This window comes from Microbacterium horticulturae (genome assembly GCF_029094505.1).
Classification (GTDB): Bacteria; Actinomycetota; Actinomycetes; order Actinomycetales; family Microbacteriaceae; genus Microbacterium; species Microbacterium horticulturae.
In genome coordinates this window covers 3535868-3589780 of the sequence record NZ_CP119108.1, presented here as the reverse complement: position 1 = coordinate 3589780, position 53913 = coordinate 3535868, and the positions used below count along the sequence as shown (strand labels likewise).

General features: G+C 68.9%; 64 protein-coding genes and 1 pseudogene (2 of these 65 only partly in view). 32 read left to right on the top strand and 33 right to left on the bottom strand.

Going from position 1 to position 53913, the window contains the following annotated elements:
- A protein-coding gene (gene cds1 / locus PU630_RS17110) for an L-cysteine desulfhydrase Cds1 (RefSeq protein WP_275278263.1) crosses the window boundary here: on the bottom strand, positions 1-960 show its 5' portion. Its footprint begins 129 nt before the window's first position; 960 of the gene's 1089 nt are visible here — the first part of the coding sequence; the start codon lies at positions 958-960; the stop codon falls past the left edge of the window.
- 56 nt (positions 961-1016) lie between these two features.
- Here cds1 and PU630_RS17105 point away from each other — a divergent pair, with 56 nt between their 5' ends.
- Positions 1017-1703 carry a TMEM175 family protein gene (locus tag PU630_RS17105; RefSeq protein ID WP_275278262.1) on the top strand — a complete coding sequence of 229 codons (687 nt, stop codon included), beginning with the start codon at positions 1017-1019 and terminating at the stop codon, positions 1701-1703.
- A gap of 74 nt (positions 1704-1777) precedes the next feature.
- On the opposite strand, the gene PU630_RS17100 is transcribed toward PU630_RS17105, so the two are convergent.
- Genes PU630_RS17100 through PU630_RS17090 form a run of 3 tightly spaced genes read right to left on the bottom strand, consistent with a single transcriptional unit; the run spans position 1778 to position 3968 of the window.
- Positions 1778-2530: a hypothetical protein gene (locus PU630_RS17100; protein WP_275278261.1), complete on the bottom strand. Its 753-nt coding sequence runs from the start codon at positions 2528-2530 to the stop codon at positions 1778-1780.
- Positions 2445-2780, bottom strand: a complete 336-nt coding sequence (locus PU630_RS17095) for a hypothetical protein (protein ID WP_275278260.1) — start codon at positions 2778-2780, stop codon at positions 2445-2447. The genes PU630_RS17100 and PU630_RS17095 overlap by 86 nt, the downstream gene beginning before the upstream one ends.
- 30 nt (positions 2781-2810) lie before the next feature.
- Positions 2811-3968 carry a hypothetical protein gene (locus PU630_RS17090; RefSeq protein WP_275278259.1) on the bottom strand — a complete coding sequence of 386 codons (1158 nt, stop codon included), beginning with the start codon at positions 3966-3968 and terminating at the stop codon, positions 2811-2813.
- 70 nt (positions 3969-4038) lie between these two features.
- On the opposite strand from PU630_RS17090, the gene PU630_RS17085 reads away from it, so the two are divergent.
- The 5 genes from PU630_RS17085 (at position 4039) to rplI (ending at position 6787) form a co-directional block, all read left to right on the top strand.
- Positions 4039-4968, top strand: coding sequence for a cation diffusion facilitator family transporter (locus PU630_RS17085; protein ID WP_275278258.1), 930 nt, complete (start codon positions 4039-4041; stop codon positions 4966-4968).
- A gap of 106 nt (positions 4969-5074) precedes the next feature.
- On the top strand, positions 5075-5443 hold the full coding sequence (gene rpsF, locus PU630_RS17080) for a 30S ribosomal protein S6 (RefSeq protein WP_275278257.1): 369 nt from the start codon (positions 5075-5077) through the stop codon (positions 5441-5443).
- A gap of 5 nt (positions 5444-5448) precedes the next feature.
- Positions 5449-5949 (top strand): single-stranded DNA-binding protein, encoded by a 501-nt coding sequence (locus tag PU630_RS17075; RefSeq protein ID WP_275278256.1) that lies wholly within the window; start codon positions 5449-5451, stop codon positions 5947-5949.
- Positions 5950-6069: 120 nt separating this feature from the next.
- The gene (rpsR, locus tag PU630_RS17070) at positions 6070-6324 is read left to right on the top strand and encodes a 30S ribosomal protein S18 (protein WP_129387465.1); all 255 of its coding nucleotides are present in this window, start codon (positions 6070-6072) and stop codon (positions 6322-6324) included.
- A gap of 10 nt (positions 6325-6334) precedes the next feature.
- Positions 6335-6787: a 50S ribosomal protein L9 gene (gene rplI, locus PU630_RS17065; protein ID WP_275278255.1), complete on the top strand. Its 453-nt coding sequence runs from the start codon at positions 6335-6337 to the stop codon at positions 6785-6787.
- Positions 6788-7029: 242 nt separating this feature from the next.
- Here rplI and PU630_RS17060 read toward each other — a convergent pair whose 3' ends face one another.
- Positions 7030-8370 (bottom strand): MinD/ParA family ATP-binding protein, encoded by a 1341-nt coding sequence (locus tag PU630_RS17060; protein WP_275278254.1) that lies wholly within the window; start codon positions 8368-8370, stop codon positions 7030-7032.
- A gap of 242 nt (positions 8371-8612) precedes the next feature.
- Positions 8613-9476, bottom strand: coding sequence for a LysR family transcriptional regulator (locus PU630_RS17055; RefSeq protein ID WP_275278253.1), 864 nt, complete (start codon positions 9474-9476; stop codon positions 8613-8615).
- A 70-nt stretch (positions 9477-9546) separates the two neighbouring features.
- Here PU630_RS17055 and PU630_RS17050 point away from each other — a divergent pair, with 70 nt between their 5' ends.
- The 4 genes from PU630_RS17050 to PU630_RS17035 all read left to right on the top strand — a co-directional run bounded on the left by PU630_RS17050 (position 9547) and on the right by PU630_RS17035 (position 12785).
- Positions 9547-10035 carry a carboxymuconolactone decarboxylase family protein gene (locus PU630_RS17050; RefSeq protein ID WP_275278252.1) on the top strand — a complete coding sequence of 163 codons (489 nt, stop codon included), beginning with the start codon at positions 9547-9549 and terminating at the stop codon, positions 10033-10035.
- 17 nt (positions 10036-10052) lie between these two features.
- Positions 10053-10403, top strand: coding sequence for a nuclear transport factor 2 family protein (locus PU630_RS17045; protein ID WP_275278251.1), 351 nt, complete (start codon positions 10053-10055; stop codon positions 10401-10403).
- A gap of 470 nt (positions 10404-10873) precedes the next feature.
- Positions 10874-12247, top strand: a complete 1374-nt coding sequence (gene dnaB / locus PU630_RS17040) for a replicative DNA helicase (protein ID WP_275278250.1) — start codon at positions 10874-10876, stop codon at positions 12245-12247.
- Positions 12248-12626: 379 nt separating this feature from the next.
- Positions 12627-12785: a hypothetical protein gene (locus PU630_RS17035; RefSeq protein ID WP_275278249.1), complete on the top strand. Its 159-nt coding sequence runs from the start codon at positions 12627-12629 to the stop codon at positions 12783-12785.
- A 145-nt stretch (positions 12786-12930) separates the two neighbouring features.
- Here PU630_RS17035 and PU630_RS17030 read toward each other — a convergent pair whose 3' ends face one another.
- A complete protein-coding gene (locus tag PU630_RS17030; RefSeq protein WP_275278248.1) occupies positions 12931-13491 on the bottom strand; it encodes an RES family NAD+ phosphorylase in 561 nt (186 codons plus the stop codon).
- On the bottom strand, positions 13488-13841 hold the full coding sequence (locus PU630_RS17025) for an antitoxin Xre-like helix-turn-helix domain-containing protein (RefSeq protein WP_275278247.1): 354 nt from the start codon (positions 13839-13841) through the stop codon (positions 13488-13490). The genes PU630_RS17030 and PU630_RS17025 overlap by 4 nt, the downstream gene beginning before the upstream one ends.
- A 74-nt stretch (positions 13842-13915) precedes the next feature.
- Between PU630_RS17025 and PU630_RS17020 the strand changes: the two genes are divergently transcribed.
- From PU630_RS17020 to PU630_RS17010, 3 genes are all read left to right on the top strand, one after another.
- The gene (locus PU630_RS17020) at positions 13916-15070 is read left to right on the top strand and encodes a hypothetical protein (RefSeq protein WP_275278246.1); all 1155 of its coding nucleotides are present in this window, start codon (positions 13916-13918) and stop codon (positions 15068-15070) included.
- Between the two features lie 45 nt (positions 15071-15115).
- Complete coding sequence (locus PU630_RS17015; protein WP_275278245.1) at positions 15116-15859, top strand: hypothetical protein; 744 nt, start codon at positions 15116-15118, stop codon at positions 15857-15859.
- Between the two features lie 157 nt (positions 15860-16016).
- On the top strand, positions 16017-16889 hold the full coding sequence (locus tag PU630_RS17010; RefSeq protein WP_275278244.1) for a reverse transcriptase family protein: 873 nt from the start codon (positions 16017-16019) through the stop codon (positions 16887-16889).
- Positions 16890-17569: 680 nt separating this feature from the next.
- Here PU630_RS17010 and PU630_RS17005 read toward each other — a convergent pair.
- The gene (locus tag PU630_RS17005; protein ID WP_275278243.1) at positions 17570-18214 is read right to left on the bottom strand and encodes a ScoMcrA-related endonuclease; all 645 of its coding nucleotides are present in this window, start codon (positions 18212-18214) and stop codon (positions 17570-17572) included.
- A 358-nt stretch (positions 18215-18572) separates the two neighbouring features.
- The gene (locus tag PU630_RS17000; RefSeq protein ID WP_275278242.1) at positions 18573-18923 is read right to left on the bottom strand and encodes a hypothetical protein; all 351 of its coding nucleotides are present in this window, start codon (positions 18921-18923) and stop codon (positions 18573-18575) included.
- Positions 18924-18969: 46 nt separating this feature from the next.
- On the opposite strand from PU630_RS17000, the pseudogene PU630_RS16995 reads away from it, so the two are divergent.
- Positions 18970-19317: pseudogene (locus PU630_RS16995) on the top strand (AI-2E family transporter); the annotation flags it as partial.
- A gap of 77 nt (positions 19318-19394) precedes the next feature.
- Here PU630_RS16995 and PU630_RS16990 read toward each other — a convergent pair.
- The 3 genes from PU630_RS16990 to PU630_RS16980 form a co-directional block, all read right to left on the bottom strand.
- Positions 19395-20885 carry a GntT/GntP/DsdX family permease gene (locus PU630_RS16990; protein WP_275278241.1) on the bottom strand — a complete coding sequence of 497 codons (1491 nt, stop codon included), beginning with the start codon at positions 20883-20885 and terminating at the stop codon, positions 19395-19397.
- An 85-nt stretch (positions 20886-20970) separates the two neighbouring features.
- Positions 20971-21483 (bottom strand): gluconokinase, encoded by a 513-nt coding sequence (locus PU630_RS16985; protein ID WP_275278240.1) that lies wholly within the window; start codon positions 21481-21483, stop codon positions 20971-20973.
- Between the two features lie 69 nt (positions 21484-21552).
- On the bottom strand, positions 21553-21999 hold the full coding sequence (locus PU630_RS16980; RefSeq protein ID WP_275278239.1) for a DUF6069 family protein: 447 nt from the start codon (positions 21997-21999) through the stop codon (positions 21553-21555).
- A gap of 84 nt (positions 22000-22083) precedes the next feature.
- Here PU630_RS16980 and PU630_RS16975 point away from each other — a divergent pair, with 84 nt between their 5' ends.
- The 3 genes from PU630_RS16975 (at position 22084) to PU630_RS16965 (ending at position 24698) form a co-directional block, all read left to right on the top strand.
- The gene (locus PU630_RS16975; RefSeq protein ID WP_275278238.1) at positions 22084-22677 is read left to right on the top strand and encodes a TetR-like C-terminal domain-containing protein; all 594 of its coding nucleotides are present in this window, start codon (positions 22084-22086) and stop codon (positions 22675-22677) included.
- Positions 22678-22782: 105 nt separating this feature from the next.
- On the top strand, positions 22783-24099 hold the full coding sequence (locus tag PU630_RS16970) for an acyltransferase family protein (RefSeq protein ID WP_275278237.1): 1317 nt from the start codon (positions 22783-22785) through the stop codon (positions 24097-24099).
- A gap of 35 nt (positions 24100-24134) precedes the next feature.
- On the top strand, positions 24135-24698 hold the full coding sequence (locus tag PU630_RS16965; RefSeq protein WP_275278236.1) for a dihydrofolate reductase family protein: 564 nt from the start codon (positions 24135-24137) through the stop codon (positions 24696-24698).
- A gap of 120 nt (positions 24699-24818) precedes the next feature.
- Here the strand turns inward: PU630_RS16965 and PU630_RS16960 are convergent, their stop codons facing one another.
- The 4 genes from PU630_RS16960 to PU630_RS16945 are packed head-to-tail and all read right to left on the bottom strand — an operon-like array spanning position 24819 to position 27298.
- On the bottom strand, positions 24819-25361 hold the full coding sequence (locus tag PU630_RS16960; protein WP_275278235.1) for a putative immunity protein: 543 nt from the start codon (positions 25359-25361) through the stop codon (positions 24819-24821).
- Position 25362: 1 nt separating this feature from the next.
- A complete protein-coding gene (locus PU630_RS16955) occupies positions 25363-26004 on the bottom strand; it encodes a dihydrofolate reductase family protein (RefSeq protein WP_275278234.1) in 642 nt (213 codons plus the stop codon).
- A 15-nt stretch (positions 26005-26019) separates the two neighbouring features.
- The gene (locus PU630_RS16950; RefSeq protein ID WP_275278233.1) at positions 26020-26502 is read right to left on the bottom strand and encodes a methylated-DNA--[protein]-cysteine S-methyltransferase; all 483 of its coding nucleotides are present in this window, start codon (positions 26500-26502) and stop codon (positions 26020-26022) included.
- A gap of 31 nt (positions 26503-26533) precedes the next feature.
- Positions 26534-27298, bottom strand: a complete 765-nt coding sequence (locus PU630_RS16945) for a class I SAM-dependent methyltransferase (protein ID WP_275278232.1) — start codon at positions 27296-27298, stop codon at positions 26534-26536.
- Between the two features lie 94 nt (positions 27299-27392).
- Here PU630_RS16945 and PU630_RS16940 point away from each other — a divergent pair, with 94 nt between their 5' ends.
- The 3 genes from PU630_RS16940 (at position 27393) to PU630_RS16930 (ending at position 29320) form a co-directional block, all read left to right on the top strand.
- On the top strand, positions 27393-27671 hold the full coding sequence (locus PU630_RS16940; protein ID WP_275278231.1) for a putative quinol monooxygenase: 279 nt from the start codon (positions 27393-27395) through the stop codon (positions 27669-27671).
- A gap of 186 nt (positions 27672-27857) precedes the next feature.
- Positions 27858-28283, top strand: a complete 426-nt coding sequence (locus PU630_RS16935) for an HIT family protein (RefSeq protein ID WP_275278230.1) — start codon at positions 27858-27860, stop codon at positions 28281-28283.
- Between the two features lie 5 nt (positions 28284-28288).
- Positions 28289-29320, top strand: coding sequence for a tocopherol cyclase family protein (locus PU630_RS16930; RefSeq protein ID WP_275278229.1), 1032 nt, complete (start codon positions 28289-28291; stop codon positions 29318-29320).
- A gap of 324 nt (positions 29321-29644) precedes the next feature.
- On the opposite strand, the gene PU630_RS16925 is transcribed toward PU630_RS16930, so the two are convergent.
- Entirely contained in the window at positions 29645-31093 is a 1449-nt protein-coding gene (locus PU630_RS16925; protein ID WP_275278228.1) for an MFS transporter, read from the bottom strand.
- Positions 31094-31345: 252 nt separating this feature from the next.
- Between PU630_RS16925 and PU630_RS16920 the strand changes: the two genes are divergently transcribed.
- Positions 31346-31792, top strand: coding sequence for a hypothetical protein (locus tag PU630_RS16920; protein WP_275278227.1), 447 nt, complete (start codon positions 31346-31348; stop codon positions 31790-31792).
- Between the two features lie 92 nt (positions 31793-31884).
- Here the strand turns inward: PU630_RS16920 and PU630_RS16915 are convergent, their stop codons facing one another.
- The 3 genes from PU630_RS16915 to PU630_RS16905 all read right to left on the bottom strand — a co-directional run bounded on the left by PU630_RS16915 (position 31885) and on the right by PU630_RS16905 (position 34927).
- Positions 31885-33525 carry an ABC1 kinase family protein gene (locus tag PU630_RS16915; protein WP_275280131.1) on the bottom strand — a complete coding sequence of 547 codons (1641 nt, stop codon included), beginning with the start codon at positions 33523-33525 and terminating at the stop codon, positions 31885-31887.
- Positions 33526-33640: 115 nt separating this feature from the next.
- Positions 33641-34213, bottom strand: a complete 573-nt coding sequence (locus PU630_RS16910; protein WP_275278226.1) for a PadR family transcriptional regulator — start codon at positions 34211-34213, stop codon at positions 33641-33643.
- 261 nt (positions 34214-34474) lie between these two features.
- Positions 34475-34927 (bottom strand): MarR family winged helix-turn-helix transcriptional regulator, encoded by a 453-nt coding sequence (locus PU630_RS16905; RefSeq protein ID WP_275278225.1) that lies wholly within the window; start codon positions 34925-34927, stop codon positions 34475-34477.
- A 90-nt stretch (positions 34928-35017) separates the two neighbouring features.
- On the opposite strand from PU630_RS16905, the gene PU630_RS16900 reads away from it, so the two are divergent.
- Positions 35018-36481: an MFS transporter gene (locus PU630_RS16900; protein ID WP_275278224.1), complete on the top strand. Its 1464-nt coding sequence runs from the start codon at positions 35018-35020 to the stop codon at positions 36479-36481.
- A 268-nt stretch (positions 36482-36749) separates the two neighbouring features.
- Here the strand turns inward: PU630_RS16900 and PU630_RS16895 are convergent, their stop codons facing one another.
- Positions 36750-36920, bottom strand: a complete 171-nt coding sequence (locus tag PU630_RS16895; protein ID WP_275278223.1) for a hypothetical protein — start codon at positions 36918-36920, stop codon at positions 36750-36752.
- Between the two features lie 116 nt (positions 36921-37036).
- Here PU630_RS16895 and PU630_RS16890 point away from each other — a divergent pair, with 116 nt between their 5' ends.
- The gene (locus PU630_RS16890) at positions 37037-37441 is read left to right on the top strand and encodes a PPOX class F420-dependent oxidoreductase (RefSeq protein ID WP_275278222.1); all 405 of its coding nucleotides are present in this window, start codon (positions 37037-37039) and stop codon (positions 37439-37441) included.
- Positions 37442-37493: 52 nt separating this feature from the next.
- On the opposite strand, the gene PU630_RS16885 is transcribed toward PU630_RS16890, so the two are convergent.
- Positions 37494-37862 (bottom strand): DUF2255 family protein, encoded by a 369-nt coding sequence (locus PU630_RS16885; RefSeq protein ID WP_275278221.1) that lies wholly within the window; start codon positions 37860-37862, stop codon positions 37494-37496.
- Positions 37863-37944: 82 nt separating this feature from the next.
- Here PU630_RS16885 and PU630_RS16880 point away from each other — a divergent pair, with 82 nt between their 5' ends.
- Entirely contained in the window at positions 37945-38493 is a 549-nt protein-coding gene (locus tag PU630_RS16880; protein WP_275278220.1) for a GNAT family N-acetyltransferase, read from the top strand.
- Positions 38490-38918, top strand: a complete 429-nt coding sequence (locus PU630_RS16875; protein ID WP_275278219.1) for a hypothetical protein — start codon at positions 38490-38492, stop codon at positions 38916-38918. The genes PU630_RS16880 and PU630_RS16875 overlap by 4 nt, the downstream gene beginning before the upstream one ends.
- On the opposite strand, the gene PU630_RS16870 is transcribed toward PU630_RS16875, so the two are convergent.
- The 3 genes from PU630_RS16870 to PU630_RS16860 all read right to left on the bottom strand — a co-directional run bounded on the left by PU630_RS16870 (position 38890) and on the right by PU630_RS16860 (position 41078).
- A complete protein-coding gene (locus PU630_RS16870) occupies positions 38890-39246 on the bottom strand; it encodes a VOC family protein (RefSeq protein WP_275278218.1) in 357 nt (118 codons plus the stop codon). The two genes, PU630_RS16875 and PU630_RS16870, sit on opposite strands and share 29 nt — an antisense overlap.
- A 114-nt stretch (positions 39247-39360) precedes the next feature.
- Complete coding sequence (locus PU630_RS16865) at positions 39361-39777, bottom strand: arsenate reductase ArsC (RefSeq protein ID WP_275278217.1); 417 nt, start codon at positions 39775-39777, stop codon at positions 39361-39363.
- The gene (locus tag PU630_RS16860) at positions 39774-41078 is read right to left on the bottom strand and encodes an NAD(P)-binding domain-containing protein (protein ID WP_275278216.1); all 1305 of its coding nucleotides are present in this window, start codon (positions 41076-41078) and stop codon (positions 39774-39776) included. The genes PU630_RS16865 and PU630_RS16860 overlap by 4 nt, the downstream gene beginning before the upstream one ends.
- 81 nt (positions 41079-41159) lie before the next feature.
- On the opposite strand from PU630_RS16860, the gene PU630_RS16855 reads away from it, so the two are divergent.
- The gene (locus PU630_RS16855) at positions 41160-41510 is read left to right on the top strand and encodes an ArsR/SmtB family transcription factor (RefSeq protein WP_275278215.1); all 351 of its coding nucleotides are present in this window, start codon (positions 41160-41162) and stop codon (positions 41508-41510) included.
- A gap of 25 nt (positions 41511-41535) precedes the next feature.
- Here PU630_RS16855 and PU630_RS16850 read toward each other — a convergent pair whose 3' ends face one another.
- A complete protein-coding gene (locus PU630_RS16850; protein WP_275278214.1) occupies positions 41536-42216 on the bottom strand; it encodes an NUDIX hydrolase in 681 nt (226 codons plus the stop codon).
- A gap of 72 nt (positions 42217-42288) precedes the next feature.
- On the opposite strand from PU630_RS16850, the gene PU630_RS16845 reads away from it, so the two are divergent.
- Complete coding sequence (locus tag PU630_RS16845) at positions 42289-42963, top strand: 4a-hydroxytetrahydrobiopterin dehydratase (RefSeq protein WP_275278213.1); 675 nt, start codon at positions 42289-42291, stop codon at positions 42961-42963.
- A gap of 45 nt (positions 42964-43008) precedes the next feature.
- On the opposite strand, the gene PU630_RS16840 is transcribed toward PU630_RS16845, so the two are convergent.
- The 3 genes from PU630_RS16840 to PU630_RS16830 form a co-directional block, all read right to left on the bottom strand.
- Positions 43009-43857 (bottom strand): 3-hydroxyacyl-CoA dehydrogenase, encoded by an 849-nt coding sequence (locus PU630_RS16840; protein WP_275278212.1) that lies wholly within the window; start codon positions 43855-43857, stop codon positions 43009-43011.
- Between the two features lie 59 nt (positions 43858-43916).
- Entirely contained in the window at positions 43917-44339 is a 423-nt protein-coding gene (locus PU630_RS16835; RefSeq protein WP_275278211.1) for a MarR family winged helix-turn-helix transcriptional regulator, read from the bottom strand.
- A gap of 73 nt (positions 44340-44412) precedes the next feature.
- Positions 44413-46584, bottom strand: coding sequence for a heavy metal translocating P-type ATPase (locus PU630_RS16830; RefSeq protein WP_275278210.1), 2172 nt, complete (start codon positions 46582-46584; stop codon positions 44413-44415).
- Positions 46585-46727: 143 nt separating this feature from the next.
- On the opposite strand from PU630_RS16830, the gene PU630_RS16825 reads away from it, so the two are divergent.
- Entirely contained in the window at positions 46728-47339 is a 612-nt protein-coding gene (locus tag PU630_RS16825) for a GyrI-like domain-containing protein (protein ID WP_275278209.1), read from the top strand.
- A gap of 121 nt (positions 47340-47460) precedes the next feature.
- Here PU630_RS16825 and PU630_RS16820 read toward each other — a convergent pair whose 3' ends face one another.
- Positions 47461-48075 (bottom strand): histidine phosphatase family protein, encoded by a 615-nt coding sequence (locus PU630_RS16820; RefSeq protein WP_275278208.1) that lies wholly within the window; start codon positions 48073-48075, stop codon positions 47461-47463.
- Between the two features lie 41 nt (positions 48076-48116).
- Between PU630_RS16820 and PU630_RS16815 the strand changes: the two genes are divergently transcribed.
- Positions 48117-48917, top strand: a complete 801-nt coding sequence (locus PU630_RS16815) for a DUF1684 domain-containing protein (protein WP_275278207.1) — start codon at positions 48117-48119, stop codon at positions 48915-48917.
- Positions 48918-48924: 7 nt separating this feature from the next.
- On the opposite strand, the gene PU630_RS16810 is transcribed toward PU630_RS16815, so the two are convergent.
- Positions 48925-49281, bottom strand: coding sequence for a VOC family protein (locus tag PU630_RS16810; RefSeq protein ID WP_275278206.1), 357 nt, complete (start codon positions 49279-49281; stop codon positions 48925-48927).
- Positions 49282-49586: 305 nt separating this feature from the next.
- On the opposite strand from PU630_RS16810, the gene PU630_RS16805 reads away from it, so the two are divergent.
- The gene (locus PU630_RS16805; protein WP_275278205.1) at positions 49587-50042 is read left to right on the top strand and encodes a DUF1648 domain-containing protein; all 456 of its coding nucleotides are present in this window, start codon (positions 49587-49589) and stop codon (positions 50040-50042) included.
- A 166-nt stretch (positions 50043-50208) separates the two neighbouring features.
- Here PU630_RS16805 and PU630_RS16800 read toward each other — a convergent pair whose 3' ends face one another.
- Positions 50209-50787 carry a TetR/AcrR family transcriptional regulator gene (locus PU630_RS16800; protein ID WP_275278204.1) on the bottom strand — a complete coding sequence of 193 codons (579 nt, stop codon included), beginning with the start codon at positions 50785-50787 and terminating at the stop codon, positions 50209-50211.
- Positions 50788-50889: 102 nt separating this feature from the next.
- Between PU630_RS16800 and PU630_RS16795 the strand changes: the two genes are divergently transcribed.
- Both PU630_RS16795 and PU630_RS16790 read left to right on the top strand, forming a co-directional pair.
- Positions 50890-53400 carry an MMPL family transporter gene (locus tag PU630_RS16795; RefSeq protein ID WP_275278203.1) on the top strand — a complete coding sequence of 837 codons (2511 nt, stop codon included), beginning with the start codon at positions 50890-50892 and terminating at the stop codon, positions 53398-53400.
- A gap of 198 nt (positions 53401-53598) precedes the next feature.
- Positions 53599-53913, top strand: the beginning of a protein-coding gene (locus tag PU630_RS16790; protein ID WP_275278202.1) for an SGNH/GDSL hydrolase family protein. The gene runs 354 nt beyond the window's last position; the window shows 315 of its 669 coding nt (coding positions 1-315); it begins with the start codon at positions 53599-53601; its stop codon lies beyond the right edge, outside the window.

Sequence of the window (53913 nt, the reverse complement as noted above, 5' to 3'; positions counted from 1 at the left end):
CAGCAGCGTGACGACACTGCCGGTCTCGCCGCGGCGCAGCATGTCGGCGATCAGCCCGAACGCCGCCCACAGGTTCGTGCCCGTCGATGCGCCGGCGCCGTACCCCGTGCGTGCGCGGACGAACCGCATCGCGGCGATGGATGCGGCATCCGGCACCCGCACCATGTGGTCGACGATCTGCGGCAAGAAGCTCGGCTCGACCCGCGGGCGGCCGATGCCTTCGATGCGACTGGGCGCACCCGTGGTGACGGTCAGGTCGCCGGTGGCCCAGGCGTCCAGGAACGCCGAGTTCTCGGGATCGGCCACGCACAGCTGGGTGGGATGCCGCTGGTACCGCAGATAGCGACCGATCGTCGCACTGGTGCCGCCGGTGCCGGCACCGACGACGATCCACCGCGGCACCGGGTGTTGTTCAGCCGAGAGCTGCTCGAAGATCGACTCGGCGATGTTGTTGTTGCCGCGCCAGTCGGTCGCGCGCTCCGCGTACGTGAACTGGTCCATGTAGTGGCCACCGCAGGAGGCTGCGATGCGGGCGGCTTCGGCGTACACCTCGCCCGGGTCGTCGACGAAGTGGCACCGGCCGCCGTAGAACTCGATGAGGTCGAGCTTCTCGCGCGTGGTCGACCGCGTCACGACCGCGACGAACGGCAGCCCCAGCATCCGGGCGAAATACGCCTCCGAGACGGCCGTCGAGCCGCTCGATGCCTCGACGATGGTGGTGTCCTCGAGAATCCACCCGTTGCACAGGCCGTACAAGAACAGTGACCGCGCGAGCCGGTGCTTCAGACTCCCGGTCGGGTGCGTCGACTCGTCCTTGAGGTAGAGCTCGATGCCCCACTCGGTCGGCAACGGAACCGTCAGCAGATGTGTGTCGCTCGACCGGTTGGCGTCAGCGGCGACCCTCCGCACCGCCTCGCTTACCCAATCACGAGTACGGCGGGCCTGTTCGAGATCGTGCATCGTCGCTCCTTCCGCGGCGAGCCTATCTGCTCGAGCGCCTCCGCTACCATCGCACCGTGAGCGACGAGAACCCAACGGAGCGCGAGACCCGCATCTTCAGCGCCGAGCGTGCCAAGGCGTTCGTCGACGCGGTCGTCGCGATCGCCATGACGCTGCTGATCCTGCCGCTGATGGAGAGCGTCGGCGACGCCGAACCCGGACTCGGCACCGCCGGCTGGTTCGCCGAGCACCAGTGGCAGCTCATCACGTTCGCCATCAGCTTCGTCGTCATCGCGAGCTTCTGGGTCAACCAGCACCAGCTGTTCGCCCGCGTCGAATTCGTCTCGACCCGCCTGCTGTGGGTGTGCATCGCGTGGCTGCTGACGATCGTGTGGATGCCGGTGGCCACTGCCCTCACGGGCGCCATGCCCGACGACGACCCGGTCGTGAAGGTCGTGTACATCGGCACGATGATGCTCACCAGCGCCCTCGCCCTGGTCCAGCGGCTCGTGCTGCACCGGCATCCCGAACTCCACTCCATCGACGACGCGGACGTGCGCCGCGGGATGGCCGTTGACATCTCGATGACTCTGCTGTTCGGCATCGCGCTCGTGATCGCCGTGACCGTGACGCAGATCAGTTACTACGCGCTGTTCCTCCTGATGCTGACCGGGCCCCTGCACCGGCTGTTCGCCCGGCTGCTGGGCGTGCGCAAGACAGCGTCAGAAGAGCGAGGCCCGCACCGCCCCGCCGCCGATCGCTGACGCGACGAACCTGACGAGCATCGAGAAGCGGGTGCCGTGCTCGTCAGCCAAAGCGGTGAGCGTGCTCGGCACCGTCAGCGGTTCACCTCGTCCGCATCCCACGACAGGTCGGAGTCGGCGGGGATGGATGCCGCTTCCAGCGCCGGATCGGCGACGATCGCCGCGATCAGCTCGGCGGAGCCGGCCACGATCGTCGAGTCGAAATCGATCTCGCTGACCATCACCCACGCGTGGTCGTCGGGCCAGACCAGGTTGGGCGCGTCCGGCGGCCGTACCCACCGCTGCTCGTCGGCATCGGTCTGATCGCTCCACGGTACGCGGACCGGCCAGCCCGGGTCGCCGAACGTCGTGACCCCGCCGCGGAACAGCACATACGACCGGTTCGGCAGCTCCAGACGCGGGCCGCGTGAGATCTCGTCGGAGAGGATGCCGGGCTGCCAGGTGCCTTTGCGGAACGGGTTGTTGAAGACGTCCTTCAGCGACCGATACAGCACGGAGCGGTGCGGCGTGTCATCCGACGTGTATTCCGCGTACCTCCGCGGCATCCCGCTGACATTTCCGAACAGCCCGCTCGCCGCATCGTGCACCATCGTGCCGACCAGGCCGCCCCAGCCCTCCCAGACACCGGCGTAACCGGCATCCGGCGTCGTCGTCGCCTCGGCGAGCAGCCTGGCGAGCGCCGCGAGCGGCTCAGCGACGAGGGCGCCCTGCTCGGGCGGGTCGTACCGCCAGCCGTCATCGTCACGGGGCGCACCCGCCGTGGGGGTCGTCGCTGCGCACGATGCGCGGCCACTGTGCCAGCGGGTGCATGACGGTGCCGAACGCATCGGCCGTGCGCTGCCATGTGACCTGCTCGGCATCGACCTCGGTCCCCGCGGCGAAGAAGGCTTCCCACGCCCGGGTGTCGTCCTCCGCCGGCCACGTGCCGCTGACCGGCCGCTCCCGCACGGTCGGGTGGAACACGCGTGCATACGCCTCGAACCCGCGCGGCACCACGATGTGCATGGTCTGCGCCCAGTGCTCGTCGAGCCGTTTGCGCAGCCAGTCGCCGGCTGCGACATCCGCCGTCCATTCCATCCGACCACCGTAGCGGGCAGGTCGGCGCCGTCAGCGCGCGAAGAGGAAGAACCACCCGACCGCTATCACGGCCACCCCCACGAGGGCGGCCACCGGCACGCCCCCGCGCAGACGGCGGCCCTGCGGTGCGACGCCGGGTGGCGGTGGGGCCAGCGGCGTGGAACCTGCGACGAAGGGATGCTGCGGTGCGGCGCCGACCCCAGCGGAGAGAGCGCCGCCGGTCTCGGGTGCGCCCACGGCGGCGTTCGCGGTCGCGGTGGTCGCGGCATCGCGAGCCAACCGATCGTCGCGCCAGCGTGCCCACTGCGCCATTTTGTCGAGGATCGCGCCCACGGTTGCGAACAGCCATTGCCACGTCGCCGGGTCGAGCGTCGACAGGTGGCGCTGTGCGTACAGGAACAGCCAGTCGTCGACGATCTCGACGTCGAGCGCGGCGGCATGGTCGACGAACCGCGCCATGATGTCGGGCGTGAACAGGTACAGGGCATCCTGCTCGTACCCTTCGGGGCAGTACAGCGCGAAGTGGTCGTCGAAGTCGCCCTCGAGCGACAGGCGCTGGCCGCGGGCGAACGACGCGGGCAGGTTCGACCCGAACAGTCCGTTGTTGCTCTTCGCGTCGAGCACGATGTTGGGCAGCGGCGCATCGAGTTTGATCGCGACGTAACCCCAGGTATGTGTGGACTCGCTCTTGCCCGAGCCCGTCTTGTAGCGGTAGTTGCCGAACTCGACGAAGCGCGGCCGCTGCCCGCGCACCAGGTTCGACGAGCGGCGGTCGTGTCCACGCTGGAAGATCATGCCCGGCAGCTGCGGATCGGCCAGGCCGACGTCGTAGGCCATGCCGTTGGCGTGGGCGAAGCGGTCGAGCCGATACGCCATGACCGCCGCGCCGGAGCCCAGCAGGTTCCGCCCGACGGCGAGCGCTCCGACGACGATCAGGGCGAGGAAGATGATCGGCACGACCATGAACATGGTGCCGAATCCGCCGCCGATGTCGGCACCGGCCGCGAAGAACGCCCGAAGCACCTGCGCGGCGACGCCGATGAAGAACACCAGGAACACGGCGATGAACACGCCGCCGATGATGCGGCCGACGTTCGCGCCGGCGGGCCGCACGCTCTTCCAGAAGGCGCGTGCGGCCTTCTTGTCGACCGGTTCGGTCAGGGCACTCGCGTCGAAGGGCAGCGTCATCGGTCCACCTCGTCCGGTTCGCACAGCATTCGACCACGGTACCGGGAGCGCGCGGGCGTAGCCTTTCGGCGTGACGGTGATCATCGCATTCCTCGCCAACATCCTCGTCGCGGTCGCCAAGACGGTGGCGGCCGCCCTCACCTCGTCGGCATCGATGGTCGCCGAGGCGGCGCATTCGTGGGCGGATGCCGGCAACGAGGTGTTCCTGCTCATCGCCGATCGGCACTCGGCCAAGCCCAAGGACGAACGACACCCGCTCGGGTACGGGCGCAGCGCGTTCGTCTGGTCGCTGATCGCCGCGTTCGGCATCTTCACCGCGGGCGCCATCGTGTCGGTGATGCACGGCATCCAGGAGCTGGGCTCGGCCGAGCCGGTCGAAGACCCGGTGATCGCCTACGTCGTGCTGGGCATCGCGTTCGTGTTCGAGGGCTCGTCGTTTCTGCAGGCGTTCGTCAAGTCGCGCCGGCTCGCGCACCAGCGCGGATCGTCCACCTGGGACTTCGTGCTCGACACCAGCGACACCACGCTGCGGGCGGTCTTCTTCGAGGATGCCGCGGCACTGATCGGCCTCGGCCTGGCCGGTGGCTCGATTCTGGCGCACCAGCTGACCGGTGAGGCGGTGTGGGATGCCGCAGGATCCATCCTCGTGGGCATTCTGCTGGGGATCGTCGCGGTCATGCTGATCCGCCGCAATGTCGCCTTCCTCATCGGTACGACCGTCAGCGTCGGGGTGCGGGCGCGTGCGGGGCTTGCGCTGCTGAGCGACCCCGAGATCGAGCGCGTCACCTACCTGCACCTGGAGTACGTCGGCCCGAACCGCTTGTTCGTGGTGGCGGAGGTCGACCTGGCCGGCGACGCGCAGGAGCACGACGTGGCCGTGCGGCTGCGCGACCTCGAACGGCAGATCGAGTCGCAGGAGATCGTCGAGACCGCGGTCCTCTCGCTGTCGGTGGCCGACGAGCCCTCGCTCGAGTTCGACGCGGGCAGCGGCATCCGATAGACTGTCAAGGTTGTCTGGTGTGCCCCGCACGCCGGACGATGCGCAACACACCCTCCTGCTCGTGGGAAATGCCTGCGAGCCGTTCTAGTCCGAAGGAGGTGGGTAAGTGACGCACCAGTACGAACTCATGGTCATTCTGAACCCTGAGATCGATGAGCGCCAGGTCTCGACGCACCTGGACAAGTTCCTCAAGGTCATCACCGACGCCAAGGGAACGATCGACAACGTGGACATCTGGGGCCGTCGCCGTCTGGCGTACGAGATCCAGAAGAAGAACGAGGGCATCTACGCCGTCGTCGACTTCACCGCGACCAGCGAGGCGACGCAGGAGCTCGACCGTCAGCTCAAGCTGAACGAGCTCGTCATGCGCACCAAGGTCCTGCGTGCCGAGGAGGCGATCGCCCAGGTCGCCGCCGAGAAGGTCCGCAGCGAGGCCAAGGCTGCTCGCAAGGCCACCGCCGGGGCGAAGGCGTAAGCACGATGGCCGGCGAGACGATCATCACCGTCGTGGGAAACCTCACGGCAGACCCCGAGCTGCGCTACACGCAGTCGGGCCTGCCCGTCGCGAACTTCACGATCGCGTCGACGCCGCGCACGTTCGATCGCCAGGCGAACGAGTGGAAGGACGGCGAAGCGCTGTTCCTCCGCGCGAGCGTGTGGCGTGACTTCGCCGAGCACGTGGCGGGTTCGCTCACCAAGGGCTCGCGTGTCGTGGCCACCGGGCGTCTCAAGCAGCGCTCGTACCAGGACCGCGAGGGCAACAACCGCACCTCGATCGAGCTGGAGGTCGACGAGATCGGCCCCTCGCTGCGTTATGCGACCGCTCAGGTCACGCGCGCGGCCTCGTCGGGTGGTGCCGGTGGCGGAGCCCCGCGTCAGCAGCAGGTCTCGGAGGAGCCGTGGTCGACCCCCGGCTCGTCCAGCGGCGGCGCGGACGCGTGGAGCACGCCTGGTAGCTACGGCGACGACACGCCGTTCTGATCGCGGCTGCACCGCTCGTTGAGCGAGCGCTCGAAGGGCGCGAGTGGAGACGTGCATGGCCGACCAGAACGCACAGGCTGAGGCATCCCTCACAATTCTCATCTGATCTAAGGAAACAACATGGCTGGAAAGTCGAGCGGCGACCGCCGCAAGCCGCGGAAGGGCGCGAAGAACGCCGCTCCCGCGAAGCACATCCGTGTCGGCGTCATTGACTACAAGGACGTCGCCACCCTCCGCAAGTTCATCTCGGAGCGTGGAAAGATCCGCGCCCGTCGTATCACCGGTGTCTCCGTGCAGGAGCAGCGCCTCATCGCCCGCGCGATCAAGAACGCGCGCGAGATGGCGCTCCTGCCCTACGCCGGCGCCGGCCGCTAAGGAGCACCCGATGGCAAAGTTGATTCTCACGAACGAGGTCGCAGGTCTCGGTAGCGCCGGTGACGTGGTCGAGGTCAAGAACGGGTACGCCCGCAACTACCTCATCCCGCAGGGCTTTGCGGTCACGTGGAGCCGTGGCGGCGAGAAGCAGGTGGCGTCGATCCGCGCCGCCCGCGACGCGCGCGCCATCCACGACCACGAAGAGGCCGTGGCCCTCAAGGACGCCCTTGAGGGCACCAAGGTCCGCCTGGCCGTCAAGGCCGGTGCTGAGGGCCGCCTGTTCGGCTCGGTCAAGACCGTCGACATCGCGGAGGCCGTCAAGGCCGCCGGCATCGGCGAGCTCGACAAGCGCCGCATCCACATCACCTCGCCCATCAAGGCCGTCGGTGAGCACGAGGCGACGGTCCGTCTGCGCGACGACCTGACCGCCGTCATCACGCTGCAGGTGGTTGCCGCCAAGTAGCGACACGCTGTGAGAGGCCGCCGACCTTCGGGTCGGCGGCCTCTTCGCGTTGTGGAGACGGGATGCCGCGGCCTGTTTCTTCGCGAGATCACGTCCGTGCACGCTTTCACGCGCTCTGGGCGTGCACGAGCGTGCTCTCGCGGAGACGTGGGTCCGCGGCATCCATCAACGGCACACCTCGGGGCGCAGCGGGATTGCGGGCGCGAGGGCGCCCGGGGCGCCTGGAGAGTGGATGCTGCGGGCTACAGTCCGCGCGCGATCGCGGCGGCGGCGGCCAACCAGGCGCGCTGCGTGTCGGCGCGCAGGGCGGCGAACGTGATCACGCCGTCGACGAGCGCCGGGTCGAACGGGATCGTGACGACCTCGCGCGCGATGGAGCCGAATCCGTCCGCAACGTGCCGGATGTCGGCATCCGTCGCCTTCGGATCGGCCTGCGTGACCACGGCGACGGCCTCGCGGGCGAGCCGGGCCGAGCGATCGTCGCGCTCGGCGAGGGCCTCCAGCAGCAGCGCACCGGCCTCCGCGTGGTCGTCACGGGTCGTGGTCGCGACGACGAGCTGGTCGGCCTGGTCGATCATCTGCAGCCACAGCGGGTCGGTCTCGTCGTTGCCCGAATCGATGACGATGAGCCGGTAGTACTTGGCCGCGACCGCGTGGATGCGCGTCACGTCTTCGGCGGTGATGCGCTGCTCATTGGCGAGCACGGCCGGCTTCGACCGCAGCACGTCGTACTTGTCGGCAGTCTGATGGTGCACGTATCGCGCCAGGTCGGCCGACTGGGCGCCGGTGCCGAGCAGCAGCCCGGTCTGGGGCAGCAGCTCGAGCAGGGTCGACTCGTGCGGGCCCTGCTCGGTGCGCCAGCCGAGGGTTCCGCGGGTCTGGTTGTTGTCCCAGGCGAGCACGCCAGCACCGCCGTTGCGGGCGAACACGGCCGCGAGGTTGATGGTGGTCGGAGTCTTGCCGGCGCCACCCTTGCCGTTGACCACGGCGATCGTGCGAGGCCCCGCCCAGTGCTGCGACACGGCGTGCAGGTCGTCGCGCTCGGCACGCTCGCGTGCGCTCGGGCGCATGCGCACGCCCATGCGCGAGAGGGCTCCGCGCCACCCCTGGGATGCCGGCTGCTCGGCCTGCTCATCCTTGAGGAACGACGGGCGCTCTTGACGACGTGCTGCCGGAGCGTCTTCGCCCGTCGGCGTCGGCGTCGGCGTCACGCGCGGCGCGGCGATGGGCGCGGCGGCGGGGCGGGGGGCAGGTGCCGCGATCGGGCTCGCGGCGGGGACGGAACCGGGGCCGGCGTTGGTCGGGGTGGCGGCGGGAGTGGGGGATGCCTCATCCCCGGCGATCTCTTCGGCGTCGGTGACCGCGCCGTCGGCCGTGACGACGAGCCGCGACACCCCGTCGGGCTCGGTCACGGTGACCCGCACCGGTCCGCCCGTGGTGGCCGCGTGCTGCGCGGCACGGGTGACGATGTCGCGCCGAGCGTCTTCGCTGCGGTCGGTCGTGGTGTTCTCGGTGCGACCGTCGATCTGCAGGGTCGCCGAGCCGTCCATGTGAATGGTGGCGGCGATCGTCGTGTCGGGCATGCGCTGCTCCTCAGCGGACCGGGACGAACCCGGGAGTCGAAGGGGCGGCGTCCCAGCACGCCGCGAATGGCCCCAGCCATGCCGCTGCGGAGAGCGACACCCCCGCTGAATTGTAACGAAGGCACGCTGTGTAACCGGTGCGGACGACGAAAGGCCGCGGACTGGGCGCACGGGGGCGCACAATCCGCAGTACGAGAGCACGACGTGCAGGGCGACCGGAGCGCTCTTCGGGAATCGCCCGCTCAGCCCACGAGTCGGTCGAGCAGGGCGCGTGCCGCGTGCGTCGGCGCGGGTCGCCAGATGACGCCGAGCGCCGACCGTGCCGCCGGCGAGGCGATCGGCACGGCCTTCACGGTCGTCCACTGCCGGGCGTTGACGATGTTGAGCACGCCGACGCCGAGTCCGCGCGCGGCGAGCACCTCGATGTAGGCGGGCGTGGCGACCTCCCATCGCGGCAGCACGCGTGTGCCCTCGCGCGCAATGACCGCATCGAGGGCGTCGCGTGCACCGGTGCCCGGCGGCAGCGAGATGAGATCGACGCGGGTGAGTTCCGCGGGGTGGATGCGGCTGCGCGACGCCCACGGGTGCCGGGGCGCGACGAGCACGGCGAGTGTCTCGTCCACGACGGTCGACGCGCGCAGGTCATCGGGTGCGGCATCCGTCCACGCGGCGACGGCGAGGTCGAGTGAGCCTTCGCGCACGCGTTCGATGAGCTCGCGGGACATGCCCTCCTGCAGACGGATGTCGATGCCCGGGTGCTCGGCATGCATCCCGGCGAGGGCGTCGAACAGCGGCGGCCAGGCGAGGCCGGTCACCGCGCCCACCCGCAGCGTGCCGCTGACCAGCCCGCGCAGATCGAGCGCAGCCGCGCGCACCTCGTCGACGGCCGCCACCGCGGCGCGGGCATAGGGCACGAGTCGTTCGCCCTCGGCCGTCAGCCGCACCCGGCGCGACGAGCGCTCGAGCAGCTCGACACCGAGTTCACGCTCGAGCTTGCGTACCTGCGTGCTCACGCCGGACTGACTGACGTGCACAGCCTCGGCCGCGGCCGTGAAGGTGCCGCTGTCGACGATCGCGAGGAAGTAGTGAAGCTGATGCAGTTCCATCTGCTCTGATGATAGATCGAATACCCACCTGTTGTTGGACAGATGGATCGGCCCTGGGGAGGTTGGAGTCATGACTGAAGAGATCGCCGACGAGACCGTCCACATCCTCACCAGACTCGACATCGACACGGTGGCACCGTCGTTCTCCTCCGGGCTGGCCCGGCTGGATGCTGCAGCCACGCGCGACCTCGACGAGGCGGGCATCCCCGCCCCGCTGCGCGAGCTCGTCCGTATCCGCGCCTCGCAACTGAACGGGTGCGCCTACTGCGTCAACATGCACACGAAAGACGCGCTCGCCGGCGGCGACACCGTCGCGCGCGTGGCGGCCGTGAGCGTGTGGCGCGAGTCGCCGTTCTTCACCGCGCGCGAACGGGCGGCATTGGCCCTCACCGAGACGATCACGCGCGCGGCCGACACCCATGTGCCGCAGAGCGACTGGAACGAGGCGGCTGCGCTGTTCGACCCGGACGAGCTCGGGGCGCTCGTCGCGCTGATCGTCGTGATCAACGCGTGGAACGCCGTAGGGGTGTCGACGCGCGCCTGGACACCCGAAGCATGAACGGAGAGGGAACCCGGATGACCACCGAGATGACCCGTCGTGCCGTCACGACCTACTTCGAGGCGTGGCGGGAACGCGACTTCGAACGCCTGCGCAGTGTGCTCGCGCCTGGGGTGACCTTCGCAGGTCCTCTGGGCACGGCCGACGGCATCGACGAATGCGTCGCCGGGTTGCGCGGCATGGCCGAGACGGTGATGCGTGATCTGGTGCTGCGCGCTCGCGTCGTCGATGGTGCCGACGCGATCACGTGGTTCGACCTCGTGACGGACGTCGCCGACCCCGTTCCCACCGCGAACTGGAGTCATATCGAGGATGGCTTGATCACGAGGATCAGGGCGACGTTCGACCCGCGCACGCTCGTGGGCTGAGAGGGGACGGCCATGTCTGGCGGGTATCCGCCAGACATGGCCTTCGTCTGTGCGCGGACTTGCGGAAACCCGCGCTCTGTGCATAACTCGCGACACGCCCGGAACCTTAAACCGTCACTTCAAGGACAGATCCATCCACAGTCTGTGAAATCAGTTCTCCCAGGTGGAGAGACAAAAAAACTTACAAATCGGAGAATTACACAGATGTTGTCCACAGGCACTGTACACAGGCATCTCGGCGTTCTCCGCAAACTCTCCACACGGTTATCCACAGGCTGGGTTGCACCCGTTCGCGCGCCTCTCTAGCGTTGGACTCTGACCCGCTCGGGGGAGGGTTCGGCGCCGCAGACAGCGATGTCGGTGGCTCGTGATGTGCTTGGTCGCAGGTCGGTCGTGGCATCCATCCGACTTCCCCAGGACGGTACCCGGTGTGCCCGAAAGCTGTGCCCAACACAAGGAGGACTGACGTCGTGACGATTGCGGACATCTCCGACGAGCGACTGGGCGGGCACCGCGAGCCGGAGCGCACCCCTCCGCATGACCTCCTCGCCGAGCAGAGCGCGCTGGGCGGCATGCTGCTGTCGAAAGATGCCGTTGCCGACGTGATCGAGAGCCTGCGGGGCTCCGACTTCTACGTGCCCAAGCACGAGCTCATCTTCGAGGCGATCCTCACCCTGTACTCGCACGGCGAGCCCACCGACGTCATCACTGTCACCGACGAGCTCATCAAGACCGGCGACCTGCAGCGCGCCGGCGGTGCCGACTATCTGCACACGCTCACCTCGATCGTGCCGACAGCCGCCAACGCCGGGTATTACGCATCGATCGTGCAAGAGCGAGCGCTGCTGCGCCGCCTCGTCGAGGCCGGCACGCGCATCGTTCAGATGGGCTACTCGGGCCAGGGTGAGGCGCTCGACCTGGTCAACACCGCGCAGGCGGAGATCTACGGCGTGACGGGTGCGGAGGCGTCCGAAGACTATGTGCCGTTGACGGTGGCGGTGGATGCCGCGGTCGACGAGATCGAGGCGGCCAAGGGCCGTGACGGGCAGATGACCGGAGTGCCGACCGGCTTCCATGAGCTCGACCAGCTCACCAACGGCCTGCACCCGGGCCAGATGATCGTCGTGGCAGCCCGACCGGCGGTCGGCAAGTCGACCCTCGCTCTGGATTTTGCGCGGGCGGCGGCGATCAAGCACAACCAGCCGGCGATCTTCTTCTCGCTCGAGATGGGTCGCAGCGAGATCGCCATGCGTCTGCTCTCGGCCGAGGGCGCCATCCCGCTGCAGAATCTGCGTAAGGGCATGCTCGATCAGCGCGACTGGACGACCGTGGCCGCGACGCGCGGGCGCATCAACGACGCACCGCTGTACATCGACGACAGCCCGAACATGACGCTGGTCGAGATCCGCGCGAAGTGCCGGCGACTCAAGCAGCGGGTCGGGCTGAAGATGGTGGTCATCGACTATCTGCAGCTGATGTCGAGCGGCAAGCGCGTCGAGTCGCGTCAGCAAGAGGTCAGTGAGTTCTCGCGCGCGCTCAAGCTGCTCGCGAAGGAGCTGCAGGTGCCGGTGATCGCACTGTCGCAGCTGAACCGTGGCTCCGAGCAACGGCAAGACAAGAAGCCGCAGATCTCAGACCTGCGTGAATCGGGATCGATCGAGCAGGACGCCGACATGGTCATCCTGCTGCACCGTGACTCGGTCTACGACAAAGACACCCGTCCGGGCGAGGCCGACCTGATCGTCGCCAAGCACCGTAACGGCCCCACGGCGACGCTTGAGGTGGCCTTCCAGGGCCACTTCTCGCGCTTCGCCGACATGGCCCCGGCGGGCGACTTCCAGTAGTCGACTTCCAGGCCGAAATGACAGTTTCCACGAGTAGATGGCGGGCACTTGGCAGTTCTGCCATTTGCTGTGGACGATGTTCCGACCGGGAAGGGATGAGGGGTGGTGACGAAGTCGGTCTATCTGTCAGAAGACACGCCGCGACGCCGGATCTGACTGGTTTTGCGTGCTGTTGCGGACGCTGTCGAGGGCGCTGCCACGACTGATCGGTTCGAGACGCTCACCGTCTGCTTGAACTCCCCACGTGGCGGCGACAAGAACACCGCGCTCAACCTGTTCAGAGCGGGACTGCCCGCGGGGACGGCGTTGTAGTGGTCGCTATTGATCCGTGGGAGTTCGTCACGGCCTAGCTGCGCGACTGGGAAGACAAGGTGAGCCCGTGGCCCGCTACCGCGCGACCTGGCCGCTGACCGAGGTCGACGGCATACCGCTCGTCCTATCGCTGCGCGAGACCGGCCTGCGCGGCGCCATGCGCACGGCCCTGGATGCCGGTGAGAGCGTCGAGGCGATCTTCCGAGTGCACGGCATCGGGTACTGACCGGGCGGCCGGCGTGGTCAGGGCGTCGACTACCGTTTCCGTTCGCGAAACGCTCGCGCCCGACCTGCGTGGCTCACAGATCCCTGATGATCTCAGCCCCGCTCGAACAGCGGCGAGGACCAGGCTCCTCGCATGACGAGTGAAGCTATGCCGTCCCGGCTCGGAGCGTCTCGAACAGTTCAGGGGTGAGCGGCTCGCTCTTGGCCACGGTCAAGTGCCCAACGATGCGGGCCTCAAACGCTGCGAGCACGACACCCTCTTCGGTAGCGGAGGGTGCGAGCACGCCACCGAGGCCAAGGAACCAGGCGGCGTTGCCCACCGCTTGGCAGGCGGTCCAGTCAGGGTCGGAGATGTCAGCGAGCGTCAGGCCGACGTGTGCGAGCGCATGCTCATCGCGGAGGTCAAGGACGGGCAGGTTGGTGACGTTGATCTCGTGCAGTGTGTAGCTGGCGCGAAGCAGGACGTCGGGGGTGGTGCTTTGGCTTTTCGCAGTGCGCTCCACTTCACCAAGACATGCGGCGAGCGGCTGTGCCAGGTAGATCGTCGCGAAGATGTCCTTTGGATTCCAACGTCCGCCGAACAACCGGGCGCCTGCTCCCGAGAGTGGGTCGCGGCGTGCCGCCGTGTAGCGGTGGGTTGTGGAGGTCCAGCCAGCGCTTCCCAGCTGGTCGACGTGTTGGACCAGTTCCTCATCGAGGCCCGTCACACCACGATGCCTTCGGCGATGGCCTCGATCAGGTTTAGCACGTCTCGATAGGCGCCAGCGTGGATGCGCTGGGCGGGCGTGTCGTGCGCCAGGAGTCGGTTCGGAGTGTGGATCCAGACGTTCGCATTGTCGGCGGGGAGTATCTCGGCGACGGCTTGGGCAACGTACGCGAGTTCAAGAAGCCGTTGCTTGTTGAGTCGTTGGGGTACGACTTCGCCGCTTGACCAGCGGGCGACGGAGCGTGCCGACGCGTCAACGATCTCTCCGACTTCCTCCTGCGTCAGCCCGAGGTGATCGATGATGTCGGCCACCTTTTGGGCCAACGCACCGCGTGCCACGGCTGTGCTCATGGGCGTGTCCCCGTTCTGTCGTCGTCTCTGTCAGCTAGTATGGCACCACTTCTGGTACGAATGGGGAGCCGCGCATGGGTGTCGAATTTCAACTGGATCATCAAGACCACCACAAGGTGGAGGACTTTCTCGCGCGCCAGAGCGCGGGAGTTGGAGCGATCACTTTGCACGCAAAGGCGGCGAAGTACCAGGCCTCAGCCGCCGAAGCCGCGATTGCCGCCGGCCTGGACGTACTATATGACCCGCGCACGGAGCGCCTGGAGTACCCAGGCCTTACGCTGAATGGCTTGCCGGGTTACACCGGTGAGCCATACGACCTTGATCGACTTGTTGCCCGCGCTGACGAGCGCCAGCTGCTCGTTGACGCGGTCTTGACCGCGCATCCCGACGTTGTCACCATCGTCACGCCGCCACACTTCCTTGTCCGCGACCACCGCAGCGCGCATCTCAACCTCGCCCTCGCCGAAGCGGCTCGTCTTGCCACCAACAAGCGTGTCCGTCCTGTGCTTACCCTTAAGTCGCGCCTGAACCAGGAACTCTCACATGAAATCGTCAAGATCTATACCGAGGCAGGCTTCACCGAACTCGACCTCCGCTTCACGCCGCTCGGCTCGGAGAATGATGGCATCCCCAAGATCCGTTCAGCTTTCGCCACTGCTCGGCTCTTCCGCGACGCGGGAGTTCGCGTCATCCTCGGCCGCTCAGGAAACGTCGGCCAAGCAGCGTTTGCGCTCGGCCATGTCGACGGCTTCTCCGTAGGGGTAGGCCAGATGGAGCACGTCGACCACGCCGCCGACGTCTCGCGACAAAACCGGCCACCGACGCTCAACGCCGATGGCAAGAAGGCCGGGGGCACCTGGCAGGGGGTTTACCTGCCCGGCATCGCCGCGACCGTCAGCATGCGCCGCGCGAAGGAACTGCTCGGACACAGTGACATTCGCACACGTTTGGGCTGCCGCGTCGACTCGTGCGGCGCGTCGCTGTTCGGCCCGATCGACGATTACCGAACGCACTACCTGCACTCCCGCGCGGGCGATGTCGCAGCGCTCATCGAGACTCCCGAGGCCTGGCGACCAAAGCTCGAGACCGATCGCCTGCGCCGCGCGATCGAGATGCGCGACCTGGTGAATGCCGCCTATCGGAAGGGCTCTGACCCGGAGCTCAAGACGCGCACACTCCATAGCCTCGTTGATGGTATCCAGGAGGACGTGAGAGCCGCGGCTGCTTAGCGTGGCTGGCTGCTCAAACGACTATGTTCAGCACGCTTGGACCCTGTGATCGAGGACTCGGCTTTGCTCGACGCGACCGCTGTCGGCAGGTTTGCGGAGTCATCTGAAGTGATCACTATCTTCCTCGACGAATCAGGCACGGACGCCAACTCGAAAGTAGAACTGGTGGGCGCAGTCGCGGTGCCGGAAGCAGCCGTTCTCGAGCAGGGAGTCGTGCGTTGCCACGCCGATGTGCTCGCGGACCCGGTCTTGTGGCCGGACGAGGCGAAGCGGAGTGCGTTCCGCGCCAAGGGATTCCACTTCGTCGACGACTCCGCTGGGGTGCGAGAGCGCTTTATGAACAAGATGCGAACCTTGGGCTTCCGTGCGCACGTTGCGTACTCCAAGGGGGATAGCGGCGTTTCCGGCGCGGACCTGCGGATCAACATGTATTACACGCTCCTGCGCAACCTTGCTCTGCGCTACCGCACCGAGCAGCTTCTCTGTGTATTTGAGGAGGAGTCGAGTATGAACTCGCTTTACGGCCGGATTGTCGCAACCGTCAAAGCTGATGCCGAGCAAGCTGCAGGGTGCCCCGTCGAGATCAGCGGCGCGATCGGGTCGAAGCGCGATCCAGGCTTGGCCGTCACCGATTACGTACTAGCTGCGGCTTCCGCGGTCCTCGCTGACAAGCCCAATCCGTTCGAGTGGTCGCGAGTGAACCTTGGTCTCCCAGCACACATCGCGCACTTGGTCGAGTATGATCACGGCGTGCATCGTCGAGCCCGAAGTGGATTGCCGCTGCTGTGATGGCCGGGGGCGGATTATTCGGGGCGCGAGTCGCGTCCGATCGTCGTTCAGCAATTTCTAGTGAGCCATAGTGAACCCTCGGCCATCACCCCTGAGCTTCATCCGGAGCCCGCGCCACCTGGAGGTCTACCTCGGGGCGACGGAGCCTGAGATTGGCTTGCTCGTCGACCGGGTCGAAGCGGGCGAAGGCTACGTGCGCTACGTGCAGTCGAAGAACGGCAAGCGGAGGCTCATCACTTTCGTGACGGATGAGCAACTGCGTAGAGTCCATGGCCGGATCCTGGACCTGCTCACCCCGCTCGGGGAGGACCTGCCCGAGAATGTCCACGCATTCGTGCGCGGCCGATCGATCAGGTCCAACGCGCTTCAACACACCGGAGCAGTCTTCACTCAGACGTTCGATCTCGCGGACTTCTTCACGCAAGTGAAGAGATCCATGGTTGTCGACGGACTGACTCACTTCGGTGTCGTTTCAGAGATCGCCCGAGTGCTAGCCGATCTCACGACTGTTGCGGGTTCCCTTCCGATGGGATTCATGACGAGCCCTATGTTGGCGAACACGTCACTGCATCGATTCGACGCGGATCTCCTCGCGCTCGCTTCCGGGCAGGGCTTGACGGTCTCGCGTTACGCAGACGACATCGTCTTCTCAGGGGCGGAAGCGTTCGACGTGACCGATACGTTCAATCAGGTCGCCGGACAGCACCAGTTGCAGGTCAACCACTCTAAGTCTCGGTCGTCGCGGCGGGGCCAACGCATGGTGGTCACAGGCCTGAGCATCGCAACTGGCGATCGTCCGCGCCTCCCGCGTACTTTTCGCGCGAAGATCCGCCAAGAGTTGCACTACATCACCGCGTACGGACTCGAGGGCCACGCCGATCACCTTCGTCCGAAAGCTATGTCAGCAGGAGGCTTGGCGGCCGGCTCTCCTATGCGGAATCAGTCGACCGCGAGTGGGTCAAGACAATCGCAGCGAGATATCCGGAAGCCTACAAGACGGTCGCCCTGTCCGGATCGCCCCGATCAGTAGCGAAGCGCACTGCGAGCCTGACTCGTCTTGCGACTCGCGTGCGCGATCACGAGCCAGTCCCACTTCCGGGATACGTCGCTTCGGCCCAGTACGAGACCGCTTGAGCGGCCGACGACGTCCGCGATCGCAGTAGTTGTCGCTGAGTAAGCACGGTGTAGGGATCCATGAGGTCATCGACCTGGTCGGCAGCGAAGTGTTGCCGGTGCTCCGCCGAGAACTCGCTTGAGGCGCGCACGATGCGCCGAGGACGGCTCAGCGCCGACGAGCAGGCTATCGCGGTGGGGGAAGAGGAATCGGCCACTTCGCGTGGAATCCCGACCTGAAACCACTGCCTTATACCATGGAATATCGGCCTGATCCGCCATTTCAAGCGGGAACCCACAGACAGCTTTCAGGGGCAGATGGCGGGCCTTGAGGTCTGGGAGCCAGCCGATGGGAGCGTCGCCACCGGGCAATCATCTTTGGCACTGAGTCTCCGACCAACTGACTGAGCTCCCAGGTGCCCCCGGTCGGCTAATACGCTGACTGCTCGTCGATCGAATTCTCGTCCGCGTACCGGGGGGGCTCCCCCTCCAGGAATTCTCGCGGACCCGGTAGAGGAGGGTACGTTCTCCGCGTATTCGCTCGTCAAGTTCGCGCCGACCTCAACCACGACTACCCAGCGGTGCTCACTGTGTCAGTCAGTGATTCGGACACACGCCGCTCGAGGGAAGCTCGAGCCAGCATTCGGGGCACACCTCGGTCGGCCTGTGCGCTGAGGCGTTGCGTGAGAAGCCGCTACGCCCCAACTGGTTTACGGGGAGCGCGATGAGTTCACCGGTTCCGTCGGCCTTCCGGAAGTAGATCGATCCGGGGTTGATGTAGTGGACCAGACCGCCGTCTGCTGGAACCATCGCGATGTAACTGCCGCTTCGCGGGATGTACGCCTCACTGAACTCGAACTGCGCGAGATGCTCACGAACGGCGGTGAGGTTCTCGGACGGAATCTGGAACTCGCGTAGCGCCGCATCGAAGGTGCGGAAAGTGCGACGACCGAGCTCGTCGTCGAGACCCTCTATGACGAACCCGAGTTCTTGCAGCCGTTTGGCGGTACCGGTCTTGCCCCCGCTGATCTCGTCGTTCGCGATGGCGACTCCGTGCTGGGCTTCGTACGCGGCCGCGAATATCGCCTTCGAGTCGTACCGACCCGTGTCCGTGACGAGGAAGTAGTCCTTCGCCTCGCCGTAGCCGTACTTCTCGAGAAACGACCACCTCCCAAGCCTGTCGAACTCGTCGAGTGCGCGTTCGACTGCTCTTCGGTCAGTGAGATCTGCGTACGACACCATGACTCGACGATATCGAGTACCGCCTTGCAACGGTGTCGGCTGTGCCTTCGGGTACCTGCCGAGCAGGAGGACTGCTCGGCAGCAGGAGTCTTCGGCCGTTGTCCCAGAAGGTCGACTGCACGGCGGGTTTTCCGATGACGAACCGCTCGCGAAGGCTCACTTCGATGAATCGGCACGACGTCGCTCGGCTCGTATGCGGTGTCGGCCACTTCGAGCCACTACGACTGGGCGATGTAGAAGCTTCGCGCGCAGCCCAAGGTTCACCGGGCAGCGACGAACGAGTGAAGTGGATGCCGCGGGCCGCGGCATCCACTCTTCTCTTGACTCGTGCTGCTGCCGCGCGTGATTCTCTCGGCGGTCAGAGCGCTCCGATCTCGCCACCACTTGCAAGGTGGAGGAGAACCGTGCGGGCCCGCTCTACAACGACGGAGGTCTCATCGCCGTACGCCGCCGCGGCGGCCAGCCCTTCTGCGGCACGCCGCACGATCATGATGCGGTCCGCGTCGAGACCGTCGGCTGCCAGGTTCTCGTTCCACCATGTCGAGTCAGCGGCGGCGATCTCGGCGACCTCGTGTATCTGGTAGATCCCCGCCCAGGTGGGCGCAGCGGTGAAGTACTGCGCAGTGGCTGTCGAGCCTGAGGTCATAGCGCGCACGTATGCGCGAAGGAGCTTGCCCGGGGTGTTCTCCGAAAGATCGAGATGGCTCATCACGTTCTCGCGGAGCTGCTGATGAGCGTTGTAGACGAGCGCGACGATCGCGCTCGTCTACAACGGCTGGCTGATCGCCGTCGTCATGCTGGCCATCGTCCTGCTCGTTCAACAGATCGAAGGGCATGTCTTGCAGCCCCTGGTCATGGGCAACGCCGTCAAAGTGCACCCACTTGCGGTCGTCCTCGCCGTCGCGGCAGGTTCGATGGTCGCCGGCATACCCGGCGCCTTCTTCGCCGTCCCCCTCGTCGCCGTTCTCAACTCGTCGGTGTCATACATCGCGAGCGGACGCTGGCGTGAAACGCCGGCGGCTCCTCCAGCTTCCACGGCGGTGGGTGGCTCGGCTGGGAGGCCGTTGCGTCGACGAAGCGGGTCGCCGGTCAGACCGCGCTGAGTGCTTCGCGGTAGCCTTCGGGCACCCTCGGCGTGGCAGCAACCTCCATCTGAGAGACATCCCCACGCGCTCTTCCCCTACCCGGTGAACGCCCAGAGCAGCAGGACCATCAGGAAGCCGACCACGGAGATCAGAGTCTCCATGATCGACCAGGTCTTGATGGTCTGGCCGACGGTGAGCCCGAAGTATTCCTTGACCAGCCAGAACCCCGCGTCGTTCACGTGCGAGAAGAACAGCGAGCCCGCGCCCACGGCGAGAACGAGCAGGGCAAGGTGCGCGGGGCCGAGATCGGCGGCGAGCGGGGCGATGATACCCGCTGCGGTCACGGTCGCCACCGTGGCGGATCCGGTGGCGAGGCGGATGAGCACGGCGATGATCCAGCCGAGAAGCACGACCGACAGGCTCGTGGCGACGGCGATCTTGGCGATCGCGGTTCCCGCGCCGCCGTCAACCAGCACCTGCTTGAAGCCTCCACCGGCACCCACGATGAACACGACGCCGACGATCGGCAGCAGACTTTCGCCGACCTTCTTGCCGAGCGCGGGCAGTGAGAATCCGACCGCGGTGCCGAACGTCACCATCGCCAGCAATACGGCGATCAGCAGGGCCGTGACCGGGTCGCCGATGAAGTCGAGCACCTGGCGCAGCACGGATCCATCGGGCACCCAGAGGTCGGCCGCCGCCTTGGCCAGCATCAGCACGACCGGCGAGAGGATCGTGACGAGCGTCCACGTGAAGCTCGGGCGACGTGTCGCCCCCGGGTCCTGCGCGAGGGTCGTCGTCGTGCTGAGATTCTCGGCTTCGACCTTCTCGGGTTCTTTGCCCGAGCCTCCGCCGCCGGTCACGGCGATCGCCGCACCACCCGCGCCGACGGGCACCATCCGGGCCGCGAGCTGGCCGAAGAGGGGACCGGCGATGATGACGGTCGGGATCGCGACGATGAGCCCGAACGCGAGCGTCGTGCCGACGTTGGCGCCCAACACCCCGATGGCGGCCAGAGGCCCGGGGTGCGGCGGGATGAACCCGTGCAGCACCGACAGCCCGGCCAGCGCCGGGATCCCCAGCCGCATGGCCTTCGAGTTCGAGCGGCTGACCGCCAGCATGACCACGGGGATCAACAGCACCAGCCCGATCTCGAAGAACATCGGGATGCCGATGATCCCGGCGATGAGCGCCATCTTCCACGGCAGGGTCGCCGGCCGGCCGCGCAGCAGTGTATCGACGACCTGGTCGGCGCCGCCCGAGTCGGCGAGCAGCTTGCCGAGGATCGCGCCCAGCGCGATCAGCACGCCCACATAGCCGAGCACGCCGCCGACGCCGGTCTCATACGACCCAGTGACCTTCTCGACGGAGATGCCTGAAACCAGGCCGACGAACAGAGACGCGATGGTCAGCGCGAGAAAGGCGTGGAACTTTGCCCACACGATGAGAACGACCACCAGTGCGATGCCGATGATCGTGGCGATGATGACGAGGGTGTCGTGCCCGTTCCACGGGTCGGTGGCGGACTCCTCCGCGTGCCGGACGATGCCTCCCGCCGCGTTGACCCATCTGTCGAGTGTGTGCATGGCTCCTCCTCGGCTCGGTGACGACCGTTTCGATTCGTGTGCCTGTGTGTCTACTCCCTCGGTCTTGGGCCGGGCAAGGGGGTGGTCAGCGTCGCTGAAGCACGCGCAGCGCGTCGACGGAAGAGCTCACCACGTGCGCGACATCCTCTCCCACGTCGACCGCGACACCCGGCTCGTCGTCGCCGAGCGGCTCGAGCGTCTCGAACTGCGAGTCGAGCAGCGCGGGAGGCATGAAGTGATCGTCGCGGTGCTCGAGTCGGCCGGCGATGAGCCCTTGTGACGCGGTCAGGTGCAGGAAGAGCGCACGCGGCTCCTCGCTCAGGATCGCATCGCGATAGCTGCGTTTGAGCGCAGAGCAGGCGATCACGAGCCCGTCGTCACCGGCATCGTCCAGTGCCTGACCGACACGGGCAAGCCAGGGCCACCGGTCGTCGTCGGTGAGCGGATGGCCCGCATGCATCTTGTCGACGTTCGCCTGAGGGTGCAGATCGTCACCGTCGATGAACGCCACTCCCAGCTTCTCGGCCAGAGCCGAGCCGATCGTGCTCTTGCCCGAGCCCGACACTCCCATCACGACCACCAGCGGCTTCGCGTCCATCGGCTGCGCTCCCCTCGACTGTGCCCGACCCTATCGGTTCGGGCGCTGCGCCGTCGTTCTCGGCGGCCGTCACCTCCGCCCGGCGAGCGTGTACCCGGCGAGGGCGACGCTGATCACGACCACGTGCATGGCCATGAGCGCGACGACTCCTGCCACCGTCGTGCCCGGGATGAATCCGGTGACCAGCAACAGCACGTCCGGAATGTACGAGACGACGAGCACCGCCGCGGCCAGCAGCGGCATGGTGCGGCGCGGATTGCTCACGCGCCGTGACACCGCGCGCCAGGCGAACCACCCGAGCAGCATCGGCACGATCGTGAACGCGGCGTAGACGGGCAGAGTGAGCGGCGCGAACTGCGGCGGCGCCCCGGCTGCCACGGCGATCGCGGCGATCCCGGCGTTCAGCGCGACGGCGACGACGATCGCTGCCGTGAGAACGCCGATGCGGTAGCCGAGCGACGCACGTGCCGGTGTCGGCGCTGCGTCGGCGAGCGGTGAAGAGGATGTTCCGGTCATGGCGACCTCCCGTTGACTTTACGAAACTCGCTAGTTCCGTAAGTACATACGGTACTCCCCAGTTTCGAAATGTAAAGTGTCATCATGAGCATCGCATCGCCTGTGGGGCGTCCGCGTGATCCGGACGTCGACGCGAGCATCCTCGATGCGACGGCCGACCTGCTCGCCGAGAAGGGGCCGACGGCGATGACGGTGGATGCCGTGGCCGCCGCCGCCGGTTGCGGCAAAGCCGCGATCTACCGCCGTTGGGCGGGTAAGACCGAGCTGGTCGTCGCCGCGGTGCGGCGCTTGTATCTCGCCCCGGAGGTTCCCGACACGGGCACCCTCCGCGGAGACCTGCTCGTGGCCATCGGCCACTACTCGGGCCGAGACGACCGCGATGCACGGGTGCTCGCGAACGTGCTGGCGGAGGCGCAGAATGCCTCGGCCCTGCGCGCGGCGGCCTACGAGTCCGTCGGGCGCCCGCCTGTCGACGTGCTGTACCGCGTCATGGCCCGCGCGATCGAGCGTGGCGAGCTTGCGGACGACGCACCGGTCGACCTCGTCGCGACCATCGTGCCCGCGGTGGCCTTCCAAACCCTGACGTCACAGCGCCGGACGCTCACCGAGGCCGAGGTCGTCGAGCTCGTCGACCGGGTCGTCATTCCCGCGCTGACGTCTCGCGCCGCCGACCGGTAGGCGCCCAGATCTCCTCCCGTCGTACGGGGCGGACGATACCGGCGTGTGATGCGAGGCGGGATACCGCATCCATAACCTCCTGGGGACCCACCCGAGGAGGACTCCATGGCCGTCGCCCCCACCGCGTTCGTCGCACCGCCACGTGCACGCCCACGTGACAGCGGCATCGACCTGGTTCGCGCGCTGTGCGTGGTCGTGGTCGTCGTGCTGCACGCACTCATGGTGGGGGTATCGATCGGCCCGGCGGGTCCGGTCTTCGAGAACGCCGCCGAGGGCACCGCGTGGGTGGTGCCGCTCACCTGGGTCGCGCAGATCATGCCGGTCTTCTTCGTGATCGGTGGATTCGCCGGCGCGACGGCGTATCGTCGCGCACGGGAGCGGGGCGGCAGTGGACTCGACTTCGTCGCCGCGCGCGTGCATCGCCTGCTGCTGCCGGCGGTGCTCTCGATCGGCGCCGTCGGGGTGGGGCTGGCGGCGCTCGCCGCGGCGGGCGTTGCGGGCGACATCGTGCAGATCGCCGGGTTCCGGTACAGCCAGCCCCTCTGGTTCCTCGGCGTGTTCCTTCTCTGCCAGGCGCTGCTGCCACTGCTGCACAGGGCGCACGAGCGGGCGCCGGCGCGCAGCATCCTGGCCCTCGTCGCGGCGGCCGTCGCCGTCGATGCCGTGCGCGACCTCAGCGGTCTCGACATGCTCGGGTTCCTGAATCTCGCGTTCGTGTGGCTAGCGCTGCAGCAGCTCGGCTTCTTCATCGCCGACGGCCACATCGACGCATTGCCCTCTCGCACCCGGGCGGCCGTGGCCGGTGCGGCGGTCGGCCTGCTTGCGCTCGCCGTGGTCGCCGGCGTGTTCTCGCCCGATATGCTCGAGAACCTCAACCCTCCGACGACCGCCCTGCTGCTGCTCGGTCTCGCCCAGACCATGGTGCTCTCGCTGCTGCGCCGTCGGCTGCGGGCGCTGAGCGCCCGCCCGCGGGTCGCCGCGTTCACCCGGTTTGTGACCGCACGCACCATGACGATCTATCTGTGGCACATGCCGGTGCTGCTGGCGATGGCCGGTGTGAGCGCGCTCGGGGCGATCCGGTTCGGGATGCCGCTGCCCGCGCCCTCTTCGATGCTGTGGTGGCTGACGCGGCCGCTGTGGATCGCCGCGGCGCTCGGGCTTGTCGCGGCGGTCGCCGTGGCGCTGGCCGGCTGCGAGCGACGCCGGATACCGGCATCCACACCGTCCACGACGCGAGGCGCGATGGCGGTGCTCCTTGGGCTCGGCGCCGTGGTGCTGCAGCTTGTCGCGGGCACCACCGTGCTCACCGCTGTGCTGGCCGTCGCCCTGCTGGGCGGGGCGCTGCGTCTCGCGCGCACGGCTCGGTCAAGACAGCTCGGCGCCGGTCCCCTTACGGCAGCCGTCGAGGTCGACGTACCCTGAGATGTCGGCCCGCGACACACGGTCAGGAGGCATAGATGCACCTCGTCACCTACACAATGGGCGTCTCGCTCGACGGGTACATCGCCGGGCCGGACGGTGACTTCAGCTGGACAGCGCCGGACGAGGAATGGTTCCGGTTCATCACCGACCTGACGCGGCCGCTCGGTGTGCACCTGCTCGGGCGGCGGCTCTACGAGACGATGCTCTACTGGGAGAGCGACGAGCAGGATGAGTCGTCCGACTACTCGACGAGCGAATGGGCGACACTGTGGAGGGCTCTCCCGAAGGTCGTGTTCTCGTCGACGCTGACGTCGTTGCAGGGCAATGCGCGGCTGGCCACCGGGTCCGTCGGCAACGAGATCGCGCGCCTGCGAGCGGAGCCCGGGGACGGTGAGATCGCGATCGGCGGCGCAACCCTCGCGGCCAAGGCCGCGGAAGCGGGGCTGATCGACGAGTATCGGATCACGGTGCATCCGGTCGTCGTGGGCGGCGGCATCCCGTACTTTCCTCGCGGCCTGCCGCGGATCGACCTTGAGCGCGTCGAGACACGTGAGTTCGGGTCGGGGGTGGTGTTCTCGCGGTACCGCGTCGTGCGGTGAGGCGATCGGCAGTATCGAAGCCGTGCCCGAGTTGACCGATACGGAGAGCTGACCAGCTTCGCGTCGTTCCAAGGCTCTCCGCGCGGCGCACCCGGAGGCGAAACGTGGGGCGATCGCAGCTCACAGCGCCGCCTGAACGCGGCGGATCACATCGCCGAGCACGCCAGACGCCAGAAGCCCCGGTCCGAGCGGACCTGAGCTGTCTTCGCCGAGCCGTGGCAAGGTGCGTAGCGCCGCGTGCGCCTCGGGTGACAGGCGGGCGAGCTGCCAGGCGATCTCGGCATCGATCGCCGCGGAGTCGGCCGCCCCGGCGCGGTCCGCCGCGGCAAGGCCTGCGGCCTTCGCGGCGTAGGCGGCCGCGCCCAGTGCGTGTGCGCCCATGTGCGCGACGCCCGAAGCCTGCGCGGCTGCGCGCGCCGCGGCCACTCCGGCCGGCGTCTGCGCCGACGCCGCCGCCCGCCCCGCGACGAACCGGCGGCGGATCTCTTCCGCAGCGCCCAACTCGCCGCGCGAGAAGGCGCGGGCACGCGCTATCGCGTCGCGGGCGCGGTCGTCGTCGGGAGCTTCTGCCTCGAACAGCGGCAGCACGCGCTCGGCGCAGTCGGCCGCCCACGCCGCGACGATGCGGCGGTCGGCCTCGCTCAACGCCTGGGGCGAGACCACGTCACGCGACCTCGCCCGCCGGGTCGCCCTGACTCACCCGGTCCACTCGCCACCGCATGAGCACGTTGCCCGACTCCTCCCACGCCCGCGTGCCGAGCAGCTTGAGCGCGACCGGCGGCCGCTCGTCGAACAGCGGCACGCCCGACCCCGCGATGAGCGGGAACGTCACGAGGTGCAGCTCATCCACGAGCCCCGCGTGCATCAGTCCGTTCCACAGCACGCGGCCGAGAAGGACCAGGATGCCGCGGCCGGGCGCCTGCTTGAGCCGGGTGACCTCGTCGCGCGAATCCGCTATGCGCACGATCCGTGCATTCGGGAACGGCTCGATGTCGGCGTCGGTGATCGTGTCGGAGACGATCACGGTCTCGATGGTGGCTATCAGCTCGGCGAACTCGCGGCGGATGGCCGTGGCATCCGGATCCGTCCGCGCACCCTGCCAGTACCTCAGGTTGTTCAGCGCCGACGTGCGCCCCGACAGCAGCAGCGTGTCGGATGCCCGCATGAGCTCGGTCGTGTAGAAGTCGTAGCTGTCGGCCTCGTGGTAGTCGGGATGCTGGTGCTCGAAGAACGACAGGATGTCATGGTCGTCGTCTTCGTAGCGTCCGTCCACAGTGACGAAATTGCACACGGTCAATGGGCGCAAGGGATCTCCTCGATCTCAGAACAGCGGTGCGGGCAAGGCGCCCTCGAATTCGAGCAGTCGGCGCTTCGTGACCAGGCCCTCGCCAGGTGCGCCGCCCGAATAGCCTCCGAGCCCGTCACTGGCGAGCACGCGGTGGCACGGCACGATGAGCGGCACAGGGTTGGCGCCCATGATCGCACCGATGCCGCGCGCCGGGACGTCTGTGCCGCTGCGCTCGGCGAGCTGCCCGTACGTGATCGAGTCGCCGTACCCGACCGTGTCGTAGAGGGTCATCAGCACGGCGCGGGTCGCCTCCGTCTGCTTGCCGAGATCGAACGGCACATCGAACCGGCGCAGCTGACCGGCGAAGTAGGCCTCGAGTTGGTTCAGCGCCTCGGCGACAAGCCCGTCGACGTCTTGCTCGGCTGTGGCGTGCACCCACCCGACGCTCGTGATCGCGCCCCCGGCGGCGGTGACTCCCAGGGTGCCCACGGGGGTTTCGAGCGTGCCGAACGACATGACGTGAGTCTAGGTGTGGGTGCCGACAGCCTCAGCGTCGAGACGCGGTTGCGATGATCGCGGTCGAAGGAAGGGTCAGGATGCCGCCGCCCGACACCTCTTCGAACGCCCGCCGCATCGCAGCCTGGCCCGCTTCGTCCTGCGCGCGATACGTCGCGCCGACGGTCGCGATCCCGGCTTCGACGCCGCGCCAGAGATCTTCGGCGGGGATCACGAAGTTCCACGAGATCTCGTCGGCTGCGGCATCCACCAGCCCTCCCTCTGCGAGGAGCGACCGCAGTCCATTGGGAGTACGCGCGAAATCGTCGGTGGGTGTCAGCCGCTGCCCGGGCGGCGGCGTCGCGCCCGCGCAGGCCATGACCTCGTTCCAGAGGGCGTTCATCGCGCTGATCGGAGCGCTCGGCCAGATCGTGACGATGACGCGGCCGCCCGGCGAGGTCACGCGGGCGAGCTCGGCGACGGCCGCGCGGGGCTCCGGCACGTGGTTGACCACGAAGTTCGCGACGGTCAGGTCGAAGCGCCCGCTCGTGAAGGGAAGGTCGGGCAGGGATGCCTCGGTGAACGTCACCGCGGGGTGCGCGGCGCGTGCGTGCCGGACCATGTCGGCCGCGGCATCCACCCCCTCCACCGTGTGGCCCGCCTGCGCGAGCGCCGCGGCGACCGTGCCCGTGCCGGTTCCGGCGTCGAGTGCGGTGCTCGGCGCGGGTGCCCGATCCAGGATGTGCGGCACGGCGCCCGCGCAGAGGCGGGCGAAGGAGAGCGCGTAGGCGTCGGCGGTGTCGGTCCAGTCCCTCATCGAGTAACAGCCTGGCCGATGCGGAGCGTCGCGCGCCACCCGGGAATGATCCTGCGCGGGGACTGGGCTGTGCGCTGTGCGAGAGAATCGGCGGATGAGCGGCATCCACCTCTCCGGCACCCTGGTATGTCGCAACGCGCGCGAGGCGGCGATCGTCGCGTCGTGCCTTCCCGAGCATGTGCAACTGACCCGCGCCGAGCGCGGCTGCGTGTCGTTCGAGGTCGCACCCGCGGCCGACCCGCTCGTGTGGACGGTCGAGGAGAGATTCGTGGATGCCGCGGCCTTCCGCGCTCATCAGCAGCGTGTCGCCGGCTCGGCGTGGGGACGCGCGACCGCCGGCATCGAGCGGCGTTACGAGGTTGAGGGGCTGTAAGGGGGCGCCCCTGCTCGCAACGGCATGGTCCCGGCGCGGCACGGGACGCTGTGGAATCACGGGCCATTCCGCTTGGCCGGGGTGCGACGGTGGCCGCGATCCCACACGCGCGGCGGCCGCAACGCCGATGTGCGTCCACTCAGCCGAACAGTGCACGAGGTTCCCTGACGCGATAGCGTCGCGGACATGACCGACTGCATCTTCTGCGCCATCGTGGCCGGCACTGCCCCGAGCGTGATCGTGGCCGAAGACGAGCGCACGCTCGCGTTCATGGACATCAACCCTGTGTCCGACGGGCACCTGCTCGTGATCCCGAAGGCGCACAGCGCGGATCTGCTCGACATCCCGCCCGAAGACCTCACGGCGGTCACGCTCATGGCGCAACGGCTCGCGCGCGACGCCGTGGACGAGTTCGGAGCCGACGGGGTCAACCTGCTCAACTCGTGCGGGGCCGATGCCTGGCAGACGGTGTTCCACTTCCACCTGCACGTGATCCCGCGTTACCTCGACAAGACGCGCGACCGCCTGCCTGCGGTCCCGTGGACGCCCGAGGTGCCCGGTGACCGCGATCTGATCGTCTCCCTCGGCTCCCGGCTGGCTGCAGCCGTCTGACGATCATGGGCCTGCGTGGGTGGTATCGGTCGACCGGAGCCGACCTGCCCTTCCAGAGTTCACTGCCCGCGCACCTCGGCGTCGCGATGGAGGGCTATTTCTGGCGCATCACCGACCCCGCGACCGGTCGAGTGCTCATCGCGTTGAACGGCGTCAACCGCGGGCCCGACGGCGCGTGGGCGACGCTCGGCTTCGCCGCGCATCCGGGCGGGTTCCTTCGCGCGGTCGCGCACCCGCACGCGCATGCCGACCCGCACCACATTGGTGCGAGCGCCGGCTCGGCGTTCGACGGCGATGACCGGCACCTGCACGTCGACCTCGGTTCCGACGCGCGGCTCGACGTCACCATCACCGACCCCGTGCCCTGGCCGCACCGCGTGTTCGGCGGGTCGAGCGTCTTTCATATGGTTCCCGGACTGAATCAGTACTGGCACCCCTGGCTGCTCGGCGGGCGCGCCACCGGCACCGCGACCGTCGGCACCGAGACCTGGACCCTCGACGGCGCGCAGATCTACGCCGAGAAGAACTGGGGGCGCGAAGGTTTTCCTGACTCGTGGTGGTGGGGGCAGGCGCAGGGCTTCGCTGAACCCGACGCGTGCGTCGCGTTCGCCGGCGGCCAGGTGCACGCCGGGCCGCTGCACACCGAGGTCACGGCCCTGGTCGTGCGCCTGCCGGGCGGCCGCACCATCCGGCTCGGCAATCCCGGCACGAGTCCCGTCCGCGCCGCCGTGACGGACGAGACGTGGATGCTGCGTGCCGACGCCCACGGCTGGTCGATCGAGGTGCGCGCACAGGCGCCGCGAGCGGCATCCCACATCCTGCCGGTGCCGCTGCCCAGCGAGCATCGCAACGTGGCCGGAGCGCTCGAGCACCTCGCCGGTTCGCTCTACATCACCGTGCGCCGCCGCGGACGCACGGTGTGGGAGGGACACTCTGCGCTCGCCGGACTCGAGCACGGCGGCCTCGCCCGAGCCCGCGCCGAGCTGGTGCGGCGCGGCGCCGATCCCGATGCGACGCACGCACCGCCCGTGGAGTGACCAGACGCGGCCGGCAGCGTCGATGACCATGACGACTCGCGTGTGAGCGGGAAGTCACATGCCCGCAGAGGTGCCTGCGTGAGCGGAAAGTCACATGCCCGTAGAGGTGCCGATGTGAGTGGGAGGGCGCAGGCCCCCGAGGGCTCATCTCCGTCCCCGCGAGACCACGCTCGTGCACGCTTTTACCGCCCATAGGCGTGCATAGGCGTGTTCTCGCGTGCTGAGGGGCTCACGGCAGCCGCGCGCGGTCGCGCAGATGCCGCCCCCGCGACCGGCTCACGGCAGCCCGCGCCCCGTCACGCAGACGCAGCCTCCGCGCCCCGGTCAGGCGGCCGTCGCGCCGCGCCCCCGCCACATCCCGAACGCGACGAGCGCCGCCGCCAGGACGGTGAGCGCGCCGCCGGCCCACGCGACGCCGGAAGAGAACTGCGCGTGCTGCAGGGCCGTCCATCCTGGGTCGGCGATGCTTCCGGCAAACAGCGCGGCGATGACGGTGCCACTCAGTGCGATGCCCAGTCCGGTCGTGACCTCGCTCGCGGTGTCGACGAGCGCGGCGCCGATCGTCGTGCGGTTCTCGGGCAGTCCGCGCATGACGTTCGTGCCGGCGACCACGCCGACCACCCGCATCCCGAGCGCGACCAGCGCGAGTGACGCGGCGACCCAGCCGTAGCCGAGCGGTCCGAGCAGGGTGAACACCGCGAGGCCGCAGACGGTCGCTATCGCGCTGATCCACGCGGTCGCGCCCATGCCGAGTCGGCGCACGAGCGGGCCGATGACTGCCCCGCCCGCGATGAGCACGACGACCTGCGGCAGCATGCCGAGCGCCGCCTGCGCGGGCGTCCAGCCCCAGCCGAACTGCAGCCGCAGGGTGACGAGGTACCCCAGTCCCGCGGTCGCGAGCCCGGACGCCGCCTTGTAGGCGAGTCCGCTCGAGACCAGCGGCCGGGCGACGAGACGCAGATCGAGCAGGGGATGCCGCGTCCGCCGCTCGCGCACGACGAACAGCACGGCGGCCACGATCGTCGCGGCCACGCCGGTCCACGGCCAGGCCGATGCTGCTCCGAGGTCGACGAACAGCGTCGGCGTCACCAGGGCGAGCACGATGGTCGCGGTGCCGAGCAGCGCGCCGGCGACGTCGATGGGGTCGTGGTGCAGCTCTTCGGGGACATCGGCCGGGATGCCGCGCCGGATGCCGAGGTACGCGAGAGCCGCGACCGGCACGTTGACCAGCAGCAACGCCTGCCACGGCAGAAGGGCGAGGGCGAACCCACCGGCGGTCGGGCCGATCGCCAGTCCGACGAGACCCACTGTGGAGATCACCGTGGTCGCGCGCACGCGCTGCAGGTCGTCGTCGAACAGCCGAAAGGCCAGCGCCAGCGATCCGGGTGTGGTCATGGCCGCCGCCACGCCCATCGCCGCACGGACCGCGATCAGCTCACCGGTGGTTGTGACGAACGCGGTCGCGAGGCTTGCGAGCGCGAGCACGATCAAGCCGAGCAGCATGATGCGGCGGCGCCCGAGCTTGTCGGCGAGGGCGCCGAAGGCGAGCATCAGGCCGCCGAAGACCACCGCGTACACGCCGGTGATCCATTGCAGAGCTGTTGACGACGCCGACAGCTCGCGGCCGATCGTGGGCAGCGCGACATTGAGGATCGAGTTGTCGAGCATCTCGAACAGGAAGACCGCCGATAGGCCGGTCAGGGCGATCCAGGCGTGGCCGAGCGTCTGCGGCGGCGCCGCAGAGCGGGTCGAAGACGGACGAGAGACAGACATCAGCACTCCTTCACGGGGAAGAAGTGGCGCCGCGGTCGCGGTCGCGTGTACTCGCGGCCGGCCATGGTGCCCTGAAGATCAGGGTCGGCGCAGCCGCGTTTCTACTTCGATGACGCACACGCTACCGCAGGCTGCTGAGAAGATCACGACGGTGACCACCAGTCGGGCGGCGGCCGCGGCATCCCCCTGCCATCCGAAGGCCCGATCTGCTTGACTCTGCAATGACGTGACGGGCACACCGAGGAGGACCACATGGCCGCACTCACCGATCCTCTCGACGCGGCCGGCACGATGTTGCACAGCACCGCTGTCACCGACGAGTTCGCGTGCTGGGCCGCCGAGCTGCCCGCCGGCGGGTCCGTCAGCATCCTCACCGAGCCGCCGTCGGTGCCCACGAGCGAGACCCTGGCGACGGCTGCCGGCATCATCGCCGACTTTGCCGCGCTCGCCGAGGCGGCAGCGCGGTATCTCGTCGCGGAACTCGCCACGCCCGAGTGGGGGCTGGATGCCGCAGACCTCGGCCGTCTGAGTACCGACGCGTTCGACGTGCCCGAAGCGGTCGTGTGGGAGGACGGCACGTGGATGCTGCGCTTCGCTGAGTGCGATCTGCAGGTCGGCGCGGAGTACGGCATCGGCGTGAACTTCGTCGGCACGGCGCCGGTCGGCGTCGAAGACCTCTCCGACGCCGACGAAGTCTGACGCGGCTGCTCAGCCCTCGGCGGGCGCCACTTCGCAGTCCGAGCCCGGCGACAGCACGGCCTCACGCGAAGCGGCGTACAGGTCCGAATCGTTCACGACCGGCTGCGCCCGCCGATCCCGGCCAACAGCGTGTGCAGCAGCGGCAGCACTGAGACGCCCATGAGTACGGCCCCGAACACCGCATCGGACGGGTGCAGCAGGATGCCGCCGATGAGAAGCCCGGCGAACAGCACCGCCGACACCACCCGGCGTGCGGCGCGCTCGAGGCGACTCATCCGCCGGTCGATCGCGGGCGTCTCAGCGCGGAGGCGCCCGCTCTCCAGCAGCGTCACGAGCGTGTCGATCCGCTGCGGCAGGGCCGCCGCCACGCGCGCGAACGAGAGGGCGTGCTGTGCGGCATCCCGCACCGCGGTCTTCCCTTGATCGCGGATCAGCTGCTGCGCGTAGGGTTCGACGGCCTTCCACATGTTGAAGTGCGGGTCGAGCGCGCTGCACACGCCCGAGGTGACCGAGGCGGCGCGGATCACGAGCAGGAAGTTCTCGGGCAGTTGGAACGGCATGGTGCGCAGCACCTCGCCGAAGCGGCGGGCGAAGTCTTCGAACTCGTGCGGATCGACGTTCTGCAGGTCGGAGATCGCCATGCCGCCGAACCGCGCGAACAGCTCGGTCATCGCCTTCTCGAGCTGAGCTTCGTCGGCCGAGGGCAGCAGCACGCCCATGCCGCTGATCGCGGCGACGAGTCCCTTGCCATCGCGTGCGGCGACGGCGATGAGCAGCTTCTGCAGGCCGCTGCGCAGCGTGTCGGGAATCTCGCCCATCATGCCGAAGTCGACGAACGTGAGCGCCCAGCCTCGGGCGGTGCCGGGGCGGGGCGTCACGAAGATGTTGCCGGGGTGCGGGTCGGCGTGGAAGAACCCGTCGCGGAACAGCTGGTCGAACATCGCCGCGGCCAGCGCCTCGGCGACCCGGTGCGGGTCGATGCCCGCCGCGCGCAGCCCCGCGTGGTCGCTGATCTTTATCGCCGTGACATCCGACAGCGTGAGCACGCGGCGGGTCGTCCGCTCCCATGCCGGCACCGGGGCCTCGACATGGGGGTCGCCGGCGAACGCGCCGGCGAAGCGCTCCGCCCCGGCGGCTTCGTGCAGGTAGTCGACCTCCTGCCGGCTTGTGGCGGCGAACTCCTCGACGAGCGCGGGCAGGTCCACGCGCTGCGCGATGAACCCGATGCGCGCGAGCCACCGGGCGATGCGGCGCAGCGCGCGGAGGTCGACATCGATGATCTCGTCGATGCCGGGTCGCTGGATCTTCACGACGACGTCCGCGAACCCGGCCTGCGCTGCGTCGTCGGGCGACAGTCGCGCGCGGTGCACTTGGCCGAGGGATGCCGCAGCCACCGGCTCGCGGTCGAACGACGCGTACGCCCGGTCGAGCGGCACGCCCAGCTCGGCCTCGGCCAGCGCGCGGATCGGCTCGAACGGCACCGGCGGCACTTCGTCTTGCAGCGACTCGAGCTCGCTCGTGATCTCGGGCGGCAGCACGTCGAGGCGCGACGAGAGGAACTGCCCGACCTTGATCATGAGCCCGCCGAGCTCAACGGCCAGCACATGGAACCGCGCGGCGATGCGCGCGAAGCGCGCCGGGCGTCCGCGCCGTGCGAGGTCGCCCAGCCCGATGCGCGGCAGCACCAGCGCGAACCACCACTCCTGCACGATGTACCGGGTGGCGAAGCGCATGATCCGCCGGTACCGGGCGCGGGGGGATGCCGCGGTCGTCGCGCGCGCGGGCGGCGGCGCGGTCGCGGCCGGGGCGCCCGGTGCGGGCGCGGGCGGGCCGTCGTGCGGCATCCCGTCAGTCCTGCGCGAGGATCGCGTAGATCTTGCGGCGCGCGTCATCGAGCACGGCGATGGCCTGCTCCTTCTGGGCGGACGTGCCGTTGCGCATCACCTGCATGCTGGCCTCGGCGAGCTTGGCACCCGCCTTCGGCAGGGCGGCCATGTGCTCGGTGCGGCTGGCCGGTCCTTCCCAGGGCGCCGGACCCTCGGCCGCCTCGGCCTGTGCGCGGCCGTCGTCGGTGAGCGCGTAGGTCTTCTTGCCGTCCGACTCCGTGACGCTGACGAGGTCTTCATCGGCGAGCAGCTGCAGGGCCGGGTAGACCGAGCCCGGGCTCGGCTTCCACGAGCCGCCGGAGCGCTCTTCGATCTCCTGGATCAGCTGGTAGCCGTGCATCGGCTTCTCGAGCAGCAGCGCGAGGATCGCCGCACGGACGTCGCCGCGCCCCATCCTCGGCCCGACGCGCTGTTCGAACATGTCGCGAAGGTTGCCGACGGCATCCCACATTCCTGCGCCGAACTGGCTGAAATCAGGGCGTCCGAAGCCGTGCCCACCGGCGTCGAAACGCCCGCCTGTCGATGAATCGTTCATGATGCTCCTCGGTTCGAGACAGGTCCCAAAGCGGGGCCTTGACGATAGTGAACGATATATCGCTGAGAATGGGGTGTGAATGGGGGATGCCGCGGCCTCCACATCTCCTCGCCTCGGGCGAGGGGATTGGACGACGCGAGGGCGATCTCGCGCGAAAGCCTCCTCGCGTCGGCAGATCCCCTCGCCTCGGGCGAGGGTGGCGTCGGATCGGCGCTGGTTGTCTGCTCTGGGCCGCCGCACTGGGCGGTGCACAGTGCCGGATCAGGCCTTGTCGCTAGCTGGCCAGTGGCGCCCGCTGCGCTCTTCGATCGCGGCGTTGTAGCGCTCGAGGGCCGCCGCAAAGCTCTCGATCTCGGCGTCGGTCCATCCGTCGAGCAGCACCTTCGTGGCCCGCAAGTTGTTGGCCCGCTCGTCGGCGAGCCGCCGCGCACCCTCGGTCGAGATCCGGAACTTGCGCGCCATCCCACCGGCGGGGTCGGGGATGCGCTCAGCGAGGTCGCGCCGCAATAGCGCGGCGGTCTGCCGGTTGAGCGTGGACACGTCGCGGCCCAGCACCGCCGAAAGCTCGGCGAGGGTCATCGGCCCGCCCGCGTCGAGGCAGGCGAGCAGCGTCATCGCGCTGCGGTCGAGTCGGCTGTCGCGCCGCGTGATGTCAGTGAAGTTGCGGCCGATCAGCAGAAAGCCCTGGTTGATCCGTTCGTGCGGCGTGGTCATTCCGCCTCCTCCCCGTGCTCTGAGTCTAACTCGTATGTGTATAGTGCATGGCATGTGCATAATGCACACTTATTCGCACGCAGAGGACTTATGACCACGACCACGCCTACCATCAAGAGCGGTCGGCTCATCACCGTGCTCGCTTTCGCCGGCATTCTCGGCGCACTCACCCAGACCCTCGTTGTTCCGCTCATCGCAGAGCTGCCCGTCATCTTCGACACCAGCAGCACGAACGCCTCATGGATCATCACCGTCACACTGCTCACCGGTGCCGTCGCGACGCCGATCGTCGGGCGCCTGGGCGACATGTACGGCAAGAAGAAGATCCTGCTGATCGCCCTCGTCCCGATGCTCATCGGCTCGGTGGTCTGCGCCCTGGCCGGAGGCGTCGTGCCGATGATCATCGGACGCGGCCTGCAGGGCATCGCGGCCGGAACCGTGCCGCTGGGCATCAGCCTGCTCCACGACGTGCTGCCGCACGAGAAGGTGCACGGCGCTGTTGCGCTGATGAGCGCGTCGATGGGCATCGGCGGGGCGCTCGGCCTGCCGCTGGCAGCCGGCGTCGCACAGTACGCGAGCTGGCGTGTGCTGTTCTGGGTCGTCGCGGTGCTGACGGCGCTGACGATCCTCTTCTCGTGGCTGATCGTGCCGCGCGACGAGGCGCGGCCCGCGGCATCCCGCAGCTTCGACTACGCGGGCGCCGTCGTGCTCGCCATCGGCGTCGTCGCCCTGCTGCTGGGCGTCTCGAAGGGGTCAGAATGGGGTTGGGCCAGCGCGCTCACGCTGTCACTGCTCATCGGCTCGGTGATCGTCTTCATTGTCTGGGGCTGGTGGGAGCTGCGCACCCCACATCGCCTCGTCGACCTGCGCGCCACGGTGCGCCGTCCGGTGCTGCTGACGAACCTCGCTTCGGTGCTCGTCGGCTTCGCGATGTATGCACAGTCACTGGTGATTCCACAGCTCATGCAGCTGCCGGCGGAGACCGGGTACGGCCACGGCCAGACCATGCTGCAAATGGGTCTGTGGATGGCTCCGATGGGCCTCGGGATGATGGCGGTCTCGCCGCTCGGCGGCCGGGTCACCCGACGTTACGGTGCGAAGACCACGCTCGTGATCGGCTCGATCATCATCGCGCTGGGCTACGGAGCCTCGACGCTGGTGACCGGTTCGCTCGTCGGTCTCATGCTCACCAGCACGCTGGCCAGCGCCGGTGTCGGCTTCGCCTACGGCGCGATGCCCGCGCTCATCATGGCGACCACGCCCGCGAAAGACAAGGCGGCCGCCAACGGATTCAACTCCCTCATGCGCTCGTTCGGCACGACCGCATCGGCTGCGGTGCTCGGTGTGGTGCTCGCGCAGCTGAGCACGCCACTGGGCGAATACACCGTGCCGACGCTGGCGGGCATCCGCATCTCGCTGCTCATCGGCTGCGGGGTCGCTGTCGTGGCCGCGGTGCTCGCGGCGTTCACCTCGTCGCGCAAGAGCGTCGTGGCGTCGGCTGAAAGGGTGCTCGCCGAGGCGTCGGATGAAGGGGTGGATGCCGCGGCTCGGTAGCCGCGCGGTCGTCCGCGCCGCCCCGCGCGGCCGTGATGGGGAAGGCCGGGCTGGGCCTCCAGGGGAGCTTCCGGCCGAGCCTCCGGCCGGGCCTCCGGGCGAGCCAGCGGCCAAGCCTCCGGCGGAGCCGGTCGACACCCTCTCAGAACGGCATTGAACTTCCTGTTCACACACCGGCATCACCTCGGTTCCCGGTTGTCGGCCCGGCTGTGTGAACGGGAAGTTCAATGCGTTCTCGCGGTGTGCCACTACCCTCGCGCCACGCCCGTCATCCCAACAGGCGCACGAGCGCCGCGACGACGTCGCCGTCGATCGGTCGACGGGTGAGCACCCGGTAGAGGAGCGCGCTGATGGCAGCGTCGGCCCGGGCGTCCGCGTCGTCGCCCGCATCGGCCATGAGCGACACCAACTGCGCATGCGCTGGTGCGGTCAGGAGCACGGTGCTGACGCTCCCGCGGCGGTGGTCAACGTCGAGCAAGCGGGCCGTGGGTCGCGGTCCGCCGCCGCACCGCGCTTCCTGCCCACGGGGGCGCAGACGTTTGGCAGGGTGGAGGTATGAGCGATGATCTCCATGCGATCCTGCCCGCCGGGCGTCGGCACCTCCTCGAGGAGCCGCTTTTCGGTCACCTGGGAACGATCCGTCCGGACGATACCGTGCAGGTGAATCCGATGTGGTTCGAGTTCGACGGTGAACACGTACGCTTCACCCACACCACCAAGCGCCAGAAGTACCGCAACCTGCAGCACAACCCGTCGATGGCGCTGTCGGTCGTCGACCCCGACGAGGCGGTGCGCTACATCGAAGTCGCCGGCCGCCTGATCGAGGTTGTCCCCGACCCGGAGGGTGCGTTCTACGTGCGGCTGCAGAACCGGTACGGCAACCCGAGCACCACGCCGCCGCCCGACAAGGCCGACCGGGTCATCCTCGTGATGTCGATCGAGCGCGCCACCGGTCAGTAGCAGAGGCGAGTAGCAGAGGCCAGGCGCCCGGCCGCCGGCTTGGCGCCGCAGCTCAGACCGGAACGACGCGCAGCTGGTGCGCGTGTGCGGCGTCGCCGACCATCGCGGGTACCGACGGGCTGGGGTCGTACTTCGCGTGGTACGCCGCGTCGATGTCGGCGTCGAGCCGCGGATCGACGTCGGGGTCGAAGGTGACGTCGACGCTCAGATCGCCGGCCGTGAGGCGTCCGGCACCGAGTTCCCGCGCGGCGCGGTACCAGCGGGACTTGTCGCCGGTGTACGCGCGGATGTACAGCTCGCCGTCGACGCAGACATCCCAGATCGTCACCGGTGAGCCGTAACCCTCCGCGTACGCCGCCGCGACCTGGACCTCGTCGGCGGCCGCGAGCTGCGTCAGGGTGGTGGGGTTCCATGTGCTCATGCGGGCATTGTCCCGCGGCGGTCATCACGTCGGCAATGGGGTCGGCGTGCGGTTAAACTCACCGCGGCGAAAGGGGACGGCGATGCGCATCCGCGATGCAAGACCGGAGGATGCCGCGGCGATCGCCGCGATCTACAACGACGCCGTCGTGCACACTACCGCGGTGTGGAACGACGACCCGGTCGACGTCGCCGAGCGCGAGGCCTGGGCGGCCGACCGGCAGGCCACCGGCCTTCCGGTGCTCGTGGCCGTCGACGACCTCGACCAGGCGATCGGCTATGCGAGCTATGGCCCCTGGCGCCCGCACGACGGGTACCGCCACACCGTCGAGCACTCGGTCTACGTGCGGGGCGACCAGCGTGGCGGCGGCATCGGCCGTGCGCTGATGGAGGTGCTCCTCGCCCGCGCGCGAAAAGCCGGCGTGCACGTCATGGTCGCCGGCATCGAGGCCGCCAACACCGGGTCGATCGCCTTGCACGAGCGCCTCGGATTCGCCGAGGTGGGCCGACTTCCCCAGGTGGGCGCCAAGTTCGGGCGCTGGCTCGACCTCGTCTTTCTGCAGCTGACCCTCGACGACGCGCCGGCGCCGGGCGGCGGCATCCCCTCTTCCCCTCGGCAGGAGAACGCATGACCGACGTCGCCCCCGACGGCACCGAATTGCTCGCCCAGTCCGACGGCATCGCCCGGTTCGCCGCCGCCAACGGATGGCGCTACGACGCGACGGCCGACCCGCCGGCGCTGGGCGCGAGCCTGTGGGAGTGGGCATCGGACGGCACCGTGCACGACCGGGTCAGCGGCCCGGGGTGGGAAGCCGGCCGCATCACCGGCGGCACCCGCGAGGCGAGTTCGGTCAGCCGCAGCGGCGCGTGGACGGTGACGCGGTCGGTCACCGTCAGTACACCCGAGAAGGCGATCGACCTGGGCTACCTCGCGATCACCCTGCCGCGGCGGCTGCCACAGATGGTGCTGGATGCCACGAGCAACGACCGGCACGGCTCGTCGAGTCTGCTGCACGTTCCGCGCGCCGTCAGGCCGCGGACTCATACACCTCGATGAGGTTGCCGTCGGGGTCTTCGAAGACCGCCCACCAGCTCGTGTCGGTGATCGCGGTCTTCGGCGTGCGCACCCGGCCACCCGAGGACTCGGCGCGGGCGAGCGTCTCGTCGATCGAGTCGACCTCGACCGCGCTGCGCGGCTGCGTGAACTCGGCCGTGCGTTCGACGAGCGCTCCGCCGCTGATGCCGTTCGGCGCCCGCCACATCGGGTAGCCCTCGAAGCCCGGACTCTCGGCGATGTTCCACCCGAATACCGCGCCGTAGAACTGTGTCGCCGCCGAGAAGTCCGACACCGGAATCTCGACGTGCGTGATGTCACCGTGAGACATGATTCCCGCTCCTTCGCTGAGTGACGCGCTCACCGTACGCCGCCCGCCGTCGGGCGACAAGAGGGAAGGTGCGGCCCGAAGGCGTTCAGCGCGGAGACGCCATCCCCGAGACGCTCAGCCCAGCGACGCGATCAGAGCTTCGACCCGCTCACGGATCCGATCCCGGATGCCGCGCACCACCTCGATCGGCTGCCTGGCCGGATCGACGAGCACCCAGTCCTCGTATCGCTTTCCCGGATAGACGGGGCAGGCATCGCCGCATCCCATCGTCACGACGACATCGGCGTGCTGCACGTCGTCGGGCGTGAGCACGCGCGGCGCGTGCGCGGTGATGTCGATGCCGACCTCGCGCATGGCCGCCACCGCGACGGGGTTCACCCTCTCGGCCGGCTCAGAGCCGGCCGAGAGCACCTCGACCCGGTCACCGGCAAGACGCCGCAGCCAGCCGGCGGCCATCTGCGAGCGACCGGCGTTGTGCACGCAGACGAACAGCACCGCGGGGCGGGTCGTGGCCCGCCCTTCGTTGATCATGCGCAGCATCCGTCGGACGAGCAGACGCCGGTCGCCGGCAGCTGCAGCCGAACCTGCTGCGCGGCATCCACATCTCCGTCGAGCCAGGCGGTCACGGAGCGCACCTGTTCGTATCCGGTTGCGAGCAGGAACGTCGGGGCGCGGCCGTACGACTTCATGCCGACGATGAAGAAGCCCGGCTCGGGGTGAGACAACTCGCGGAAACCGTGCGGCGCCACCGTGCCGCACGAGTGATCGTTCGGGTCGATCAGCGGTGCCAACCGGCGAGGCGCCTCGACCACGGCATCCAGTTCCAGCCGGATCTCGCGCAGCATCGCCAGATCGGGCCGGAAGCCGGTCGCGTTCACGACGACGTCGGCGTCGAGAGAGAACGGCTCGTCGCGACGGGTGCCGAGGAGACGGACGCCGCTGCCCGCCGGTTCGACGGCGGCGATCTCGAACGAGTCGACGAGGTGCACGGCGCCGCGGGCGACGAGCGCATCGACGCGTGCGCCGAGGCGGGCACGATCGGGCAGCTCGTCGTCGGGCGATGACGACACACGCACCGCCGATGCGTTGCGGATCACCCAGCTCACACGCGTGCCGGGCCGTTCGTCGGCGAGCTCGGCGAGGGCGATCAACGTGTTGGCGGCGGAGTGGCCGGCGCCGACGACGACGGTGTGCCGCCCGGCGAAGGCGTCGGCATCGGCGCCCCGCACATCGGGCAGCGCGTGCACGATGCGGTCGGCCGCGGCATCCACCCCCAGAGGATCCAGACCCGACGACGCCAGCGGGTTCGGCGAGGCGTAGGTGCCCGAGGCGTCGATGACAGCGCGTCCGGTCAGTTCGGTGACCGCGCCGTCGGTGTCGCACACGCGCACGACGAACGGCGCCTGCGCGCGGCCGGCGGTGCGGGTGCGGTCCATGCCGCGGCGCGACACGCTCACGACCTCGGTGCCGAAACGGATGCGCTCGGCGATCCCGGACAGCTGGGCAAGAGGCGCGAGGTAGCGGTCGACGAGCTCGTGCCCGGTCGGCACCACGTCGTCGGCGGGGGTGATCCAGCCGGTCGCTGACAGAAGGCGCTCCGCGACCGGGTCGACGAGGTACCGCCACGGCGAGAACAGTGTGGTGTGCCCCCAGCGGCGCACCTGCGCGGCGACGTCGCCGCCGGCCTCGAGCACGACGAAGGCGATGCCGCGATCGGCGAGATGCGCCGCGGCGGCCAACCCGACGGGACCGGCGCCGATGACGATGACCGGCAGGTCGGCGAGCGGCGACTGCGCGACGGGCCGCGGGGAGAGATCGATCAGCGTGGTCACGCCGCCTCCAATGCATCGATGAGTATCGATGTTCAGTATGTCATCGCATCGACGCTTGTCAATATCCTCTATCATCGAGCCATGGCCACCGCCCTCGAGATCACCGACGTGAGCGCCGCGACCTGCGGTACGTCCCTCGTACGCGAGCCGCTCAGCACGGCCGACGCCGAGCAGCTGGCCGCGACGCTCAAGGCGCTCGCCGACCCCACTCGGCTGCGGCTGCTGTCGATCGTCGCCGCGTCGGAGGGGCAGGAGGCCTGCGTGTGTGACCTCACCGAGCCTTCCGGCGTCTCGCAGCCGACGGTGTCGCATCACCTCAAGGTGCTCACCGACGCGGGGTTCCTCTCGCGCAGCAAGCGCGGCACCTGGGCGTACTACCGGCTCGAGCCGGCCGGACTCGAGCGCGTCGCGCAGCTGGTCGCGCTGCCGTAGCGGCGCGTATACGGAGCGCACATGCTCACACCCGCGGCTCGACGTGCCGCGTCTCGTCCCACGGGCGGGTCCAACCGAGCGTGTCGAACATGCTCGACAACAGGATGCCGGTGAACCCCCAGATGAGCCGCCCGTCGAGCTCGAACGCGGGCATCGGCGGCATCTTCAGCCCGCGCACGCGGGTCACGCTGCGGCGATTCTCGGGGTCGAGCAGTTGTGCGACCGGCGCGAGAAAGACCTCTTCGGTCTCGGCGGCGTCGACCGCGTGGACGGGGGAGGGATGTCGCCACCACGCCGGCACCGGCGTGACGAGGTTGTTGCTCACAGCCAGCGGCAGTTCGGGCAGCGGCGCGAACAGCTCGACGCCGCGCGGGTCGATGCCGGTCTCTTCGACCGCCTCGCGCACCGCGGTGCCGGTCGGCCACTCGTCGCCGGCCTCGACGCCGCCGCCGGGAAAACCGATCTGCCCGGGGTGATGACGCAGGCTTGACGCCCGGCGCAGCAGCAGGACCGCCGCATCGTCGCGCGCGACGGGATGCTCCCCGTCGGTGCCATCCGCCGGGCCGAAAAGCATCAGCACCGCCGAGCGACGGCCCGTCGCGGCATCCACCCGCTCCCGGCGGAAGCGTGACCAGTCGGCCGGTGTGCTCAGGCGCGCGAGAGCGGCACGGGTGTCTGCGGCGGCGATGTCGGAGGTATCGGCCATACTCGGCGTGTCCGCATCTGTCACCCTCAGCACAGTACTCGGGGCAGCGGACACCGACGGAGGAGGACGACGATGACCGAGACCGAAGAAGCGTTCCTGCAGCTGCAGCCGGACGAGTTCCATGCGACGGGCGGCACCGACGACTGGCGCGTGCTGTTCTGGGGCGCGCAGGCGTTCTACCGCACCGACTCGTTCGCGCAGGCCGCCGCCTTCGTGGGCGACATCGCGCAGGCCGCGGCTGCGGTCGGGCATGACCCCGACGTCGACGTGCGGCCGGAGGGGGTGGCGATCAAGACGTTCACGCGTGCTGACGGCGCGCTGAGCCGCGCCGACGCCGACCTCGCTGTGGCTGTCAGTGCGGCTGCGCACGCGCGAGGACTCGTGGCCGACCCGAGCGTGCTGTCTGTGGTGGGCATCGCGGTGGCGCAGGACGCCGGCATCGACGTGCGCCCGTTCTTCGAGTCGGTGTTCGGCTATGTGCGGGTGGGGGAGGAAGACCTCATCGACCCGCTGCGGCGTGGGCCGCATCTGTGGTTCCACGAGCTCACGCCGCCCAAGCCCGGCCGTGGGCGCACGCACATCGACTTCTCGGTGCCGCGCGACGTCGCCGGGGAGCGTATGCAGGCGGCGCTGGCGCACGGCGGGCGCGTTGTCGGTGACGGCGAGATCATGCCGCAGACCTGGACGGTCGCCTCGCCCGAGAACCACGGTGTCGACATCGCGGGCTGGGCCGACAGTATGGCGTGACGGGATGCGGCGGGCCGCGGCACCCCGCCCCATCGGTCTGCGAGCTCAGCCCTTGTACGAGTAGAAGCCCTCGCCGGTCGCGACGCCGAGCTTGCCCTTGTCGATGTACTGCTCCTTGAGCAGCTTCGCGAAGGCCTGCTGCTTGGGTCCGCCCGCCGCCGAGATGTTGTAGGCGGTGGTCAGGCCCACGACGTCGAAGATCTGGAACGGGCCGGCCGGTGCGCCGGTGCCGATGCGCCAGACGTTGTCGATGTCTTCAGGGGTCGCGATGCCCTCGACGAGCAGGTCGCCCGCGGCGTCGAGGAACGGGACGAGCAGTGAGTTGAGCACGTAGCCCGAGCGCTCCTTGTGCAGCTGGATCGGAACCATGCCGATGCTCTTGGCGAAGGCGACGACCTCGTCGTACACCTTCGGGTCGGTGCCCGGGTGGGCCATGACCTCGGCGGTGTTGTGCACCCAGATCTCGTTCGCGAAGTGCAGCGCGAGGAAGCGCTCGGGGCGCCCGGTGAACTCGGCGATCGCCGAGGGCAGCAGCGTCGACGAGTTGGTCGCGAAGATCGTCTTGGCGGGGGCCACCTCGCCGAGCTTCGTATAGACGTCGCGCTTGAGCTCGAGCTTCTCGGGGACCGCCTCGATGACGAGGTCGGCGTCCTTCACGGCGTCGGCCAGGTCGGCGCTGTACCGGATCCGACCCAGCGCCGCGTCGGCCTTGCCGCCAGCGGCGCCTTCGACGCGCTTCGTGTAGGTGGCCGCGAGCTTCTCGAAGCGGGCCTTCGCCGCAGCCAGCGCCTCGTCGTTCACGTCGTATGCGACGACCTGGTGACCGCTGTACGCGGTCTGGAAGGCGATCTGCGAACCGAGCACACCCGTGCCCAGCACTGTGATGTTGTCCATCTGTTCTTCCTTCTCTTGTGTGTGGAGAGCGGATGCCGCGGCCGGCCGGCCGCGGACGTTCAATCGGCGCGCGCCCCGGCGGTGAAACGCGCGAGGTCGCGGGCGAACCGGTCGACGTCGCCGTCGGGCCAGTCGTGCATGGCGCCGGCGACGGCGTCGGTGAGCACGGCGATGGTCTCGCGGTACGCGCGCTCGCCGGCGGGAGTCAGCGCGAGAGGACGGCCGCGGCCGGGGCTCTCGATCTCGTCGACCAGGCCCGCTCGTACGAGGTCGCCGAGCTGGCGTGACACGGTGGAGCGGTTCAGTCGGAAGTCGCGCGCGATGTCAGCGGCGCGGCATCCCGGATTGTCCACGATGTACCCCACGATCGACTGGGCGGTCATGCTCAGTGCGATCTCGGCGGTGCGCGCGTCGGAGACTCCCCGGCGCGAGATGAGGATGAGCGTGCTCAGGATCTGAGCCGTGTCGGTGTCTCGTGGCATCCCGCACCTCCTCTCGTGTTGTTTAATGCAACAATAACGCGCAGTGTTGCGTTGTGCAACACCGCGTTGTTGCTCATTCCTCCGTCGCCACTGCGGTGCTCGATCGCGGTGTGCTCTGATTCGGGCGCAGGTCGAGCCGCCGCAGCAGCTGGGCGTTCAGCGCCACGACGATCGTGGACAGTGACATGAGAATCGCCCCGACCGACATCGGCAGTACGAACCCGATCGGTGCGAGCACGCCTGCGGCCAGCGGCACCGAGATGAGGTTGTAGCCGGCGGCCCACCACAGGTTCTGCGTCATCTTGCGGTAGGTCGCCTGCGAGAGGTGGATGACCGAGAGCACCGAGCGTGGGTCGGAGCTCGCCAGAATCACACCCGCTGACGCAATCGCCACATCGGTGCCCGCGCCGATGGCGATGCCGACATCAGCCTGCGCGAGAGCGGGTGCGTCGTTGACGCCGTCGCCGACCATGGCCACGCGCTTGCCCTCGTGCTGCAGCTCGGCGACCGCCGCTGCCTTGTCTTCGGGGCGCACGCCGGCGTAGACCCGGTCGATATCGAGCTCGCGCCCGACCGCCTGCGCTACGGCCTCGGCGTCGCCGGTGATCATGACGACCTCGATGCCGCGCGCGTGCAGCGTGTCGACGGCAGCGCGCGACTCGGGCCGCACATGATCCGCGAGCTTCAGTCCGCCGATGACGCGGCCGTCGCGCACCACGTGCAGGATGATCGCGCCGTCGGCGCGCCACGTCTCCGCGCCGCCGACCTCGTCGAGACCGAGTTCGGTGAGCAGATTCGGCCCACCCACGCGCACCTCGTGTCCGGCGATGGTGGCCGTCACGCCGACGGCGGGTGATGAGGAGAATTCGGATGCCGCGGGTACCGTCAGCCCGCGTTCGTGCGCTGCCGCGACGATGGCCCGGGCGAGGGGGTGCTCACTGTCGGTCTCGGCGGCCGCCGCCAGGGCGAGGACGTCGTCGGCCGCGGCATCCTGTACCGGCGCCAGTGCGGTCACTGTGGGCTCGCCCTTGGTCAGGGTGCCGGTCTTGTCGAACAGCACGGTGTCGACGGTGCGCATGGTCTCGAGTGCAAGGCGGTCTTTGATGAGCACCCCGCCACGGGCCGCCCGCTCTGTCGCTATCGACACGACGAGCGGAATGGCCAGGCCGAGCGCGTGGGGGCACGCTATCACCAGGACGGTGATGCTGCGGATGACGGCATCGTCGGGGCTGCCCACGAGCGACCACACGATGGCGGTGATGACAGCGGAGCCCAGCGCGAACCAGAACAGCAGCGCGGCCGCCTTGTCGGCGATCCGCTGCGCGCGCGACGATGAGTTCTGTGCTTCGGTGACGAGGCGCTGGATGCCGGCCAGCGCGGTGTCGTCGCCTGCGGCGGTGACCTCGACGCGCAGTCCCGAATCGGTCGCGACGGTGCCGGCCGTCACGGCGTCGCCGGTCTCGCGCGTGACGGGACGCGACTCGCCGGTGACCATGGCCTCGTCAATGGCGGCGCGCCCCTCGACGATGGTGCCGTCGGCCGGGATGCTGCCGCCCGGTCGCACGACGACGACGTCACCGACGCGCAGCTCGGTCGGGCTGACGCTCACGACGCTGTCGCCCTCGAGGCGTTCGGCGGTATCGGGCAGGAGGGCGGCCAGCGAGTCGAGCGCCGAGGTCGTCTGCGCCAGCGAGCGCATCTCGATCCAGTGGCCGAGCAGCATGATCACGATGAGAAGGGCCAGTTCCCACCAGAACTCGAGTTGGTGGTCGAGCAGGCCGATCGTCGAGCCCCACGACGCGAAGAACGCCACGGTGATCGCGACGGCGATGAGAGTCATCATGCCGGGGCTGCGGGTCTTCAGCTCGGAGACGGCTCCGGAGAGGAACGGCCACCCTCCCCAGACGTACATGACGGTGCCGAGCAGCGGGGCGAGCCAGGTCAGCCAGGTCGGCACCGTGTAGCCGAGGATCATCGCGAACATCGGCGACAGCGCGACGACGGGCAGGGCGATGATCAGGTTGATCCAGAACAGGCGGCGGAACCGGGCGACGTGGCCGGTGTGCCCCGCGTGGTCGTGGTCGGAGTGCGCAGTGTGCTCGTGCTCGTGCTCGTGCTCGTGACCGGCGTGGTCGCGCGGGCTCGGTGCTGCATGGTCGTGCGCGGGGGCAGCTTCGGTGGGTCCTGCGTCGTGATTCACGGTCGTCTCTCCCTCATGAACGCGGTGATTGCGTTCGTCCGGCATAACACTGATACCCCCCGGGGGTATTCCGGTCACGCTGGACGGCGAGCCATCCGGCCACGGTACGGGCGGCTCGAACCCGCCGCAAGGCGCTGGCCCGCGGCATCCACCCCCATGCGCACCGCCGGATTGCTAGAGTCGCCGGCATGACCGAGGCCGCCGTCGATCTGCGACGCGAGATCGCGAGCTATTCCGCACGCCGTGGCCGCTTCGACGTCGTCGAGGTGCCGCCGCTGTCGTTCCTGATGATCGATGGACGCGGCGACCCCAACACGGCGCCGGCGTATCGCGAGGCGATCGAGACGCTGTATCCCGTCGCGTATCGGCTGAAGTTCTTCAGCACGCGCGAGTTGGGCCGTGCCTACAAGATGATGCCGCTCGAGGGTCTCTGGTGGGCCGACGATATGACGGTCTTCACCCAGCGCCGCGACAAGTCGCGATGGAGCTGGACGGCCATGATCGCGGTGCCGGACTGGATCGACGGGGGGCAGGTCGACGCGGTGCGGGATGCCGTCAGCGCACCTCGCATCGACGCGCTGCGGTTCGAGCGCTTCGACGAGGGGCTGTGCGTGCAGACGCTGCATGTGGGACCGTACGACGCCGAGGGGCCGGTGCTGGAGCAGATGCACGATGAGGTCATCCCGGCACAGGGACTGCGGATGAACGGCAGGCATCACGAGATCTACCTCGGCGACCCGCGTCGTGCGGCCCCTGAGAAGCTGCGGACGATCCTGCGGCAGCCGGTCGAACGGGTCTGACGTCGCCCGCGGCCGCCTCGGACACTGAGCGTGACGCTCGGTCCCACCGACTGCGGCGCCGCGCCGGCGTCGTTCGCAGGCGATCTGTCCGCATCGCCAGGCACCGCGATCGGCCGCGCCCTCACACGTGCATGTTCCAGCGCGCGACGACGCGGGCACCGTGCTCGAAGCCGAGTTCGCTGATGCTGCCGGCGCCCAAGGCCAAGCGGCCGCCCTCGGTAGGCGGCAGGCTGAGCCAGCGCGCTGCGAGCACCCGCAGAAAGTGCGCGTGCGAGAACACCACGGCATCCCGCCCCGCCGCAGTCGACTCCGCCAGTCGCGCGATCACGGCGTCGGCGCGGCGAGCGACGTCATCCGGCGTTTCGGCGGGCAACGGGTCGGGGGCGTGTGCGGTCCACAGGTTCCACGGGTGCCCGATCTCTGCGGAGATCTCACGCGTCGTGCGGCCTTCGAGTGCGCCGTAGTCCCACTCAGCGAGGTCGGGGTCGACGTCGACCTCGTCGAAACCGGCAAGCACAGCCGTGTCACGGGAGCGGCGGCGCGGGCTGCACAGCACCTGGGCGAAGTGCATTCCGCGCAGCGCCTCGCCGATGCGGCGCGACTGCTGCTCACCCGTCGCGGTGAGGGCCACGTCGGTCGTCGATGTGTGCCGGCCCGACAGGCTCCATGCTGTCTCGCCGTGGCGTACGAGCACGACCGAAGGGCCCGAGGATGCCGGAAGGAAATGCGTCGTCATGCATCGAGCGTAGGCGCGTCGGCGTGCGCGAGACTGAAGACATGACGGATCGGGATGCCGCAGACTTCGTCGCGGCGTGGGAGAGCTGGCACGTCGCGCACGAGCAGGAGCGCGCCGACCCGCACGGATTCCTCGCCATCACGGCGGCGCACTGGCTCACGCCCGAGCCGCAGCGCTTCGACGACGTGCCGGGCGCCTGGTCGGCGGGGGCCGAGGGTGCGGTCGTCGTGCTCGCCGACGGCGAGGCGCTCGCCGTGGATGGTGTTCCGATCATCGGGCGGCACACGTTCGTCGGCGTCGCGCCCGGTGCTCCGGCGCGGGCGACGTGGTCGACGGCGGGCGGCGGGGCCGTGGTCGAGGTGGCCGACTTCGGCGGGCACGCGGTGCTTCGGCCGCGGCATCCCGACAATCCCACGCTCGTGACGTACGCGGGCACCCCTGCCTATGCGCCCGACGAGCGATTCGTCGTCGACGCCCTGTTCACGCCGTTCGCTACCCCGCGCGAGGTCGCCGTCGACACCGTCGTCGATGGTCTCGAGACCGTGTTCGACGCCGCCGGCACGGTGGAATTCGAACTCGACGGACCGCACCGACTGACCGCGTTCAGCGACGACGACGGGCTGCGGCTGTTGTTCACCGACCGCACGAGCGGGGTCACGACGTACGCCGCGAGCCGCAATCTGCACATCCCCGCGCCCGATGCCGCGGGGCACGTGCGTATCGACTTCAACCGTGCGACGAACCTGCCGTGCGCGTACACGTCGTCGGCGATGTGCCCGTTGCCGCCTGTCGAGAACCGCCTTGACGTCGCGGTCGAGGCGGGGGAGAAGATCCCCGGCTGACGCGGGGTCAGTCCCGCCGCAGCGGTGAGTAGAACGTGAGCCCGTTGCCCTGGCTGTCGTAGACGACGGCGCGACGCTCGTGCGCGTCGTTGTACGGGCCCTTCGCGACGCCGCCCCCGTTGTCGTCGACCGCCTTCGCGTCGCCGTCGACGTCGTCGGTCTTGATGCCGACCACGACCTGCCCGGGGATCGGGTGGTCGAGCGACGTTGCAAGCGCGAGCGTGATCGTGCCGCCGTCGAGCGCGGCGAAGTGGTTGCCGTCGCGGAACTTCAGCGGAAACCCGAGCGTCTCCGTGTAGAACGCGATGGATTCGTCGAGGTCTTCGGTCGACAGGACGATCATCTTCACCTGGCGTTCGGTCATGGTGCCTCCTCCGTCGCGGTGTCGTGTTGGCCCTGACGCTACTCCGTGCCTCGGACGCTCGGCCGGCATCGCAGCGCGGCCCGCGGCGTCCCGACCCGCAGTATCCGGCCTCGCCTGAATTCGGTGAGAGAACAACTGCCGGACGAGGATGCGGGTATTTCCCTATCTCTCGGCCGGCAGTTGTTCTCTCACGGTCTGGGAGTCATGAGGACATGCGCGCGCGGAGGCCTGGGATGCCGGGGCCCGGCGCCTCCGGGCGCGATAGTCTGACCGCCGATGGCGAGTGGGCGAGGGCGAGGGCGGCGATGAGGGTGCCGAGTCCTGGTCTGCTGGTCGCCGCCGCGGCGACCTGGGTTGCGCCGATCGCGGTGCTCGTGGACCGGATGTCAGCCGAGTCGATCCCCGCGAAGGTGCCAACGCAGTGGAATCTCACCGGAAACGTCGACAGCTGGATGCCCACCCAGCTCGCCTTCGTCGCCGCGTTTGTCCCGGGGCTTGCGGGCGCGGTGCTGCTGACGGTCATCGTGTTGGGCGCCGGCGACGACATTTCGCGCGTACGCGGAGCTGCGGGTTTGGCCAGTGGCGCGCTGCTGACCAGCTTCATCGCGTTCACCTGGTTCTCGTCCGTCGCTCTCTCGGCAAGCGGCGACCTGTTCATCGCCGGGCTCGTCCCACCGCTGCTTGGCGGACTCGCCGTCGCCGTCGCGGTGTTCGCCGGTGCTGCGGCCCCGCGCCGCAAGCGGTCTGCGACGACACCGTAAGCGGACGTGGATGCCGCGGGCCGCGGCATCCACTCGTCTCGCGTGCGCCGCGCTTCCGCCTCGCACACTCATCGGCGAGAGAACGCCGGGAGCTGTTCTCTCGCGGACACGTGACGGGGTGGGATGCCGCGGCGCGGCGCCCGGGGCAGGGCGACGCCGCCGCTGCTCAGGCGGAGGGCGCGGTCAGCACCTGCACGAGGCGCGCGGCCGTCGACGGGTCGAGTGGCTCGCGGCTCAGCGCCCGCACGATGATCAGCCCGAGCAGAGCCTCGGTGAGCTCGGCACCCGATGCCGGGGCCTCGCCGGGGTGTGCATCCACTTCTGCCTGCAGTCGACGCGTGAACACGAAGTCGGCGCCGAGGGTGGCGCGCAGGCGCCTGCCGACCTCCGCGTGCTCGGCGGCGGCCGCGATGAGCGAGCGCATGAGCGCCTCGCCGCGAGGCTGCTGCAGCATGTCGGAGAGCGTCTGCAACCAGGCGCTCAGGTCGGCCTCGAGGTCACCGGTGTCGGGCGGCCTGAGGGTGTCGGGCAGGATGAGCCCCTCGAGCAGCGCTTCGGCGAGCAACTCGCCCTTCGACCCCCACCAGCGGTAGACGGTCTGCTTGCCCGTGCCGGCGCGCTGCGCGATGCCCTCGATCGTGAGGTGGTCGTAGCCCTTCTCGTGAAACTGTTGGGCCGTCGCCTCGAGGATCGCGCGCCGCGCCGCGTCGCTGCGGACCGGCCCGCTCCGGTGCCCCTCGGTCATGGCTCTCATCCTACGCAAAGGTGACGAGACGAGACGGGGCGTATCATCTACGAGGCGTCGGAGCTCTTACCGACGCCTTCGTCTTTCATGGAGGGTGCGCGCGTGGCCGAACTGCTGTATCGACTCGGGAGGTTCTCGGCGCACCGCGCCTGGATCGTCATCGTCTCGTGGCTCGCGATTCTCGCGATCGCGGTCGTCGGCTTCGTCATCGGGTTCAAGCCACTCGCGTCAAGTTTCGACATCCCGGGCACCGCGTCGGGACAGGTCACCGACAAACTGGCCGAGAAACTGCCCGACCTCGCCGGGGCCTCGGGCCAGGTCGTGTTCTCGACCACCGACGGCGACGCATTCACATCCACGCAGAAGAAGCAGATCAGCGCCCTCGTCGACGGGGCCGACGGCCTGCCCGACGTCTCGGACGTCGTCGACCCCTTCGACACCGAGAAGGAGCGGGCCGACCAGGCGGTCGACCTCGACGACGCGGTGGCGAAGCTCGACGACGGCCAGGCCAAGATCGACGATGGCGAGAAGCAGATCGCCGATGGGCTCGATCAGCTCGACGACGCGCAGAAGCAGCTCGACACGGCGCGCGAGCAGGCCGCGGCGGCCGGATACCCGACCGATCAGATCGACGCCCAGCAGAAGACCCTCGACGAGAACCGCGCCGAGCTGAAGAAGCAGAAGACCAAGCTCGCCGACAGCCAGGACGAGCTCGACGCCCACCGCACCAAGACCGAACTCGGTCAGCAGCTGCTCACATACGCCGAGGGCATCCGCACGGTCTCGAAGGACGGCTCGGCTGCCATCGTCAACGTCGCCTTCGACCTCGCGCGCCTCGAACTGCCCGAGTCGTCGAAGCAGGCCGTGATCGACTACTTCGAAGCCACTCCGATCGTCGGCGTCGAGGTCTCGTTCTCGACCGACATCGCCCAGGGCGTGCCGGCCATCTTCGGCGTTGGCGAGGCGGTGGGGCTCGTCGTCGCGGCCGTCGTCCTGCTGGTGATGCTGGGCTCGATCGTGGCGGCGGTCTTCCCGCTGGTCACCGCGATCCTCGGCGTCGGCGTGGGCGTGGTCGGATCGATGGCCTTCTCGGGCATCGTCGACATGACCAGCGTCACCCCGGTGCTCGGCGTCATGCTGGGGCTGGCCGTCGGCATCGACTACGCGCTGTTCATCATCAACCGGCACCGCAAGCAGCTGCGCGCCGGTACGCCCGTGCACGAGTCGATCGGCCTCGCGAACGGCACGGCGGGCAACGCCGTCGTCTTCGCCGGGACCACGGTCATCGTGGCGCTGCTGGCACTGAACATCACGGGAGTGCCATTCCTGGGCGTCATGGGAACGGTCGGCGCCGTGTGCGTCGCGATCGCGGTATTCATGGCCATCACGATGACACCGGCCCTGCTGGGACTGGCCGGCGAGAAGCTGCTCACCCGCCGTGCCCGCGCGAAGCGGGTGGCCGTCATCGCCGAGCACGAGCGGGTGGATGCTGCGGCCCCTGCCGCGCCGGCGGTGAAGCCCATGTCGACCTGGCGTGCGGCACTGACCGCGATCGGAGCGGTCGTCGCGCTGCTGGTCGTGGCGATCCCCGCCCTGTCGATGCGCGTCGGCCTGCCCGACGGCTCGACCGAACCGGAGGGGTCGGCCTCGTACACGGCGTTCATGACCGTTCAGGATGAGTTCGGCGCCGGCGCCAACGGCGCCCTGCTCGTGGCCGCGCACCTTCCCGCCGGGCTCGACGACGACGGCGTCCTGCAGGCACAAGTGGATGTGGCATCCACTCTCATGGATCAGAAGGATGTCACAGCGGTTGCCCCGATCGCCGTCAGCGACGACAATCGGCTCGCGGCGTTCCAGGTGGTTCCTGCCGAGGGGCCCAGCAGTGAGAGCACCGAACAGCTCGTGCGCGACCTGCGCGCCACCGAGCCGGTCGACGGCGACATCACGCTCGGCGTGGCCGGCCAGGCGTCGATCAACATCGACATCTCCGAGAACCTGCTTGACGTGCTGCCGATCTACCTCGCAGTCGTGATCGGATTGTCGCTGCTGATCATGATCTGCGTGTTCCGCTCGCTGCTGGTGCCGCTGATCGCGACCGGCGGCTTCGTGCTGTCGCTGTTCGCGACCTTCGGGGCGCTGACCGCGGTGTTCCAGTGGGGATGGCTGGCCGATGTGCTCGGCATCCATTCGACCGGGCCGATCCTGAGCTTCCTGCCCGTGATTCTCGTCGGGATCCTGTTCGGACTCGCGATGGACTACCAGCTGTTCCTCGCCTCGGGCATGCGCGAGGCGTACGTGCACGGAGCGTCGGCGCGTGTGGCGGTGCAGCGCGGCTTCCGTGCCGGGCGCGCCGTCGTGGCCGCCGCGGGGCTGATCATGGTGTCGGTGTTCGGCGGGTTCGTGTTCTCGGAGTCGACGATGATCCGCTCGATCGGGTTCGGGCTCGCGTTCGGTGTGCTGGTCGACGCGTTCGTCGTGCGGATGCTGCTCATGCCCGCCCTCATGCACCTCATTGGGCGCGGCGCCTGGTGGCTGCCGAAGTGGCTGGACCGCATCATCCCGAACGTCGACGTCGAGGGTGCCGCCCTTGAGCGGCGCCACCACGTGGTCTGAGCGGGCGGGATGCCGCGGGCCGCGGCATCCCGCGCCGTCGGGCTCGCCTCTGATCGCGCCCCCGGATCGGCGAGAGAACATCTGCCGGCCGAGAGCGCGGTAATATCCGTACCCTCGGCGAGCAGTGGTTCTCTGGCGGTGAACGTGCGCGTGCGAGCGGGGACGGGATCGACAGAGTGGATGCCGTAGCCTGGGCCCGTGCTGCAGCCGGGGGCCACCATCGCGTTCTATGGGGATTCGATCACCACGGGGTGGCGGTCGATCACGGGGCCCGACAAGCGGTGGACCGCGCGTGTCTGTGCCGAGTACGGGTGGACGGAGTTGAATGTCGCCCGCGGCGGCATGGGATTCGTGCGCTGGCGGGGCGAGCGTCCGTCTGAAGACCAGCCGCGCGAGCACACCGGCGAATCGCTCGGTCTGCTTGCCGACGTGCTGGCGTCTGACGCGGACGCCTGTGTCGTCGCCCTGGGATGCAACGACTCGGTGCTCGTCAATGAAGACCGGCGTACGGGC

Coding starts and splice junctions, on each gene's coding strand:
- PU630_RS17100 (WP_275278261.1), bottom strand. CDS start 2,530: ATGCGTTCGGCACCGTCATGCACCCGCTGGCACAGTGGCCGCGCATCG.
- PU630_RS17095 (WP_275278260.1), bottom strand. CDS start 2,780: ATGGAATGGACGGCGGATGTCGCAGCCGGCGACTGGCTGCGCAAACGG.
- PU630_RS17090 (WP_275278259.1), bottom strand. CDS start 3,968: ATGACGCTGCCCTTCGACGCGAGTGCCCTGACCGAACCGGTCGACAAG.
- PU630_RS17075 (WP_275278256.1), top strand. CDS start 5,449: ATGGCCGGCGAGACGATCATCACCGTCGTGGGAAACCTCACGGCAGAC.
- rpsR (WP_129387465.1), top strand. CDS start 6,070: ATGGCTGGAAAGTCGAGCGGCGACCGCCGCAAGCCGCGGAAGGGCGCG.
- rplI (WP_275278255.1), top strand. CDS start 6,335: ATGGCAAAGTTGATTCTCACGAACGAGGTCGCAGGTCTCGGTAGCGCC.
- PU630_RS17060 (WP_275278254.1), bottom strand. CDS start 8,370: ATGCCCGACACGACGATCGCCGCCACCATTCACATGGACGGCTCGGCG.
- PU630_RS17055 (WP_275278253.1), bottom strand. CDS start 9,476: ATGGAACTGCATCAGCTTCACTACTTCCTCGCGATCGTCGACAGCGGC.
- PU630_RS17050 (WP_275278252.1), top strand. CDS start 9,547: ATGACTGAAGAGATCGCCGACGAGACCGTCCACATCCTCACCAGACTC.
- PU630_RS17045 (WP_275278251.1), top strand. CDS start 10,053: ATGACCACCGAGATGACCCGTCGTGCCGTCACGACCTACTTCGAGGCG.
- PU630_RS17025 (WP_275278247.1), bottom strand. CDS start 13,841: ATGAGCACAGCCGTGGCACGCGGTGCGTTGGCCCAAAAGGTGGCCGAC.
- PU630_RS17020 (WP_275278246.1), top strand. CDS start 13,916: ATGGGTGTCGAATTTCAACTGGATCATCAAGACCACCACAAGGTGGAG.
- PU630_RS17005 (WP_275278243.1), bottom strand. CDS start 18,214: ATGGTGTCGTACGCAGATCTCACTGACCGAAGAGCAGTCGAACGCGCA.
- PU630_RS17000 (WP_275278242.1), bottom strand. CDS start 18,923: ATGAGCCATCTCGATCTTTCGGAGAACACCCCGGGCAAGCTCCTTCGC.
- PU630_RS16990 (WP_275278241.1), bottom strand. CDS start 20,885: ATGCACACACTCGACAGATGGGTCAACGCGGCGGGAGGCATCGTCCGG.
- PU630_RS16985 (WP_275278240.1), bottom strand. CDS start 21,483: ATGGACGCGAAGCCGCTGGTGGTCGTGATGGGAGTGTCGGGCTCGGGC.
- PU630_RS16980 (WP_275278239.1), bottom strand. CDS start 21,999: ATGACCGGAACATCCTCTTCACCGCTCGCCGACGCAGCGCCGACACCG.
- PU630_RS16975 (WP_275278238.1), top strand. CDS start 22,084: ATGAGCATCGCATCGCCTGTGGGGCGTCCGCGTGATCCGGACGTCGAC.
- PU630_RS16970 (WP_275278237.1), top strand. CDS start 22,783: ATGGCCGTCGCCCCCACCGCGTTCGTCGCACCGCCACGTGCACGCCCA.
- PU630_RS16965 (WP_275278236.1), top strand. CDS start 24,135: ATGCACCTCGTCACCTACACAATGGGCGTCTCGCTCGACGGGTACATC.
- PU630_RS16950 (WP_275278233.1), bottom strand. CDS start 26,502: ATGTCGTTCGGCACGCTCGAAACCCCCGTGGGCACCCTGGGAGTCACC.
- PU630_RS16945 (WP_275278232.1), bottom strand. CDS start 27,298: ATGAGGGACTGGACCGACACCGCCGACGCCTACGCGCTCTCCTTCGCC.
- PU630_RS16940 (WP_275278231.1), top strand. CDS start 27,393: ATGAGCGGCATCCACCTCTCCGGCACCCTGGTATGTCGCAACGCGCGC.
- PU630_RS16935 (WP_275278230.1), top strand. CDS start 27,858: ATGACCGACTGCATCTTCTGCGCCATCGTGGCCGGCACTGCCCCGAGC.
- PU630_RS16930 (WP_275278229.1), top strand. CDS start 28,289: ATGGGCCTGCGTGGGTGGTATCGGTCGACCGGAGCCGACCTGCCCTTC.
- PU630_RS16925 (WP_275278228.1), bottom strand. CDS start 31,093: ATGTCTGTCTCTCGTCCGTCTTCGACCCGCTCTGCGGCGCCGCCGCAG.
- PU630_RS16920 (WP_275278227.1), top strand. CDS start 31,346: ATGGCCGCACTCACCGATCCTCTCGACGCGGCCGGCACGATGTTGCAC.
- PU630_RS16915 (WP_275280131.1), bottom strand. CDS start 33,525: ATGCGCTTCGCCACCCGGTACATCGTGCAGGAGTGGTGGTTCGCGCTG.
- PU630_RS16910 (WP_275278226.1), bottom strand. CDS start 34,213: ATGAACGATTCATCGACAGGCGGGCGTTTCGACGCCGGTGGGCACGGC.
- PU630_RS16905 (WP_275278225.1), bottom strand. CDS start 34,927: ATGACCACGCCGCACGAACGGATCAACCAGGGCTTTCTGCTGATCGGC.
- PU630_RS16900 (WP_275278224.1), top strand. CDS start 35,018: ATGACCACGACCACGCCTACCATCAAGAGCGGTCGGCTCATCACCGTG.
- PU630_RS16890 (WP_275278222.1), top strand. CDS start 37,037: ATGAGCGATGATCTCCATGCGATCCTGCCCGCCGGGCGTCGGCACCTC.
- PU630_RS16885 (WP_275278221.1), bottom strand. CDS start 37,862: ATGAGCACATGGAACCCCACCACCCTGACGCAGCTCGCGGCCGCCGAC.
- PU630_RS16880 (WP_275278220.1), top strand. CDS start 37,945: ATGCGCATCCGCGATGCAAGACCGGAGGATGCCGCGGCGATCGCCGCG.
- PU630_RS16875 (WP_275278219.1), top strand. CDS start 38,490: ATGACCGACGTCGCCCCCGACGGCACCGAATTGCTCGCCCAGTCCGAC.
- PU630_RS16870 (WP_275278218.1), bottom strand. CDS start 39,246: ATGTCTCACGGTGACATCACGCACGTCGAGATTCCGGTGTCGGACTTC.
- PU630_RS16865 (WP_275278217.1), bottom strand. CDS start 39,777: ATGATCAACGAAGGGCGGGCCACGACCCGCCCCGCGGTGCTGTTCGTC.
- PU630_RS16855 (WP_275278215.1), top strand. CDS start 41,160: ATGGCCACCGCCCTCGAGATCACCGACGTGAGCGCCGCGACCTGCGGT.
- PU630_RS16850 (WP_275278214.1), bottom strand. CDS start 42,216: ATGGCCGATACCTCCGACATCGCCGCCGCAGACACCCGTGCCGCTCTC.
- PU630_RS16845 (WP_275278213.1), top strand. CDS start 42,289: ATGACCGAGACCGAAGAAGCGTTCCTGCAGCTGCAGCCGGACGAGTTC.
- PU630_RS16840 (WP_275278212.1), bottom strand. CDS start 43,857: ATGGACAACATCACAGTGCTGGGCACGGGTGTGCTCGGTTCGCAGATC.
- PU630_RS16835 (WP_275278211.1), bottom strand. CDS start 44,339: ATGCCACGAGACACCGACACGGCTCAGATCCTGAGCACGCTCATCCTC.
- PU630_RS16830 (WP_275278210.1), bottom strand. CDS start 46,584: ATGCCGGACGAACGCAATCACCGCGTTCATGAGGGAGAGACGACCGTG.
- PU630_RS16825 (WP_275278209.1), top strand. CDS start 46,728: ATGACCGAGGCCGCCGTCGATCTGCGACGCGAGATCGCGAGCTATTCC.
- PU630_RS16820 (WP_275278208.1), bottom strand. CDS start 48,075: ATGACGACGCATTTCCTTCCGGCATCCTCGGGCCCTTCGGTCGTGCTC.
- PU630_RS16815 (WP_275278207.1), top strand. CDS start 48,117: ATGACGGATCGGGATGCCGCAGACTTCGTCGCGGCGTGGGAGAGCTGG.
- PU630_RS16810 (WP_275278206.1), bottom strand. CDS start 49,281: ATGACCGAACGCCAGGTGAAGATGATCGTCCTGTCGACCGAAGACCTC.
- PU630_RS16805 (WP_275278205.1), top strand. CDS start 49,587: ATGAGGGTGCCGAGTCCTGGTCTGCTGGTCGCCGCCGCGGCGACCTGG.
- PU630_RS16800 (WP_275278204.1), bottom strand. CDS start 50,787: ATGACCGAGGGGCACCGGAGCGGGCCGGTCCGCAGCGACGCGGCGCGG.